This window comes from Thalassovita mediterranea, from assembly GCA_019448215.1.
Lineage (GTDB): Bacteria > Pseudomonadota > Alphaproteobacteria > Caulobacterales > Hyphomonadaceae > Henriciella.
Genome location: CP080408.1, coordinates 3,165,561 through 3,215,934, shown reverse-complemented (window position 1 = coordinate 3,215,934; position 50,374 = coordinate 3,165,561). Strand labels below are relative to the sequence as shown.

The 50,374-nt window shown below is 59.1% G+C and carries 77 protein-coding genes and 3 tRNA genes (2 of these 80 only partly in view); 48 read left to right on the top strand and 32 right to left on the bottom strand.

Going from position 1 to position 50,374, the window contains the following annotated elements; all coding sequences use genetic code 11:
• The 10 genes in view from KUV46_15910 to KUV46_15865 are tightly spaced (each overlapping or abutting the next) and all read right to left on the bottom strand, a layout consistent with a single transcriptional unit that may run on beyond the window.
• Positions 1–368, bottom strand: the 5' portion of a protein-coding gene (locus KUV46_15910) for a hypothetical protein (protein ID QYJ00794.1). Its footprint begins 190 nt before the window's first position; the window shows 368 of its 558 coding nt (coding positions 1–368); the start codon lies at positions 366–368; its stop codon lies beyond the left edge, outside the window.
• Positions 365–547: a hypothetical protein gene (locus KUV46_15905; protein ID QYJ00793.1), complete on the bottom strand. Its 183-nt coding sequence runs from the start codon at positions 545–547 to the stop codon at positions 365–367. The genes KUV46_15910 and KUV46_15905 overlap by 4 nt, the downstream gene beginning before the upstream one ends.
• Positions 544–1,122 carry a J domain-containing protein gene (locus KUV46_15900; GenBank protein ID QYJ00792.1) on the bottom strand — a complete coding sequence of 193 codons (579 nt, stop codon included), beginning with the start codon at positions 1,120–1,122 and terminating at the stop codon, positions 544–546. The genes KUV46_15905 and KUV46_15900 overlap by 4 nt, the downstream gene beginning before the upstream one ends.
• Positions 1,119–1,454, bottom strand: coding sequence for a helix-turn-helix domain-containing protein (locus KUV46_15895; GenBank protein QYJ00791.1), 336 nt, complete (start codon positions 1,452–1,454; stop codon positions 1,119–1,121). The genes KUV46_15900 and KUV46_15895 overlap by 4 nt, the downstream gene beginning before the upstream one ends.
• On the bottom strand, positions 1,454–2,452 hold the full coding sequence (locus KUV46_15890; GenBank protein ID QYJ00790.1) for a hypothetical protein: 999 nt from the start codon (positions 2,450–2,452) through the stop codon (positions 1,454–1,456). Before KUV46_15890 ends, KUV46_15895 begins: the two co-directional genes overlap by 1 nt.
• Complete coding sequence (locus KUV46_15885; protein QYJ00789.1) at positions 2,452–3,423, bottom strand: recombinase RecT; 972 nt, start codon at positions 3,421–3,423, stop codon at positions 2,452–2,454. Before KUV46_15885 ends, KUV46_15890 begins: the two co-directional genes overlap by 1 nt.
• Entirely contained in the window at positions 3,420–4,307 is an 888-nt protein-coding gene (locus KUV46_15880; protein QYJ00788.1) for a PD-(D/E)XK nuclease-like domain-containing protein, read from the bottom strand. The genes KUV46_15885 and KUV46_15880 overlap by 4 nt, the downstream gene beginning before the upstream one ends.
• On the bottom strand, positions 4,300–4,644 hold the full coding sequence (locus KUV46_15875) for a hypothetical protein (GenBank protein QYJ00787.1): 345 nt from the start codon (positions 4,642–4,644) through the stop codon (positions 4,300–4,302). Before KUV46_15875 ends, KUV46_15880 begins: the two co-directional genes overlap by 8 nt.
• Positions 4,641–5,000 carry a hypothetical protein gene (locus KUV46_15870; GenBank protein QYJ00786.1) on the bottom strand — a complete coding sequence of 120 codons (360 nt, stop codon included), beginning with the start codon at positions 4,998–5,000 and terminating at the stop codon, positions 4,641–4,643. Before KUV46_15870 ends, KUV46_15875 begins: the two co-directional genes overlap by 4 nt.
• A complete protein-coding gene (locus KUV46_15865) occupies positions 5,000–5,296 on the bottom strand; it encodes a hypothetical protein (protein QYJ00785.1) in 297 nt (98 codons plus the stop codon). Before KUV46_15865 ends, KUV46_15870 begins: the two co-directional genes overlap by 1 nt.
• A 166-nt stretch (positions 5,297–5,462) precedes the next feature.
• Here KUV46_15865 and KUV46_15860 point away from each other — a divergent pair, with 166 nt between their 5' ends.
• The 3 genes from KUV46_15860 to KUV46_15850 are packed head-to-tail and all read left to right on the top strand — an operon-like array spanning position 5,463 to position 6,382.
• A complete protein-coding gene (locus KUV46_15860) occupies positions 5,463–5,798 on the top strand; it encodes a hypothetical protein (GenBank protein ID QYJ00784.1) in 336 nt (111 codons plus the stop codon).
• Positions 5,799–5,841: 43 nt separating this feature from the next.
• Positions 5,842–6,174 carry a hypothetical protein gene (locus KUV46_15855; GenBank protein ID QYJ00783.1) on the top strand — a complete coding sequence of 111 codons (333 nt, stop codon included), beginning with the start codon at positions 5,842–5,844 and terminating at the stop codon, positions 6,172–6,174.
• A 22-nt stretch (positions 6,175–6,196) separates the two neighbouring features.
• On the top strand, positions 6,197–6,382 hold the full coding sequence (locus tag KUV46_15850) for a hypothetical protein (protein QYJ00782.1): 186 nt from the start codon (positions 6,197–6,199) through the stop codon (positions 6,380–6,382).
• Here the strand turns inward: KUV46_15850 and KUV46_15845 are convergent.
• Positions 6,379–7,089 (bottom strand): hypothetical protein, encoded by a 711-nt coding sequence (locus tag KUV46_15845; GenBank protein QYJ00781.1) that lies wholly within the window; start codon positions 7,087–7,089, stop codon positions 6,379–6,381. The genes KUV46_15850 and KUV46_15845 overlap by 4 nt on opposite strands.
• Positions 7,090–7,173: 84 nt before the next feature.
• On the opposite strand from KUV46_15845, the gene KUV46_15840 reads away from it, so the two are divergent.
• The 8 genes from KUV46_15840 to KUV46_15805 all read left to right on the top strand — a co-directional run bounded on the left by KUV46_15840 (position 7,174) and on the right by KUV46_15805 (position 11,487).
• Positions 7,174–7,413 carry a hypothetical protein gene (locus tag KUV46_15840; GenBank protein QYJ00780.1) on the top strand — a complete coding sequence of 80 codons (240 nt, stop codon included), beginning with the start codon at positions 7,174–7,176 and terminating at the stop codon, positions 7,411–7,413.
• A complete protein-coding gene (locus KUV46_15835) occupies positions 7,410–7,589 on the top strand; it encodes a hypothetical protein (GenBank protein QYJ00779.1) in 180 nt (59 codons plus the stop codon). Before KUV46_15840 ends, KUV46_15835 begins: the two co-directional genes overlap by 4 nt.
• Before the next feature lie 448 nt (positions 7,590–8,037).
• Positions 8,038–8,430: a hypothetical protein gene (locus tag KUV46_15830; GenBank protein ID QYJ00778.1), complete on the top strand. Its 393-nt coding sequence runs from the start codon at positions 8,038–8,040 to the stop codon at positions 8,428–8,430.
• Positions 8,431–8,531: 101 nt separating this feature from the next.
• Positions 8,532–9,338 carry a hypothetical protein gene (locus KUV46_15825; GenBank protein QYJ00777.1) on the top strand — a complete coding sequence of 269 codons (807 nt, stop codon included), beginning with the start codon at positions 8,532–8,534 and terminating at the stop codon, positions 9,336–9,338.
• Positions 9,335–9,721 carry a winged helix-turn-helix domain-containing protein gene (locus tag KUV46_15820; protein ID QYJ00776.1) on the top strand — a complete coding sequence of 129 codons (387 nt, stop codon included), beginning with the start codon at positions 9,335–9,337 and terminating at the stop codon, positions 9,719–9,721. Before KUV46_15825 ends, KUV46_15820 begins: the two co-directional genes overlap by 4 nt.
• Entirely contained in the window at positions 9,718–10,230 is a 513-nt protein-coding gene (locus tag KUV46_15815; GenBank protein QYJ00775.1) for a hypothetical protein, read from the top strand. Before KUV46_15820 ends, KUV46_15815 begins: the two co-directional genes overlap by 4 nt.
• Positions 10,227–10,823 (top strand): DNA methyltransferase, encoded by a 597-nt coding sequence (locus tag KUV46_15810; protein ID QYJ00774.1) that lies wholly within the window; start codon positions 10,227–10,229, stop codon positions 10,821–10,823. The genes KUV46_15815 and KUV46_15810 overlap by 4 nt, the downstream gene beginning before the upstream one ends.
• Before the next feature lie 154 nt (positions 10,824–10,977).
• On the top strand, positions 10,978–11,487 hold the full coding sequence (locus KUV46_15805; protein QYJ00773.1) for a hypothetical protein: 510 nt from the start codon (positions 10,978–10,980) through the stop codon (positions 11,485–11,487).
• Between the two features lie 11 nt (positions 11,488–11,498).
• On the opposite strand, the gene KUV46_15800 is transcribed toward KUV46_15805, so the two are convergent.
• On the bottom strand, positions 11,499–11,756 hold the full coding sequence (locus KUV46_15800) for a hypothetical protein (GenBank protein QYJ00772.1): 258 nt from the start codon (positions 11,754–11,756) through the stop codon (positions 11,499–11,501).
• A 385-nt stretch (positions 11,757–12,141) separates the two neighbouring features.
• On the opposite strand from KUV46_15800, the gene KUV46_15795 reads away from it, so the two are divergent.
• The 7 genes from KUV46_15795 (at position 12,142) to KUV46_15765 (ending at position 16,323) form a co-directional block, all read left to right on the top strand.
• Entirely contained in the window at positions 12,142–12,843 is a 702-nt protein-coding gene (locus KUV46_15795) for a YdaU family protein (protein QYJ00771.1), read from the top strand.
• The gene (locus KUV46_15790; protein ID QYJ00770.1) at positions 12,836–13,438 is read left to right on the top strand and encodes a DUF2312 domain-containing protein; all 603 of its coding nucleotides are present in this window, start codon (positions 12,836–12,838) and stop codon (positions 13,436–13,438) included. The genes KUV46_15795 and KUV46_15790 overlap by 8 nt, the downstream gene beginning before the upstream one ends.
• A complete protein-coding gene (locus KUV46_15785) occupies positions 13,438–13,653 on the top strand; it encodes a hypothetical protein (GenBank protein ID QYJ00769.1) in 216 nt (71 codons plus the stop codon). Before KUV46_15790 ends, KUV46_15785 begins: the two co-directional genes overlap by 1 nt.
• Before the next feature lie 117 nt (positions 13,654–13,770).
• Complete coding sequence (locus KUV46_15780) at positions 13,771–14,121, top strand: hypothetical protein (protein QYJ00768.1); 351 nt, start codon at positions 13,771–13,773, stop codon at positions 14,119–14,121.
• A gap of 3 nt (positions 14,122–14,124) precedes the next feature.
• A complete protein-coding gene (locus tag KUV46_15775) occupies positions 14,125–15,582 on the top strand; it encodes a DUF4942 domain-containing protein (protein ID QYJ00767.1) in 1,458 nt (485 codons plus the stop codon).
• A complete protein-coding gene (locus tag KUV46_15770) occupies positions 15,545–16,111 on the top strand; it encodes a hypothetical protein (protein ID QYJ00766.1) in 567 nt (188 codons plus the stop codon). The genes KUV46_15775 and KUV46_15770 overlap by 38 nt, the downstream gene beginning before the upstream one ends.
• A gap of 141 nt (positions 16,112–16,252) precedes the next feature.
• Positions 16,253–16,323, top strand: a tRNA-OTHER gene (locus KUV46_15765).
• Between the two features lie 98 nt (positions 16,324–16,421).
• On the opposite strand, the gene KUV46_15760 is transcribed toward KUV46_15765, so the two are convergent.
• Entirely contained in the window at positions 16,422–16,640 is a 219-nt protein-coding gene (locus KUV46_15760) for a hypothetical protein (protein ID QYJ00765.1), read from the bottom strand.
• A gap of 87 nt (positions 16,641–16,727) precedes the next feature.
• Between KUV46_15760 and KUV46_15755 the strand changes: the two genes are divergently transcribed.
• The 13 genes from KUV46_15755 (at position 16,728) to KUV46_15695 (ending at position 25,796) form a co-directional block, all read left to right on the top strand.
• Complete coding sequence (locus KUV46_15755) at positions 16,728–16,961, top strand: hypothetical protein (protein QYJ00764.1); 234 nt, start codon at positions 16,728–16,730, stop codon at positions 16,959–16,961.
• A gap of 91 nt (positions 16,962–17,052) precedes the next feature.
• Complete coding sequence (locus KUV46_15750) at positions 17,053–17,451, top strand: hypothetical protein (protein QYJ00763.1); 399 nt, start codon at positions 17,053–17,055, stop codon at positions 17,449–17,451.
• Positions 17,418–18,875 carry a PBSX family phage terminase large subunit gene (locus KUV46_15745; protein ID QYJ00762.1) on the top strand — a complete coding sequence of 486 codons (1,458 nt, stop codon included), beginning with the start codon at positions 17,418–17,420 and terminating at the stop codon, positions 18,873–18,875. Before KUV46_15750 ends, KUV46_15745 begins: the two co-directional genes overlap by 34 nt.
• A complete protein-coding gene (locus KUV46_15740; GenBank protein QYJ00761.1) occupies positions 18,872–20,257 on the top strand; it encodes a DUF1073 domain-containing protein in 1,386 nt (461 codons plus the stop codon). The genes KUV46_15745 and KUV46_15740 overlap by 4 nt, the downstream gene beginning before the upstream one ends.
• Positions 20,258–20,271: 14 nt before the next feature.
• A complete protein-coding gene (locus KUV46_15735; GenBank protein ID QYJ00760.1) occupies positions 20,272–21,399 on the top strand; it encodes a hypothetical protein in 1,128 nt (375 codons plus the stop codon).
• A 3-nt stretch (positions 21,400–21,402) separates the two neighbouring features.
• Positions 21,403–21,861 carry a hypothetical protein gene (locus tag KUV46_15730; protein ID QYJ00759.1) on the top strand — a complete coding sequence of 153 codons (459 nt, stop codon included), beginning with the start codon at positions 21,403–21,405 and terminating at the stop codon, positions 21,859–21,861.
• Positions 21,862–21,872: 11 nt separating this feature from the next.
• The gene (locus KUV46_15725) at positions 21,873–22,925 is read left to right on the top strand and encodes a hypothetical protein (GenBank protein ID QYJ00758.1); all 1,053 of its coding nucleotides are present in this window, start codon (positions 21,873–21,875) and stop codon (positions 22,923–22,925) included.
• A gap of 72 nt (positions 22,926–22,997) precedes the next feature.
• A complete protein-coding gene (locus tag KUV46_15720) occupies positions 22,998–23,336 on the top strand; it encodes a hypothetical protein (GenBank protein ID QYJ00757.1) in 339 nt (112 codons plus the stop codon).
• A gap of 3 nt (positions 23,337–23,339) precedes the next feature.
• Positions 23,340–23,768, top strand: coding sequence for a hypothetical protein (locus tag KUV46_15715; GenBank protein ID QYJ00756.1), 429 nt, complete (start codon positions 23,340–23,342; stop codon positions 23,766–23,768).
• Positions 23,761–24,192: a hypothetical protein gene (locus KUV46_15710; GenBank protein QYJ00755.1), complete on the top strand. Its 432-nt coding sequence runs from the start codon at positions 23,761–23,763 to the stop codon at positions 24,190–24,192. Before KUV46_15715 ends, KUV46_15710 begins: the two co-directional genes overlap by 8 nt.
• A 3-nt stretch (positions 24,193–24,195) precedes the next feature.
• Complete coding sequence (locus KUV46_15705) at positions 24,196–24,360, top strand: hypothetical protein (protein QYJ00754.1); 165 nt, start codon at positions 24,196–24,198, stop codon at positions 24,358–24,360.
• Positions 24,361–25,365 carry a hypothetical protein gene (locus tag KUV46_15700; protein QYJ00753.1) on the top strand — a complete coding sequence of 335 codons (1,005 nt, stop codon included), beginning with the start codon at positions 24,361–24,363 and terminating at the stop codon, positions 25,363–25,365.
• Positions 25,365–25,796, top strand: coding sequence for a hypothetical protein (locus KUV46_15695; GenBank protein ID QYJ00752.1), 432 nt, complete (start codon positions 25,365–25,367; stop codon positions 25,794–25,796). Before KUV46_15700 ends, KUV46_15695 begins: the two co-directional genes overlap by 1 nt.
• On the opposite strand, the gene KUV46_15690 is transcribed toward KUV46_15695, so the two are convergent.
• Entirely contained in the window at positions 25,780–25,959 is a 180-nt protein-coding gene (locus tag KUV46_15690; protein QYJ00751.1) for a hypothetical protein, read from the bottom strand. The two genes, KUV46_15695 and KUV46_15690, sit on opposite strands and share 17 nt — an antisense overlap.
• Between KUV46_15690 and KUV46_15685 the strand changes: the two genes are divergently transcribed.
• Genes KUV46_15685 through KUV46_15660 form a run of 6 tightly spaced genes read left to right on the top strand, consistent with a single transcriptional unit; the run spans position 25,958 to position 30,514 of the window.
• Positions 25,958–26,386: a DUF4128 domain-containing protein gene (locus KUV46_15685; GenBank protein QYJ00750.1), complete on the top strand. Its 429-nt coding sequence runs from the start codon at positions 25,958–25,960 to the stop codon at positions 26,384–26,386. The two genes, KUV46_15690 and KUV46_15685, sit on opposite strands and share 2 nt — an antisense overlap.
• A 15-nt stretch (positions 26,387–26,401) precedes the next feature.
• Positions 26,402–26,884 carry a hypothetical protein gene (locus KUV46_15680; protein ID QYJ00749.1) on the top strand — a complete coding sequence of 161 codons (483 nt, stop codon included), beginning with the start codon at positions 26,402–26,404 and terminating at the stop codon, positions 26,882–26,884.
• Positions 26,885–26,887: 3 nt separating this feature from the next.
• Complete coding sequence (locus KUV46_15675) at positions 26,888–27,295, top strand: hypothetical protein (GenBank protein ID QYJ00748.1); 408 nt, start codon at positions 26,888–26,890, stop codon at positions 27,293–27,295.
• Between the two features lie 17 nt (positions 27,296–27,312).
• Entirely contained in the window at positions 27,313–27,651 is a 339-nt protein-coding gene (locus KUV46_15670) for a hypothetical protein (protein ID QYJ00747.1), read from the top strand.
• Position 27,652: 1 nt separating this feature from the next.
• Entirely contained in the window at positions 27,653–29,941 is a 2,289-nt protein-coding gene (locus KUV46_15665; GenBank protein ID QYJ00746.1) for a phage tail length tape measure family protein, read from the top strand.
• A 60-nt stretch (positions 29,942–30,001) separates the two neighbouring features.
• Positions 30,002–30,514, top strand: a complete 513-nt coding sequence (locus KUV46_15660) for a hypothetical protein (protein QYJ00745.1) — start codon at positions 30,002–30,004, stop codon at positions 30,512–30,514.
• Positions 30,515–30,564: 50 nt separating this feature from the next.
• Here the strand turns inward: KUV46_15660 and KUV46_15655 are convergent, their stop codons facing one another.
• Positions 30,565–30,894 (bottom strand): excalibur calcium-binding domain-containing protein, encoded by a 330-nt coding sequence (locus KUV46_15655; GenBank protein QYJ02429.1) that lies wholly within the window; start codon positions 30,892–30,894, stop codon positions 30,565–30,567.
• Positions 30,895–30,987: 93 nt separating this feature from the next.
• On the opposite strand from KUV46_15655, the gene KUV46_15650 reads away from it, so the two are divergent.
• The 5 genes from KUV46_15650 to KUV46_15630 are packed head-to-tail and all read left to right on the top strand — an operon-like array spanning position 30,988 to position 38,399.
• The gene (locus tag KUV46_15650) at positions 30,988–31,479 is read left to right on the top strand and encodes a DUF1833 domain-containing protein (protein ID QYJ00744.1); all 492 of its coding nucleotides are present in this window, start codon (positions 30,988–30,990) and stop codon (positions 31,477–31,479) included.
• Positions 31,476–31,862 (top strand): C40 family peptidase, encoded by a 387-nt coding sequence (locus KUV46_15645; GenBank protein QYJ00743.1) that lies wholly within the window; start codon positions 31,476–31,478, stop codon positions 31,860–31,862. Before KUV46_15650 ends, KUV46_15645 begins: the two co-directional genes overlap by 4 nt.
• Complete coding sequence (locus KUV46_15640) at positions 31,850–34,237, top strand: hypothetical protein (protein QYJ00742.1); 2,388 nt, start codon at positions 31,850–31,852, stop codon at positions 34,235–34,237. The genes KUV46_15645 and KUV46_15640 overlap by 13 nt, the downstream gene beginning before the upstream one ends.
• Positions 34,237–34,710 carry a hypothetical protein gene (locus tag KUV46_15635; GenBank protein QYJ00741.1) on the top strand — a complete coding sequence of 158 codons (474 nt, stop codon included), beginning with the start codon at positions 34,237–34,239 and terminating at the stop codon, positions 34,708–34,710. The genes KUV46_15640 and KUV46_15635 overlap by 1 nt, the downstream gene beginning before the upstream one ends.
• Positions 34,711–34,748: 38 nt before the next feature.
• Positions 34,749–38,399, top strand: coding sequence for a hypothetical protein (locus tag KUV46_15630; protein QYJ00740.1), 3,651 nt, complete (start codon positions 34,749–34,751; stop codon positions 38,397–38,399).
• Between the two features lie 30 nt (positions 38,400–38,429).
• On the opposite strand, the gene KUV46_15625 is transcribed toward KUV46_15630, so the two are convergent.
• Entirely contained in the window at positions 38,430–38,978 is a 549-nt protein-coding gene (locus KUV46_15625) for an HNH endonuclease (protein QYJ00739.1), read from the bottom strand.
• Between the two features lie 48 nt (positions 38,979–39,026).
• Between KUV46_15625 and KUV46_15620 the strand changes: the two genes are divergently transcribed.
• Entirely contained in the window at positions 39,027–39,593 is a 567-nt protein-coding gene (locus KUV46_15620) for a hypothetical protein (protein QYJ00738.1), read from the top strand.
• Here KUV46_15620 and KUV46_15615 read toward each other — a convergent pair.
• Positions 39,590–40,363: a hypothetical protein gene (locus KUV46_15615; protein ID QYJ00737.1), complete on the bottom strand. Its 774-nt coding sequence runs from the start codon at positions 40,361–40,363 to the stop codon at positions 39,590–39,592. The genes KUV46_15620 and KUV46_15615 overlap by 4 nt on opposite strands.
• A 153-nt stretch (positions 40,364–40,516) precedes the next feature.
• On the opposite strand from KUV46_15615, the gene KUV46_15610 reads away from it, so the two are divergent.
• Genes KUV46_15610 through KUV46_15600 form a run of 3 tightly spaced genes read left to right on the top strand, consistent with a single transcriptional unit; the run spans position 40,517 to position 41,524 of the window.
• A complete protein-coding gene (locus KUV46_15610; GenBank protein QYJ00736.1) occupies positions 40,517–41,011 on the top strand; it encodes a hypothetical protein in 495 nt (164 codons plus the stop codon).
• 37 nt (positions 41,012–41,048) lie between these two features.
• A complete protein-coding gene (locus KUV46_15605; GenBank protein ID QYJ00735.1) occupies positions 41,049–41,234 on the top strand; it encodes a hypothetical protein in 186 nt (61 codons plus the stop codon).
• Entirely contained in the window at positions 41,231–41,524 is a 294-nt protein-coding gene (locus KUV46_15600; GenBank protein ID QYJ00734.1) for a hypothetical protein, read from the top strand. Before KUV46_15605 ends, KUV46_15600 begins: the two co-directional genes overlap by 4 nt.
• A gap of 180 nt (positions 41,525–41,704) precedes the next feature.
• On the opposite strand, the gene KUV46_15595 is transcribed toward KUV46_15600, so the two are convergent.
• From KUV46_15595 to KUV46_15555, 9 genes are all read right to left on the bottom strand, one after another.
• On the bottom strand, positions 41,705–41,893 hold the full coding sequence (locus tag KUV46_15595) for a hypothetical protein (GenBank protein QYJ00733.1): 189 nt from the start codon (positions 41,891–41,893) through the stop codon (positions 41,705–41,707).
• 120 nt (positions 41,894–42,013) lie between these two features.
• Complete coding sequence (locus tag KUV46_15590) at positions 42,014–42,391, bottom strand: hypothetical protein (GenBank protein QYJ00732.1); 378 nt, start codon at positions 42,389–42,391, stop codon at positions 42,014–42,016.
• A 30-nt stretch (positions 42,392–42,421) separates the two neighbouring features.
• Positions 42,422–42,685 carry a hypothetical protein gene (locus tag KUV46_15585; GenBank protein QYJ00731.1) on the bottom strand — a complete coding sequence of 88 codons (264 nt, stop codon included), beginning with the start codon at positions 42,683–42,685 and terminating at the stop codon, positions 42,422–42,424.
• 93 nt (positions 42,686–42,778) lie between these two features.
• Positions 42,779–43,084: a hypothetical protein gene (locus tag KUV46_15580; GenBank protein QYJ00730.1), complete on the bottom strand. Its 306-nt coding sequence runs from the start codon at positions 43,082–43,084 to the stop codon at positions 42,779–42,781.
• A 30-nt stretch (positions 43,085–43,114) separates the two neighbouring features.
• The gene (locus KUV46_15575; protein QYJ00729.1) at positions 43,115–43,738 is read right to left on the bottom strand and encodes an SOS response-associated peptidase family protein; all 624 of its coding nucleotides are present in this window, start codon (positions 43,736–43,738) and stop codon (positions 43,115–43,117) included.
• A 402-nt stretch (positions 43,739–44,140) separates the two neighbouring features.
• On the bottom strand, positions 44,141–44,566 hold the full coding sequence (locus tag KUV46_15570; GenBank protein QYJ00728.1) for a hypothetical protein: 426 nt from the start codon (positions 44,564–44,566) through the stop codon (positions 44,141–44,143).
• Positions 44,566–45,009, bottom strand: coding sequence for a hypothetical protein (locus KUV46_15565; GenBank protein ID QYJ00727.1), 444 nt, complete (start codon positions 45,007–45,009; stop codon positions 44,566–44,568). Before KUV46_15565 ends, KUV46_15570 begins: the two co-directional genes overlap by 1 nt.
• On the bottom strand, positions 45,006–45,227 hold the full coding sequence (locus KUV46_15560) for a hypothetical protein (GenBank protein ID QYJ00726.1): 222 nt from the start codon (positions 45,225–45,227) through the stop codon (positions 45,006–45,008). The genes KUV46_15565 and KUV46_15560 overlap by 4 nt, the downstream gene beginning before the upstream one ends.
• A 229-nt stretch (positions 45,228–45,456) precedes the next feature.
• A tRNA-Met gene (locus tag KUV46_15555) sits at positions 45,457–45,565 on the bottom strand.
• Positions 45,566–45,661: 96 nt separating this feature from the next.
• On the opposite strand from KUV46_15555, the gene KUV46_15550 reads away from it, so the two are divergent.
• Positions 45,662–45,748, top strand: a tRNA-Leu gene (locus KUV46_15550).
• 19 nt (positions 45,749–45,767) lie between these two features.
• Here KUV46_15550 and KUV46_15545 read toward each other — a convergent pair.
• From KUV46_15545 to KUV46_15530, 4 genes are all read right to left on the bottom strand, one after another.
• On the bottom strand, positions 45,768–46,097 hold the full coding sequence (locus KUV46_15545; protein QYJ00725.1) for a hypothetical protein: 330 nt from the start codon (positions 46,095–46,097) through the stop codon (positions 45,768–45,770).
• Positions 46,098–46,206: 109 nt separating this feature from the next.
• The gene (locus KUV46_15540; protein QYJ00724.1) at positions 46,207–46,863 is read right to left on the bottom strand and encodes a hypothetical protein; all 657 of its coding nucleotides are present in this window, start codon (positions 46,861–46,863) and stop codon (positions 46,207–46,209) included.
• Positions 46,864–46,922: 59 nt separating this feature from the next.
• Positions 46,923–47,321 carry a hypothetical protein gene (locus KUV46_15535; GenBank protein ID QYJ00723.1) on the bottom strand — a complete coding sequence of 133 codons (399 nt, stop codon included), beginning with the start codon at positions 47,319–47,321 and terminating at the stop codon, positions 46,923–46,925.
• Positions 47,322–47,333: 12 nt separating this feature from the next.
• Positions 47,334–47,678: a hypothetical protein gene (locus tag KUV46_15530; protein QYJ00722.1), complete on the bottom strand. Its 345-nt coding sequence runs from the start codon at positions 47,676–47,678 to the stop codon at positions 47,334–47,336.
• A 129-nt stretch (positions 47,679–47,807) separates the two neighbouring features.
• Here KUV46_15530 and KUV46_15525 point away from each other — a divergent pair, with 129 nt between their 5' ends.
• Complete coding sequence (locus KUV46_15525) at positions 47,808–48,581, top strand: Crp/Fnr family transcriptional regulator (GenBank protein QYJ00721.1); 774 nt, start codon at positions 47,808–47,810, stop codon at positions 48,579–48,581.
• A 16-nt stretch (positions 48,582–48,597) separates the two neighbouring features.
• Here the strand turns inward: KUV46_15525 and KUV46_15520 are convergent, their stop codons facing one another.
• The gene (locus KUV46_15520; GenBank protein ID QYJ00720.1) at positions 48,598–49,824 is read right to left on the bottom strand and encodes a Glu/Leu/Phe/Val dehydrogenase; all 1,227 of its coding nucleotides are present in this window, start codon (positions 49,822–49,824) and stop codon (positions 48,598–48,600) included.
• 48 nt (positions 49,825–49,872) lie between these two features.
• Positions 49,873–50,374: the 3' portion of a response regulator gene (locus KUV46_15515; GenBank protein QYJ00719.1), read on the bottom strand. The gene runs 287 nt beyond the window's last position; only the last 502 of its 789 coding nucleotides appear in the window; its start codon lies beyond the right edge, outside the window — the gene reads right to left on this strand; its stop codon occupies positions 49,873–49,875.

The window sequence follows — 50,374 nt, the reverse complement described above, 5'->3', positions numbered from 1 at the left end:
CCGTCGATATCTTTCACTCCTTGCAACCGCACATCCGTCACACGAAGCGTCAGTCTCGAGGCCCAGCGAGGCATGTGAATTGAGGGGACGTTTGCCCCTCTCCGGTTGCCGTAGTGGTGAAGCGTAACCCATCGATCGGCGGCTTCGGGTGTGTCGTCGATAACGCGCCAGACTTGATCCGCCTCGTAGCGCACCGCGTCAAAACCATCGTGCGTTTCGACCGCAGAGCAGGTCTCCCGCACGTACAGCAGGTCGCCCGGCTCGCACTTGCGCAGCGGTGATGTTGCCAGACGCCGGGTCTGTGTCTTCCTGCCGTCGAGCAGGGCGCGCACCATCTCGGCGCTGAAGATGATTGGGCGCACGGTCATAGCAGCCCCGCAACATGAAGAGCGAGCACGACAAGCGATCCACCAAAGAGGCAGGCGAAAGCGTCGCGCGTAATACCCGGCCACCTGCTTCCGACGGTATCAAGCCGTAAGACCGCGCTCCAGACAGTGAGGATGCCAAGCAGGCCAACGATGGCCGCGGCTATGTAGTGAGCAATCATGACAGCTCCTTCAGCGCCCGGTCTGCGGCCGCATTGATTTCAGCAAATTGTTCAGGTGAACCGCCACGGTCTGGGTGATGCTTGGCTGCGAGTTCGCGGCGCTTATTCTTCACATCGTCAGCAGTTGCGCCGTCGGAGAGTCCGAGTACGTCACGCCAGTGCCGGGCACCAGGCGCCGCGAGCGCGAGATAGGCCTGCAAGGTCGAGCGCACGATGGAAAGGCCGCCATGCCGCATCTTGGTGCGCTCGGCTTCGATGACGTGATGGATGGCCTGCAGGTTCCACTCGACCTTCGTGTATCGGTCGACCGCTATCGCGCGATATTCGCCTTCCCATACGAACCAGACAGCAACGCCGGGATCCTCTGGCATTTTGCCAGACAGGCCCGTGACGTTCGAACTCAGGATGACGTCGGAGACCTTGTGTCCCGTATCGTCTCCAAACTTCCGAAGGCTATCTAGAACGTTGGTGCGCGCGCTCGCGAGAGTGGAGCGGAACTGTGCCGTCGTTCTGCGCTGCGTGCGTTCAATGCCACCCGGCCACGCGACTGGGTATTCGGTTGGCCTCTGGGTCACGACACAGCCCCTTCGACCAGCTTTTCAATCGCATTTAGGTGCAGCTTGATCTTCTGAGCGGGAGGTACAGGCTCCTCCTCGGTGTCCTGCTCAGGGAACATCGATGCGACAGGAACGCCGATCACTTGGCACGCCTTGAATAGCCTGCCGGCGGATATCCGGTTGGTGCCGTTCTCGTATTTGTGAGCTTGCTGATAGGACACGCCGAGAGCCTTCGAGAGGTCTTCGAGCGTGATGCTTGCCTTGCGGCGTGCGCGTCGAAGCGCGAGGCCGATCTCTTCGTCAAGCTCTGTGACATGGCGCGGGGATTGGTCGATTGCGGTGCAGGTCATCAGTAGCGCACCTCCACGTGAGGGATTGATCCGCTGGCAATGGCGAGGACGATCTTCTTCGCCCGGTCTTCACCGATACCGCCATGCTCCATGATCGCCTCTTTCGCGGCGCGCATGATTTTAGAGCGGTGTTCCTGGTCAGCTTCGCGCTTGGCCTTGGCGGCGTCCGCTGCCTCGCGCTCCTGACGTTGACGGTCGAGTTCGGCTTGAGCCGCTTCAGTCTTGCGCCGTTCCTCGGCTATCGCAGCCTCAGCCTTCTGGCGCTCTGCCTCGGCTGCAGCTTCAGCGGCTTTCCGCTTCTCGCTTTCGATGCGCTCGGCTTCGGCCTTGGCCTCGGCTTCCTTGCGGGCCTTCTCCCGGTCGGCGCGCTCGCGCTCTTCCTTCTCGGCTCGAAGCTTCGCTAGCTCGGCGCGTTCATTGATTTCACGGTCAATGCGAGCGTCCTGTTCGTTCAGGTGCTCCAAAGCGCGGCGCTGCTCTGAAACGGCAGTATCATATTGCACACCGAAAACGTCTTCGGTGACGATCATCGCCTGCACTTTCCCGCGCATTTCCTCGACGGCCTCAATCGTCTCGAAGTGCCCGAGGGCATCACGGAAAATCTGCCGCGCCCGATCAATCGCGAGTTTGCGCTTCTCTTCAGCGGCCTCCCATTCGTCGAGCGGCTTGCGCGCCGTCGCCTTTAGGGTGTCGAGCTTGTCGCGGACATCGCGGCGAACTTCGTCGACGGCGTTGATCGCCTTGCGGTGTTCCTCGTTGAGCGACTTGCCCGCTTCATCGATCGCGGACTTGCGACGGGCGATGCCATAGGCGAGTGAGGCTATGGCCTTCCGCCCCTTGTCCGAGTCGATATCGGTTTCATGGGCGTCAATGTCCGCCTCGATTTCCTTCACCAGCAAGTCGAGCATGGAAGGGTCACGGAAGATGAGGGCCGGGTCTTCGGCCAGCAGTTCGCCAACAGCGGCGGAGTTGTGCCCAATGGTTGCTGTGTCAGCCATCACGCGGTTTCCTTCTCGGCTTCGAGTTCGTCAAAACGATTGGCGGCGAGCTTCTGGATGGTGTCGCGCGCCTCATCGTCGATCCATGAGCAGGCAAGGGCAGAGTCGCGCACGCCGCTGACTTCAAGGTCGGTGCGCGCTGCTTCGAAAGCGTCCTGCACGAGGATCATGCTTTCGAATGCGTCCGGCTCTTCTTCTCCAGGCTGTGACGATGGCTCGTCTGCGGCGTCGGCCGTCTCAGCCTCCGGCCCTTCGACCTCGGCATCCTGGGCCTTGTCGGCTTCGGGCATCTTCAAGCCCTTGCGGCCTGTGTTCCGATCCTCTTCAAACTTGGCGACGTTCACCTTGAGCCGGTCAGCTGCGGGGTCACGAGGTGTGACATCGCGCATATCGATCTCGTCCATCTCGTCGATGGTGTAGACGCCCATGATCACGTCAGGCACCCAGCGCCGCGCCCATGCGCGGGTCGCGTAATAGGCCATCTGCTGGTCAGGGTCTTTTTCCCAGAGAGGCGAGCGGCCACCCTTGCGCATGACTCGGAGAGGCTGGCTCTCGTACTCACAGAGCTGAGGCTCACCTTTGACGCGGCCGGTCACGAAGATTTTGCGCTCTTCGCCCTCGCCTTCGTACCGGAAGTGCAGGCGCCCCACGAGAACGGGAGACGCGTAGACCATGGCGGCAACGGCTTGCGCTTCATAGGCGATGTTGTCGTTGACGAGATAGGCCTTCGTCGAAAGCGCGAAGGGGTCCATGCCGAGGCGTCCAGCCTGCATGTAGATGGCGAGGCAGGAGCCGACATTGCCGCGGAACGCAGCGCCGACACATGGGCCAGCCTTCGCCATGAGTTGCGCGAAATCGATCGCATCCTTCACGGACGTGGGAGCGGGCAGGAAGCCGCCGCCACGGTTTGAGATGGTCAGTTCGCTGCCAAGGCTCTTGGCTTTCTCGACGGGTTCAAGTTCGTTGCTCATAGCAGGTTAGCCTCCAGCTCTTTTTCCAGTTTCTTCGTGAACCATTCCGGTCCGTGCAGGGTGATTGGGCCCTCGCAGTAGAAGGGCCAGTCATTGTCTCGCAGGCAGTCCGCGAACTTGCGGATTGCGCGTCGGCACTGGCGAATGCCGAAGTCCATCAGCTCGTCACCGAGCCGCACGGTCGTGACGGCATAGGGCGGCGTCTTCTCAACGAAGACGAGCCAGGCGTCGGTGACTTCCTGTCCGGTGAGGATCCTCACGGCCTCAGCTGCGAGGCCCATCTGCATGTGATAGCCGCGCGTCACGATTTCGGTGTTGAGGATGCGTGGATTTGCGGTGTCGCATGTCTTCAGGTCAGCGAGGACGGCATCAGTCGGAATCCGGTCCGGTCGCGACTTCAGCCAGACGCCTGTTTCCTGATCTTTCCAGATCATCGACTTTTCGGGCTCACCAGCGGTGAGCAGTTCCGGGACATTTGGCTCAGCGGCCAGGGCGTCGTGCATCGCCTTGATGGCGGTAAAATCATCTTCCGTGATGATTATGTTGCCATCAGCCCACTGCGCGTCTCGCCAGTCTCTGGCGACCTGCTTCTTGTAATTGTCATAGGGGCAGACAACCAGCCGAGAGATTTCCTCCTGATCATCGAACAGCAGGGCGTGAACGGCTTTGCCGAACTCGAAAGCAGCTTTGCGCGGCTGGGCTATGGCGTCAGGGTTCAGTCCCGATGCCTGGCACCAGAAGTGGGCCGGGCTTTCGTTTTCAATCTTCCGCAGGCCACCCGACGAGATAGACGGACCTTCGCAGCACTGGCTGTGATAGGTGTCCATGTCGAGGTCATAGATGCCCGGCTGGGTGATCAGGTTGAGGCGTGCGCTATCAGGCATCGGCCATCTCCTCTGCTCTAATGTTGTCGAAAGCCCGCCATGCGGTGTCTGCGTCACGCTCCATCTGGCGCGCGTTTTCGATGGCTACCGGGTCGCGAGACTGCAGAGCTTTCTTCAGCGCGGCTTGTGCCTCGACGGTGAGGTGAGCGGCGCGTTGCTGCATTGGGTGGACCGTCGTTCGGGCGTCGAGGTCGTCGCTGCAGGCCTTGTTGCAGCAAGCTCGCACGAATCCCTCTTCGTTCGGATCGGGCACGAAGTAGGTGTCGTCGGCGTCTGGCGAGACGTACTTGCCGCAAGCCGGGCAGCGCACTGTATGGCGATCAATGCAGTAACTCATACCGACACCCCGCCAGACCGATCCCCATCGAACCGCGCGGTGTCACACCACACACGATCGAAGTAGAGGCGAAGCTCCATCCAATGCTCGAAGTCGTCTGGTACCGCCGCCAAGCGAAGGAAGGCGACGGCCTGTTCTTCTGGAAGGTTGAGCGCTGCGGTCGCGATCAGATTGCCCTGCAGGCGAGCGCGGTGGAGTACGTCCAGACCATGCACGGCAATCAAGCCCATCATGGCCTGACACTTCTCGCGGAGCTTGGTCAGGAGTTCGCGTTGATACTCGCTCTGCACCTCAGCGCGGAAGCGCTTGGACTGGGCGACGATATCGCGGGCGGAGAGGTTGACGAGGGTCGTCATTACGCGGCCTCCGCCTGTTCAAACAGTTCAGGACGGTGAAGCTCGATCAACTCGGCAAGGCGGGCCTCGGCATCGCGAAGGCTGGCCTCGAGAGGAAAGGTCTCTTCGTGCAGCACTTCAATGCCGCGCTTGCCCCAGCGCATGACGCTCAGCTCGCGTGGCATCTGCGTCTTGCAGACAATCATGCCAGCCTTGTGGTTGGTGTAGCCGACGCCCTCTGGGCAGTCGTAAGCGCTTATGCTGAAGGGCGCGCCGTCATGCAGGTTCGGATCGGGGGCGAAGGTGATGCGTGGCATGTCGTGTCCTCTCGTCTGTTGAGAGGAATGTACGAAAGCCTCGTACGTCGGTCAACCTATTTTTTCGTACGTTGTCGTACAAATTCATACGGCATACGCTCTAAGGGCGAAAATGGGGAGCGATATGAGGTTTTGGATTTGCGCTGCAGCGAGCAGCATTTTTGCCATGGCTGCGCTGGCTCAAGACCCGTGGGGGCCGGAAGATAAGGACAAGTGCGGGAATGGTATGGCGTACGCTCAAGCGCGCGCAGATCAGGCGGCGATGCTATTGGATCGGTGCGCCAGTGATAGACTAGCAGCTATCGAGGGGTCCGAATGGTGTAGCAGGGCCGCAAACATCGATCTCGACTTTCTGTTCTACTGCGCTGAACAGGCGACCACTCGCGATGATGAGCCGGTTTCAAACGAAGAGATGACCGCGGAATTGATGACGATGCTCATGCCTGTGCTGGACGCTATGGCTCGCCTTAATGCGGCGAACGACACTATGGGTCTGAACTAGTCCCAGGGCGCGTCGAAATTGGATCAAGGGGGGAGTGGCGATTATGAAAAGATATACTGGCGAGACCTTGGAAGAGCATTCCGAAAGGTCGCTTCACTTTTTCTTGGGAAACCGGGTGATCGTTAACATTCTCGACGCCTTCGGCTATGTCTACTGGCGCATCGGTCAATGGCTCTGTTTCGCAGGCTTCGCTGCGCTGGTTTATTACGAGATGTTCGTATTGTCGGGATTGGCCCTCATAGCCGGTCTTGTGCTGCGCCTGACATTCGTGCTTCGCAATGAGTCGAATATGCTCCGCGCCACGCTGGCCGAACTGCACTTGCGCGCCAGCGATCCTGCGTATCAAGACTCACCCGCGAAGCCCTATAGGCTTTAGCAACCTTGCCATAGGAGCTGACATGGACTGGCTGGAAAGCGCCTTTCAATGGTGCCTGGCGCACTGGTTTGAGTTGATCGTGATCTTCCTGCTAGAGAGGTGCTTTCACATGCTCTATGAGATCCGAAACGAGGCCCGATCAGCCATGTTCGATGTGCAATCGCTGAAGCGCGACATCGACTTCATAAAGCATCGAACGCCAGACTAACCCAGCGCACGACCTATCCAGATGACCCGGCCGATCACATTCAACTTGTCGGCGGAGCTGATGCGGAAGTTATCGTACACCGGGTTGTCGGATTTCACGATGACCTCTTTCGTCTCAAGGTCTCGCTGGCAGCGCTTCACGAGCAATTCATCCTCAAAGCTGAGGATGTAGATCCCGTCGCGCACGATTCGGTTGACCGAAAGGTCGACGAGGACCTGATCACCGTCATGCAACGTTTCCCACATTGAGTCGCCGCCAACGGTGATGACCGCAAGGCTGTCAGTAGAAGAGCGCGTCAACCGGGCGAGCTGCTGGCTGCGGTATGGCTGATAGCCCATAGGCTCACCATCCTCGACGAGGGCGCCAGGGCCAGCACTCGCGCGCAAGTCATAGATTGGCACGGTCAGAAAATCGTCGGAGGGGGCAGGGGGCTTCTTCGCAGACAGCGAAACGGCGGGGGCCTCGATCGCCGACATGTCGCCTAGTTTGGCAATCTCCGCTTTCGAGATCGCGGGCTCGCCTTTTCCCTCGACAGCCTCACGCAGTTTGTTGATGAACGGCCAAGGCATCCCGCCTACGAATTTCTCGTTCTCTTCATAGTATTGATATGAGGAGGGGCTGTTGAAGCCGAGAGCTTCGGCCATGGCCCGAATGCTGAGACCGGCGCGGCCTCGCAGCTCTTTCAATTTCTCGCGTGCATCTGACATCTCGTGGTCTGACGTCAGGTCAGTGTACGAAATCAACGTGCAAGTCATTGACAAATCGTCCGACACAATCGTACACCTTCGTACATGATGACGGCGATAGCAAAAATTGTGGACCTTGCCGGCGGTATCCGCCCGCTCGCGCGCGAACTCGAAAAAGCGCCGTCCACCGTCCAGTATTGGAACGACAGCGGCGCGCTCCCGAGAGGGGAACGAGACGCCATTATCCAATTCCTGAAAAGCAAAGACCAATCGGAGGCAGAAGCCGTTGACCTGACCAATCGGGCCATCGCTGGACTGAACGCTGAAAGCGAGGCGGCGGCATGATCTGCGCTGTCCTTTCTCTCGGTTACCTTGCCATCGGCCTCTACGACATGAACCAGCGCGTCATTGTCTGGCGCGCTGGTGATGATACCCGAATTGCGGCGTTCCAGGTCTTTGGCCTGACGCTGTTCTGCGCTGCCTTGTGGCCTGTCCGCTGGTGGCGGGAGCGCCGCTCATGAGGCTCGTCTGCCGCTCTCACTGTTCTTCTTGCGGCAGCAACTCCCTGCGTGGCCTTGCGGCTGCGCGGGGCTTTTCTTCCTTTGCGTCAGTCCATCCCGGGACAGGAGACGCGGCGGACCTATACGTCAAACAAGGGCGCGCTGCCCGTACTGGTTTTGGTGTGGTTTTCCAGCAAAAGCGCGTCAATCCCGGCTCAATTTCACTGAACGTCTGTGTGCGGCGCTTTCCCCCTCAGTTGCGCACACGGCGTAGGCCGGACGGAGCTTCGCGTGGCTCCGTCCGGTTCGCTCGTGTCATGAAGGGTGCGCTCAATTTCCACACCGAGCCGCACCTTCTTCATTCCTTCAATCATGAGAGCCAGCCCTTCGCTTACCTGGCGTCTGGCTCTCGCATCTGTCGTCATGGCCGCTCCTGTCTGAGTTCTGCCGCTCCACGAGGAACAATCTCGTGGAGCTGAGCATGCAAAGCAATTCCGACTTTGGCGACGAAATGTTGACGGCCATCGTATCGCGCAGATGGGCGCGTTTTCAGGTGGCGCGGTGGCCGTCTGGCGAGACGCAGGCAGCAGACCTGCAATCGCGAAAGGTGGTGGTGGACACCCGCACCGTTAACGGCTGGCGGCAAGGCCAGCTCCCATCAAACAAGCACAAAATCCAGCTTATCCGCGCTGGCTTCAAGCCGATGCTCGACAGGGCATACGAGCCTGCCGAGGCCGCCGGGCGCATAGCTGAACTGGAGGCCCAAGTTGAGCAACAACGAGCAGCAGCCCTCGCGGCTGAAAGAGAACTCGCCCTCATTCGCGACGCGCTTGCGGGCTTCACGGATGATCTTGAAGGGTGAGCGGCTAATCAAGAAGGGCTCGCATCACACTGAGCGTGGGAACACGCTGATCCAAAGGGCGAAGAAGCTGCTCGGCCTCCCTACTGAAGGAAGGCAGGGCGATGACTGACAACCTGAGACCAATAAAGGCAATCAGCATCGCCGGCGTGACGCCGGCCACCGTGTCAGACCTGCCTGAGCTGAAGTGGCTGCCACTCGACTGCCTCGTCATCAATGACGAGTACCAGCGCGCGCTGAGTGAGCGCTCTGTGTCGGCAATCCGAAAGATTGTCGCCAACTTTGATTGGGCGAAGCTGAAGGCTCTCTCGGTAATCGACGTGGGTGACGGCAAGTTCGAAGTCATCGACGGTCAGCACACCGCGATCGCAGCGGCGAGCCATAAGCAGATTGCTGAGCTGCCCTGTCTCGTATCGGGCGCCCGCACTGTTGAGAAGCGCGCCGAGGCCTTCGTCGGTCTCAACCGTGATCGTGTCCAGATGACCGACATGCAGGTCTTCCATGCTGAGCTGAAGGCCGGAGACGAGATTGCCGTCGAGATCCAGCAAGGTGTTGATAGCGCGGGCGGTCGCGTTCTGAAGAACCCCACTTCGACCTACAAGGTAGGAGACCTGATGTGCATTGGCGCTCTGCGCCAGCTTGCCAAGAAGGGCGGGCCAGCCTGGGTAAAGCGTGCTGTCTCGCTCGGCATTCAGGGCAAGCTAGCACCTATAAAGTCGCCGGTCCTTCGCGGTCTCGTTCGCCTCATCTGGGAAGGTGAGCACGCGGGCAAACTGACAGATCAGCAGATCGTCGATGTGTTCCGCTTGTACGGGCAGGAGAAGCTCATCGACCGCGCAAAGGCCTATCGGTCTGACAATGGCGGCACGCCTGCTGACTGCTTCGCTGAAGTGATTGTGAGGCTGTCATGAGCCTCGATCGTGAACGCATCGACGCCCTTGAGGCAGAGAATGACGAGCTGCGCGAGCGTATCTCGCAGCTGGAGGCTGAACTCTATGGCGACGACTGGTGCTGTCCGGTCGACTTCCGTCTGACGCGCGCTGAAGCGCTGCTACTCTCTCTCTTGGTGAAGAACGAGCGCATGTCGAAAGAGCTGGCGCATCGCGCGCTTTGCGACCGGCAAGGCGCGGACACCGAGCCGAAGATCGTCGATGTCTTCATCTGCAAGGCCCGCAAGAAACTTGCGCCCTTCGGTGTCCATATCCACACGCTCTGGGGCACTGGCTACTATCTCGATGCTGAGACGCGACAAGCGCTTGCTGACGGCACGTTCCTTCAGGAGCGCGCGGCATGACCCGGTATTGCGAAGGCTGCACTCACTCTGGCCTCCTGCGAGTGCCAGCGACGAAGGAATATCACTGGCCTGATGGCTCCGGCGACGTTTCGCCATGCTGTCAGATGCACTTCGACCAGTGGTCACGAAATGCACCCGGCGTGCTTGGCACGCAGGCTGTAGGGCAGGGCGGTCCATACCGGGGCGAGACAGGCTCAAAGGGCGGGGGAGACTCTGCCGAGGCCGCAAAGCGCTGGAATGGCAAGGCCGGTGACCTTCGCCGTAAGGTGCTTGTGCACGTTGCCGAACATGGTGCCCAGGGCGCCGACGATATTGCCGCCACGCTCGGAGAGCATTTCCTCGATATCCGCCCGCGCTGTTCAGAGCTGACGAAGGAAGCCTTCGGTGAGCTGCTTCAGCGTGTCCGGCTAGAGGGCGTTCGCACAGCCAGGAACGCGCCTGCATGGGCGTATGGCCTCACCGCAGCCGGTAAGCGCGCTGTCGATGCGCTGAAGGCGAGGGCGGCATGACGTGGCCTTTCGAACCCCTGCAGCCGTTCAGCTATGATTTGATTATGGCAGACCCTCCGTGGCTGTTCGAGACATACTCGTACAAAGGCCACGAGAAGGCAGCGCAGAAGCACTATCAGTGCGAGTCGCTGCAGACCATCAAGGCCCTTCCGGTTGGCCATTTAGCCGCCTCTGATTGCCTGCTCTGGCTATGGGCGACGAACCCGATGCTCGATCAGGCCTTTGAGGTCGTGAAGGCATGGGGCTTTCGCTTTGTCACGGCTGGCACTTGGGTGAAGACCACGGCGACCGGCAAGATTGCGTTCGGGACCGGCTACCGCCTGCGGAGCGCGAATGAGCCGTTCCTGATCGCAACGAACGGCAATCCTGAGACCGCAAAGAACGTCCGCAGCGTCGTCATGGGCCCTGTCCGTGAGCACTCGCGCAAACCCGAAGAAGCATTCGCGGCCGCTGAGGCTTTGATGCCCGGCGCGCGCCGCCTTGAGCTGTTCAGTCGGCAGTCTCGTGAGGGCTGGGACAGCTGGGGCAACGAGGCAGGGAAGTTTGATGCCAAAAGTGACGCTTTCACAGCTCATGGGAGAATGGCCTCATGAGCGAATTAGATCGAACCCTCACCGCCAACCGGTGCCACTGCGGGTGCGCTAGGCCCCGCAGCCATTGGGCCGACACACTCACAGCCGCCACCCCCAGCGTTGCTGAAGTAAAATTCTCTATGACCCCCATCGGTCAGAGATTCAGGATCACGTCATGAGCATCTGGAACCAAGAAACCGAGCGCATCCTCTCCGACATGTTCCATGACGGAAAGAGCGGTGAAGATATCGCTGCCCGCCTGTCTGAACTGACCGGCAAGAAGGTCAGCCGAAACACGGTGATCGGCAAACGTCATCGCATGGGTCTGGTGCATTCCGTGCCGTCCGACCCGGGCAAGACAAAGCGCAAACCGAGGAAGCGGACTGCCACGCCTGACGGTGCAACCACAAAGCGTCTTCGGACAGGTCCGCCACAGAGCAAGCATGTGAAGCGGCGTCGGAAGCGATCGGCACCGATTCCCGAACACAAGGGCATCGCATTCGACGACCTCGCAGCGGGCGTCTGCCGCTGGCCGGAGGGCGACGGCGAAGACATGACCTTCTGCGGCTGCAAGGCCACTCACGGGCCGTACTGCGAGGCACATCACCGGATAGGGCACGCTGGCACCTTCGTGCCGTCGGAAGATGCTGTCGAGGGCGCTGAGAGCGTCAGGAGGGCCGCGTGATAGCTGACGACCTAAAGACGCTCGCCGCGCAATGGCTTCGCGCTCGCAAGCCAGAGGCTCACATACTGTTCGAGTTCAGCCTTGCTGAGTATGGCGGGGCGCTCATAGACGTCGCCGCCATCTGCGAAGATGAGATCATCGGCGTGGAGGTAAAAGGGGACGGCGATTCTGCGTCTCGACTGAAGCTGCAGGGGCAGATGTACCCGCGAGTGTGTCGGCAGGTTTACCTGCTCCCAAGCCCTGATCTTGTCGCCGCCTGCAAGCGGCATGAGCCTCCTGAATGGACTTTGATACTTCCGCCAGGGGCTGAGGCATCAACTAGCTACCGTTGGGATCAGATATGCAGCGAAACTGGCATTCGCTACGCCTCAAATCTTCGCGCGATCGATCAAAGCAAACTGCACCGAGGTGACGGATATGGCCTGTCTCCCGCTGCTCTCGCGGCAATGATTTGGACGAGTGAGTATCCGCGACTGAAGCTTGCTCTCGACCCCATGATCGGACTGCCGAAGCACAAAGCCGATTGCATTCGCTACGTTGCCGAGACCTATCCAGTTACGAGGGTTGAGCGCGCCGTCTGCGAAGTCTTGCGAAAGCGCGATTGGCTGGGTGGAAAAGACGTCCTCTATCCAACTGAGATGGTGGAGGCGCACCGTGGCTAACGCTTTCATGCCCTTCTACACGGGCGACTATCTCCGCAAGACACGCCGCCTGAAAGCGCCAGAACACGGCGCTTACATCCTGCTGCTCATCGCTCTCTGGGATGAAGGCGGAGCGCTTCCCTATGACGAGTCCGAGCTTCGAGAGATCGCCCGATGCTCGACTCGTACGTGGCCAAAAATATGGGCGAAACTGAAGCCGTTTTTCATCATCTCTGAAGGTCAGATATCCCATCAAAAGGTGACCGATACTCTGGCCGATGTTTCGGAGAAGCGTCGTAGTTACGTCGCTCGGGGGAAGAAGGGCGGAACAAACTCCGCCAAAAAGCGAAAAGAAAACAAGGACGCTGCCGAAGCTCAGCTACAGCAAAGCTCAAGCAACCAACCCAAAGGGTTGGATAATCCTAAAGGATTATATCCAACCCTCCCGCCTGACGGCGCGCTTGCTCTTGAGGAGCTGCGCGCCGCCGCCGGGACTGGGCACGAACTCTCTGACATCGAAAAGCTTGTCACCTGCATCACGGGCTGGCGAGACGGGGCCTTCCTCGTCAACGGCCAGTACGCCCTTGAGAAGCTTGGCCAGTCGCTCCGGCCCGTTCTGCTGAAGGCAGGCGTCCGGCTTGAGCTGGATCGGCCTTCGACCCCCGCACAGCAACCAGAATTGAAGGCCATCAGAGGAGGAAAAGACAATGGCTGACGGAAACATGGTCATGGATCAGGACTTCGACGTTAAGGTCCAGCAGGCCCGCGAGATCATGATCGAGAACGACCGCGCATCGGTCTCATTCATCCAGCGCAAGATGACGATCGGCTACAACCGAGCCGCTGCCATCATGGAGCATCTAGAGGAAAAGGGCTTCGTGTCGAAGCCGAACCACGCCGGGAAGCGCGAACTACTTGGAGGCAATTCGACCGTCACCATAAGCGGCCCGGGCGTTGAGCCGATCACCATGTCGGAGACAGAGTTTCACCGAGCCGCAGCAAAGGCGGCTCAAAGCGTCGACATGTTCCCGGACGCTCCTGAAGCAACTAAGCCACCCATGGACGCAGGCAGGCTCACCGAAGCGGCTCGCGAGAAGCTTCGCCTCACCGTCGAGCGCATCGAACGGCTTGAGGACGAGAAGAAGGAGGTCGCCGACCAGATCAAGGATGTCTACGCCGAGGCAAAGGCCATGGGCTATGACACCAAGGCGCTTCGATCCGTGGTGAAGCTTCGCAAGATCGATCGGCAGGAGCGCGAAGAACAGGACGCAGTCCTCGAAACCTACCTCATCGCGCTCGGTGAAATCTGATGGTCAGCGTCGATCTCATCGCCTCGCGCATCGCCACCTGTCGAAAGCTTGCTCCGCTGGGTGGCAGCATCAAGGACGCCGCTGAAAAGCTCGGCATGTCGAGAAGCACCCTTCGCTCGAACCTGCAGAGGCACGACCATGCGCTTTACCTCCGGCTCTGCCGGAACGGGCGCCGGGCGCGGGTGCGAAAACCAGCTCCGAGGAAAGTCGCATGATCACCCCGCAACCATGGTCGCCCTGGACACCGAACCGGGATGCAAACGGCGCCTGCCGACCACAGAATCTCTGGCCGCGTCAGGAGCGCAAAGAAGAGCCAACCGAGGAGGGTGGTCGTGTTCGACATAAATGAACGAGTTCGATGCGTCTCGAATGACTGGGACGCTGAGGACGAGGTGCGCCGCTGGTTCATGCTTGAGCATACGCCCCGCATTGGCGGCGAGTACACCGTCCAAGGCTATGTGCCGGCAGGCGTGTATGAGTTCGGCAAGGACAAACGCCTGATTGTTAGGGGGCCGCTGCTCAGGCTCAACGAGCTCGCCTCGCCCTTGGATGCTGCGGGCGTTGATGGATTCCCGATGGACTGGTTTCGTCGAGCGGTGAAGTTCGACACCTCCGAAGGCATGAAGGCGCTCAAGGCCCTCACCGCAAAGCGCGGCATTGTCCAGCCGGTCCAGGAGGCGTAGTGCATGACGCAAACCCTCCCTGATCTTCAGCTGCCGATTGAACGCATTGTCGCTGATCGGAACGCGGCGCTCGCGAAGTTCGCAGAAGCCACCGAGCTGCTGTCCAGTGCGCATGCGGCCCGTGAGGGCGCCTCAGCCATTCTCGCTCGCGCATCCTTCGGTCGCCGCCACCACGATCGCAGGGATGACCGCACCCGCCAGCTGAAAGCGTTCGAGCTCCCATACGGGTACGATGCAGAGAAAGCGCGCGACGCCTTCCGCCAAGAGCTTGATGCGAGCATCTGGGATGGTCTGGCTGACCGGCTCAACTTCCTCAACCTCATGGATGCGGACGATAAGGAGGCATGGCGCGCATCGCTGGAAGAGTCAGCGCCAGAAGTAACCGAAGAAAACATTGAGGCCACGCTTGCAGGCCTTTTGACCGACTCCCGCCTAATCTTTCAGCGAGGGCTTGCGCGAACATTCTCCAGCCTAGATCGCCGCTTCAAGTCTCACGATGTGTTCAAGTTCGGCGCGCGGATAATCCTGACCCATTTCCTCAACGACATGGGATTCATCAGCTACGGCAACCGCGCCCACGACACGCTTGTTGATATCGAGCGCGCATTCGCCACTCTGGACGGGCAGGGGCCAGAACCGCGCGCCCTGAGTGATGCGATACAGGAGCAGCGGGCCGGGGGCATCTCTGGGCCACGCCAAGGCGAAGTCGAGACCCGATACTTCCGCGTCCGCACCTTCAAGAACGGAAACGCGCATCTCTGGTTCACGCGCAAGGATCTGGTCGAGAAGGTCAATCAGGAACTTGCCGCCTACTATGGCGAGGTCATTCCCGACGCTGCCGAACGCGGCGAAGAGCTGAAGCCCGGCACGGCATTAGCGAAAGACCTGCAATTCTACCCGACGCCGGATGAGGTGATCATGAACTTGCTTCGCGACCATGATTTTCGTGATCTGCGAGTATTGGAGCCGAGCGCCGGAGAGGGCGCAATTGTTCGCGAACTTCATGCGCATCGGGCTGCCCAAATTACCGCCGTGGAGGTCGATGCAAGCCGGGCTGCGCGCATCCCTTCATTGTCAGGCGTTGAGATCATTCGGGCAAACTTTCTCGACCTGAAGCCGCGCGCCGAATTTGATTGGGTAATCATGAACCCGCCATTCTACGGCACGCACTGGATGGATCATGTACTGCGCGCTTTCGACTGGCTGAAGCCAGGCGGTCGGTTGATCGCCATACTGCCGGCCACTGCTGAGATTGGCGAAAGCGCCAAACATCAGAAGTTCCGCGCATGGGCAGAGAAAAATGCCCCGCGCTTCGAGCGAATGTTCTCTGACCTGCCGCCCGAAAGCTTCAAAGCCAGCGGTACGCGCATCCAGACGGTCGCGCTCAGACTTACTCGCTCCCAAACACTGAAAGGCCCGCTCCATGGCAAACGAATACCGCGCACGACAAGTCCGGACTGATGACCGCGACTGGTACGCCTTTCGTGTGCCACCTCAGAAGGAAGTCAGGATTTCCCACATCCTGCGGAACAAGGGCTACACAGTCGCTGTCCCGCTGAAGAACATCCTCCGGCGGAAGAACCGGTATGCGAAGTCTCGCACCTATGTGGCGAAGGCGATCATGCCATCCTACGTTCTCATCGCCTTCGATGCTGGCACCTTCCCGATCCACGAACTTCGCGAAATGCATTTCATCAAGGGCGTGGTCTGCATCAATGGTCGCCCTGCGAAGCTGAACAGCGGACAGGTCTACAAGATGCTCTCGAATGAGCGTGCGGGCGTCTATACCGACAACGAAGTCTACAAGAACATGTGGACAGAGTTTGAGTATCGCACCGGCGATATCGTCGACATCAACTGGCAGGGCTTCGACAATGTCCGCGGCAAGGTCACAGACATCACCGAGAAGATGGCAACGGTGAAGATCCCGATCCTCAGCAGCGAGTATGAAGTCGAGGTGCCCGTTGACAAGCTCTACAAAGCTGGATAGCGGGGAACGTAAGGTGAATATCACCTCTCCCGATCCGACGTCAGCCATAGCAGCCGAGACGCGGGGAGAAGGCCCACAGTGGCTTAGCCTCGCAGCGAGGCAGAGAGCCGCGATAGGCTCAATGTGTCCAAAATCTTCTGCGCCGCTAAAGCTCAGCTGGAATGAGCAGCGCCCACGGGCGACGGTCGCGGGTTCAATCCCCGCTAGCGGCCTCAAGTCACCATCTCAAATTCACCGTCCGGTCTCGCCCTCAGCGCGTTTCCTCCTCACTCTCGACTAGCTGCAAGCAGGCCGGACGGTGATGCCAGGATCACTGGCTCGAGTGGTGCGTCACGCCCATCTCCATCTTGGAAATGAGTTCCGACCGGTCGCACACACGGCGTTCCAGCTCTTCGATGTACGGATCATCAGCGGGCAAAACCCGATCATGACGCTGTAGCGCCTGAAGGTCGTCGACCAGCAGACCTCGCTGCTCAGCGACGATCTCTGCCAGTTTGTCCCCGTATGCCGGGTCCTGTTTCTTACTCATCAATTTCTCCTCTTCGAGCTGACCACTATTTAGCCCGGTCGGCTGACTTCTTTCTCGCAAAGCCGGATCCCATCGAAAGCCAGACCCATGACCATCCTGTCCCCGAAACTCTCAGGCCTGGGCAAACACCCGCTCGCATCCCGTGGCATCTGGGGCGGCATCGTCGCTCTGGTCTCGCTCATCGCCGGGGGCTTTGGCTACGTGATCACGCCAGAGGAACAGGAGGCCCTTGTCGTCGGCCTCTCCGGTCTCGGCGCACTGATCGGCGTCGTCATCGGCATCTATGGGCGGTGGAAGGCGACGAAGGTCATAGGCGGCTAGGCCGGACCTTAACCTCTGGCTTCATGTCTCACGGGCCAGACACCGCACAACATTGATCAAAGGGTGAAACCGCAGCGTTTCTCGATATCAAATGACCGCTCTGAAGAATGGCAAGTGGGAGAAGTTCGCTCAGGGCCTCGCCAAGGGCAAGACTGCCGACGAAGCCTATGAAGCCGCTGGCTACAAGCCGAACCGTGGCAACGCTGCCCGGCTGAAAGCAAATGAAAGCATCTTGAAGCGTGTCGCCGAGATACAGGAACGCGTCTCCGAAAAGGCAGAATGGTCTGCGGCTGACCGGCTCGAAGCGCTGAAGCGCATCACTGAGAGAGCCGAGGAAACAGACCCACGTGTCGCCGTTTCCGCCATTGCCGAAGCCAACAAGATGCAGGGCAGCCACGCACCCGCAAAGCAGGAGACCGGCGAGCCTGGCACTTGGAGGCAGTCCGAAGACAGAACATGGCGCGAAGTGCTGCGAGACGAAAAGAGCTAGAGGACAGCACACACCTCACGAACCCGAACCTCTGGGATTTCTGGGAAGAGGTCTTTCTTGGCGGCGCCGACCAAGCCGTTCTGCATGGCGGTCGATCCAGTTCGAAAACACGGGACACCGCCTGTCAGTTAGTGCGCCTGGTCAACCATGTTCCGGTGATGATGCGCGTGCTGTGTATCCGTCGGTTTCAGAACCGCATTCAGGACTCGGTCTACACCGAGCTGAAATGGGCAATCGATCATCTTGGGCTGACTGACGAGTACGACGTCCAGAAGACGACGATCATTCACCGCCGCTCAGGCTCCCAGTTCATCTTCTATGGCATCGAGCGGAACCTCGAAGACATCAAGGGCACGTCCGACGTCGACATTCTCTGGGTCGAGGAAGCCGAAAAGCTGACCGAAGATCAGTGGGTCGTGATCGGCCCTACGATCCGCAAGGAAGACAGCCTTGCAATCCTTCTGTTCAACCCGAAGCTCGTCACGGACTTCGTCTGGAAGAACTTCGTCGTGAACCCGCCACCTCACACGGTGGTTCGGAAGATCGACTACACCGAGAACCCGTTCCTCTCGCAGAAGGCGCTTCGAGACATCGAGGCGATGCGAGAGCGCGACCCGGAAATGTTCGAGCACGTCTATGGCGGTATTCCGCTAGGCGACAGCGAGCTTTCCATTTTCAAGCGGCGCTGGCTGGATGCATGCGTCGACGCGCACAAGGTTCTGGATCTGGAGCTTACCGGCCGGAACGTGATCGGCTTCGACCCGGCAGACGACGGCGAAGACAAGTGCGCCACCGCTGACAAGATCAAGGGCGTCTTCACGGAGGCCGAAGACTGGGCGTCCGGCAAGGATGAGCTGGTCCAGAACGCGAAACAGGTCTGGGCAAAAGCAAAGCGGGCAAGGGCCTGCGTCTCATATGACACGATCGGCGTCGGCGCCTTCGTTGGTGGCTACATCGATGAGCAGAATGAGGCGTCGGGAGCGGATGTTGAACATTATGCGTTTCATGCCGGCGGCTCGGTTATGGACGGCGACAAGCCGAGCGACCCACAGAACAAGAACAGCCCGCTTAACAAAGACGAGTACCTGAACCTGAAGTCGCAGGCGTGGGCCAACACGGCTCGTCGCGCGATGCTGACATTCAATGCCGTCGTCCGGGGGCAGGCGATCAAGCCGGAGGACGTGCTTTCATTCTCGTCTGAAATGGGCCGGGAAAAGCTCGACGCGCTGTTCACAGAGCTTTGCGTGCCTTGGTGGGTCGAGAGCGAGGGCAAGAAGCGCGTCGTGCCGAAGGCGAAGCTCAAGAAAGACCTGGGCGTGAAGTCCCATAACCTCGCTGACGCCGTCATCGCCGCCGACAACATCAACTTCGGAGAGCAGCGCAACTATGCGGGCATGCTCTTATCAAAGAGGCATCGTGTATGACGTCGAATACCGGCATTCTATCGATGCTCGTGAACCGGGCTCGCACCCTTTCTGGCATGTTCCCTGACTGGTTTCCGGGTGCGAGCACCAAGCACGATCACTACAAGGATTTCGGCTGGCCGGAACATCTGGAGTTCAACCTTCTTTACCGCATGTATGAGCGCAACGGCCTCGCCACGGCTGCTGTCGACCGTACCGTCGAGAAGGTCTGGCAGACACATCCATCGCTGCTCGAAAGCGAGGCCAGCGATGATGAGACGACGCTAGAGTCGGACATCCGCCAGCGCTTCAGCGACCTCCGCTTCTGGCAGCAGCTCATGGAGGCCGACACGCGCTCGCTGGTCGGCAAGTACGCTGGCGTGATCCTGCGTGTGGCTGACAGCCAACGGTTCTCTGAACCGGTCGATACTGTTCCCGGCGGGCTGGAGGGGCTGGTCGAGATAATCCCGGCATGGGAGGGGCAACTTCGCGTCTCCAGCTGGGACACCGATGAATTGTCGGAAAACTACGGCAAGCCGACGATGTTCCAGTTCCAGGAAGCATCGGTCGGTGAGGACAAGCAGGGCCACAACCGGGCTTTCGAGGTGCATCCTGACCGCGTCGTCATCTTCTCCAAGGATGGCACGGTTCATGGCCGCTCTTTCCTGAAGCCGGGCTTCAACGACCTCATCGATATCGAGAAGATCAAAGGCTCAGGTGGCGAGGGCTTCTGGAAGAACGCCAAAGGCGGCATCGCGCTCGAAACCGACAAGGAAATCAACATCGCGGACATGGCCAAGGGCATGGGCGTGTCAGTTGAAGAGCTGCAGGAGAAGATGGGCGACCAGGTCGCTGACTTTAACAAGGGCCTCGACACCATGCTCTGGCTGCAGGGCATTCAGGCGAAGGCGATGCAGGTTACCCTCGCAAGCCCGGAGCACTTCGCGCTGATTACACTCCAGAGCTTCGCTGCATCGATCCGTATGCCCATGAAAATCCTGCTCGGCTCCCAGACAGGTGAGCGGGCAAGCAGTGAAGACGCCGACGAATGGGCCCTGACCTGTACCTCGCACCGCGTGAACCGGGTCATCCCGGCCATCATGGCCGTCATCAATCGGCTGGAGCGGTTCAACATCCTGCCGGAGCGCGACTGGAATCTCGACTGGGAGGCTCTCACCGAGGCCACCGAGGAGCAGAAGATCGAACGCGCCACGAAGATGGCCGACGTGAACGTGAAGATGCGCGACTCCGGCGAGATCGTCTTTACCGGCGAAGAGATCCGCGCAACCGCCGGATATGAACCCCTGAGCGACGCAGAGAAATACCGGGACGAGCCCGGCGCCGAAGACGAGGACGCTGCTGCAGGCCTCGACACCGAGCCGCCCGCCGCGGCTGCTGCCTGAAGGAAACCAAGACAATGAACAAGCACGTCCGGGTGAACGTTCGTTCGCTCGCAAACACCAAGGCTGCGCGCCGTGAAAAGCGCAACGGCCGCGACCTCATGATCATCCCATCGGCTACGCTGCCTGATGACGTCGTCATGAATGACATCAAGTACCCGGCTGACGAGATCGAGCGCTCCTACAAATCGCTCAATCGCACACCGGCTCCCTTCGGACATCCGCAGGTCGGCGGCGTCTTCGTGAGCGCGCGCGAGCCTGAAGGCATCAACGCCTCATGGGTCGGCGCTTGGAACGAGAACGTCCGCCGCGAGAATGGCCGCGTCTTTCTCGACAAGGTGATCGATATCGAGTTCGCCAAGCAGCTGGAGGGCGGCCGCACCGTCCTGAACGCTGTCGACAAGGGCGAGCCGATCCATACGAGCACCGGCCTGCTCTGCGAGCTGGAGAACTGCGACGGCAGTGAAGGTCACAAATTCATCGCCCGCAACATCGTCTTCGACCACGACGCTATTTTGATCGGTGAGGACGGGGCCGCAACGCCTGAGCAGGGCGTCGGCATGTTCGTCAATGCCAAGGGCGAAACCGAAGAAATCGAGGTCATCAACTCTGCTTTTGAGCGAGCTGATACCGAACTGGATTGGGCGGTGGATCACCTCGCCCGAGCGCTGGAACAGCGCGAACGAGCTCCAATGATGGAGCGCCTTAAGTCCGCGATACTGGAGATGTTCACATCTTCCGAGCGGGAACCCTCTGCAAACAAGGAGAAAGCAGACATGTCGAAGGAACAACTCGACGCGCTTTCCGCGAAGGTTGACACCCTCTCGGAGGCGATCAAGCCAGAAACGCTGGCGAACTCGATTGCGGAAGCAGTCGAGAAGGCTGTGAAGCCACTCACCGACAACCTGACTGAGCTTCAGAACGCTCAGAAGGCCAAGGATGAGGCCGAACTGACCGAGCTTCGCGAGAAGATCGTCAAGGCCAACCTCCTGGACAAAGAGACCGCCGACGAGCTGACGCTCAACGCGGCTCGCAAGCTCGCCGAGAAGGCCAAGCCTGGCAAGGCTGCGGCCATGAACGGTGCATTCGTCGCTGACGGCGGCAATGACAAGCCAGCGTTCACGCTGCCGAAAGTGGAGGGCTAGACCATGGCGCGCTTCAACAAGATCTATCTTGGCCCGGTCTCCGAGGCCAAACCGCAGGTGCTTGAGCTTCCGGCGGCTGATGCCGACCTCTCACCGGGCAACCTGCTGGTGATCGCGTCTGGCAAGTTCGACAATGCTGCGGCGACCACCGTCGGCAAAGTCTGGATCGCCCAGGACAACTACCTCGCCATGAAGGGCGTCGACGACGATTACGCTGCTGACGACGTCGTCATCGGCATGGAGCTGCTCCCTGAGCAAATCTATGCCGGACGCATCGCCAACGGTGTGAACATCACCGCCATTGGCACGCCCCTGACGCCAGCGGCCGGCGGCCTGCTCGCGATCGCCTCCACGTCGGACAAGGTCATCGGCTACTCGACCGAGGCGTACAACAACAACTCTGGCTCGGAACAGCTGATCAGCTTCCGTCCAAGCCAGGGCTACCTCACCGCAGCCGCATAGGAGATACCGACATGCGCTATTTCGACGAACAGCTTGTCGCGAACTCCCGACCTCACCAAGCCTGGTGGTCAGAGGTTTGCGTCAATCGCGAGTGGTTCCACCGCTCGGAAACCGGCCTTGCCAGCGTGGCGAACGCCGCGTCCATCCTGCCGCGTGATGCGTGGCTCGACCTCGACGGCATCACCCGCCGCGTCATGCGGAACGATGAAGGTCAGGCCTACATGGCAGACCTCATGCCGCTGGCGAAGGCCGTCAATATCGGCAAGCTCGTGCACCTCAACCGCGTGTCTTCGGACGCCGGTTCGGTCCAGCGCTCGATGTCCGGTCAGGTGCCGAACACGCTCGACAAGGTCACCTATGCCTATCGCGGCAACCCGGTGCCGATCTTCTCCGCTGGCTATGGCCGCGAATGGCGCGAGTGGAACACGCTCTCGTCCGAGAACTTCGACGCCCTTGCCGACGATCAGGAAGCAGTCACTGCGGGCATCCGCCGCGACATGGCTCAGTATGCTCTCGACGGTGATGCAAACATCACCTTCCAAGGCTACGACGCGACAGGTATTCGCACGTCTACGCTGTCCAAGGTCATCAACCTCGGCACGGCCAACAGCGGCGCGAACATCGACCTCACGGCGGCTGCGACGACCTCTGATGCGATCGACACCTTCATCACCCAGACGCTGGGCGCGATGCTGGATGCGAACAACATCACGGGCGCGGTGAACCTGTACGTCTCCCCAGAGATCGGCCGAAACTTCGACCGTTCTTACTCGGGGTCTGCAGGTACCAAGCAGGGCAAGCTCTGGGACTATCTGGAGAGCAACCGTCGCATCAACAAGATCGCCGTAACCTACGAGCTGACCGGAAACGAGTTCTTCGGCTTCGTGCCGTCGAGCGAGTACATCCGCCCGCTCGTCGCCATGGCCGTGAACACCACGGCCAAGGCCCGCATGAATCCAACGGATAACTACCAGTTCCTCGTCATGGGTGCGATGGGCATGGAAATCCGTGCGGACTTCAGCGGCAAGACCGGCGTCTTCTACTCGACCGATATCGACTCCTAGTCGGCACGATGACGGCCCGTCCTGAGCGACGGGCCGTTTTCATCCTGTCCACCTGTTGAAGGAAACAGAACCATGAAGATCAAGATCACTGCCGGCGGCATTTTCGACGGCAACGGCAAGGAAATCCCGATCGGTCACCAACTGACCGTGAAGGAAGAACCGAAGGCCTGGCGCGGCCGCTACGAGGTCATCGAAGGGGGCGCGTCCGACGAAGCCGAGTTCGTGACCAACGAGCGCGCTTCCATCATCCGTGAAGCCATCAATGGCCTGAAGGCCGAGACGGATTTCACCAAGCAGGGCAAGCCCGACCTCGAAGCCGTGAACACGCTCATGCCGCAAGGCGCTGAGAAGGTCAGTGGCGCAGAGCGCGACGCTGTCTGGCAGGCCATGGAAGCCGAGAAGGCTGCCTAGTCCATGTATGGCACGCTTGCAGATTGGCGCTCATACGCAACGGCGCGGGGCAACAGCGCTCCGGCCGATGCGACCGATACGCTGGCCACGGCGGCGCTCGTGCGCGCGTCTGACCACATCAAATATCGGTATGTCGCCAATCTGCTTGCGGGCTATGATGAGACCCTGAGCGTGGTCGAGCCTGCGACCTATGAAGCTGCAGCGCTCGAACTCGCAACACCGGGATTCTTCTCTAAGACCTACACGCCCGCTGAGCAGAAGGTGCTCACTGGCGTCGACAAGATCCGTTGGACGGTGACTGGTAAGGCGGGTGAAAAGTACGCCGCTCAGCCTGTCAGCACGATCATTGAGGCCATGTTTGAGCCGTATGTGATCGACCGCAACGGGCCGAACTTCACCTTCCTGTCGATCGGTGGAGCGCAGAATGGCTGAGGACTGGGCTGCAATCGCCGCGGAAGTCACCGAGGCTCTGAAATCGGTCTCCGATGTCAGCCAGCCGAGCGGCTATCCAGCGACGGTGCGGCAGGCAGGTACGCCGAGCGGCCCCGCCTATGATCGCACGCCGGGCGTTCCGACCTATACGACGGTCTGGTGCGTTGAGACGATGCGCGACGTGCGGGACCAGACAGGAACCGCAATCATCCGCACTGAGCGCGTTCTCATGGTCTCCGCGACCGAAGGCATCACGGTCAGCGATGACGACTACATCGTGCCAGGCGTCGAGGCAGATGACGTCGATGCCGACACGCTCTGGGAAAATATTGAAAGCGTGAAGCCGCTATCACCAGCAGGCACCACGCTCATGCAAGAAGTCGTGCTGTCAGGCACGCAGACCAAGCTCGCATTTGAGGGGTGACCCATGAAGTACACCGTGAACAAGGCGAACACGTTCCAGCAGAAGGGCGAGTTCCTGAAGGTCGGCGCGCCTGTCGACATGCCGGAAGGTGATCCCGTCACAAGCATCTACCTGAAGAAGGGTTACATCACGGCGCCAAAGCCGAAGGGCGACAGCAAGTCGAAATAGATGGCCGGTCGCAACATCCCTGACCTGGACCTTCTCACGGAACAGTGGGAGCCGAAGGTCAGGAAGGCCTTCCTCGACAGCATCGACGGCATCACTGACCGTGCGAAGATTGCCGAACTCGCGCGCCTGATTGAGCGCGGCGATATCGAGGGCGTCCTCGACTATCTGCGGATCAACAGGCTCGCCTATCAGCGGCTCGAATTGGCTATCCGGGACGCTTATGAGGCAGGCGGGTTTCGCTTCGCTTCGAACCTGCCCGGGTTCGTGAGCGTCATCTTTGATCTCCGCAATCCGCAGGCTGAACAATGGCTGCGAGATAAGTCATCAACGCTGGTGACAGGCATTGTCGAGGATCAGCGCAGCGCAATTCGTGGCTATCTGGTGGAGGGGCTTCAGCAGGGGCAGAATCCGCGCACATCCGCACTAGAGCTGGTAGGCAGGGTCGCGCGCGCCACGGGCAAGCGTCAGGGCGGCATCATCGGCCTCACGGCACAGCAGGAGGCATCTCAGAGGGCCTATGCGCTGGAGCTGTCCTCCGATGATCCGGCGCTTCTAAGGGCGGCGCTCAGGCGTCAGCTGCGGGACAAGCGCTTTGACCGATCGATCACAAAGGCCATTAGGGGAAAGAGGGCGCTGCCGGCCGAAATCCGCGTGAAGATGCTCACGGCCTATCGCAACCGCATGCTGAAGTATCGGGCCGACGTGATCGCGCGAACAGAAACGCTGCAATCCATTGCCGGCTCACAATATGAGACCTACCGGCAGGCCATCGCGGCAGGGGAGCTGCGAGCCGACCAGGTCACGAAGATCTGGAAGTCCGGCCTCGATGAGCGGGTCAGGTTCTCGCACAATGTCTTGCACAACCAGACCGCGGCCTTCGATGCCGCCTTCGTTTCGCCCCTCGGCAATCGGCTGCGCTTTCCCGGTGATCGCGAACTCGGTGCCGATGCCAGAGACACAATCCAGTGCAGGTGTCGGCTCGAATATAACGTCCGGTTCGAGTGATGGCTGAGTTTGAAGACGCGGTGAGGGCGTGGAGGGCAAAGGCGCTCCGCACGCAAACGCTCATTCTCAAGACGGCGCTCGGCTACCTCGTCGACGATATCGTCAAGCTCATCGCCGAGGGCGGACGGATGCGCATCGACACGGGCTTCCTCCGCTCGTCTCTGATCGCCCAGCTTGAGGTGCCGATCACGCAGGTGACCTACAAGCCGAAGGACATCGATGCGTTCTCGCTCACCATAGGCGAGGTGAAGCTCGTCATAAACCGCATGAAGATCGGCGACACGATCCACTTCGGCTTCACTGCCAACTATGCGCGGCCGCGCGAGTTTGGCGCCAATGATCAGGCGCCAGACGCATTCGTCAGAACGCACACGATGGACTGGAAAGGCTATCAGCTCAGGGCCGCAGCCGAGATCAATCGGCGTCGCTAGTCTGCCCGGCCATTTCGAGCGCGAACATCAGCATCGCCAGATCGCGGCGTGCAGCTTCGAGGGCAGTGTGAACAGAAGTCTCGGCGCCGGGCTCCCGGCCAAGCGTATCGAGTGCCACCCGGAACCGGGCAAGGGCTTCATCCTTATCGAGGGGTTCAGACATGGCCACCGATGACGAATACAAGATCGCGCGAGCGCTTTCGGCCCATCTGGACGGTCTCACGACCACACCAGCGACAGAGATTGCTTACCCGAACGAGAACTTCAAACCGACAGCCTACCCCTATCTGAAGGCAAATGTCATCCCGGCACGTCCTGGGCGAACCACAGAGAGTGGCGACCTGAAGCGCCATGTCGGCATCATGCAGGTCGATGTGGTGATGCAGAAGGGCGCTGGCGTCATGCAGGGCCACAAGATCGCGGGCCAGATCATAGACCGGTTCAAGCAGAGCACGCAGATTTTCACGACAGACGAAACCCAGTGCATCCAGATCACTGAGCCGCCTTGGCAGACCGCTCCGCTCGTTGGCGAAGACGAAGTCAGCATCCCTGTCCAGATCCCATACTCAAGCTTTTCAACAGTCAGCTAAACAGGAGACTTCCACATGTCTGACGGACGTACCAACGTAGGCTCGAAGCTCTACATCTGCACAACCCCTCAACCAGATGACCTCGAAGACGCAACGGCATATGCAGCGCTGACCTGGGTGCCGATCGCGAATGTCGGTTCCTGCGGCGAGTTTGGCACTGATGAAACCATCGCATCCTATCAGCTCGAAACCGGCGGCACGCTCAAAGCCAAAGGCTTCCTGAACCTGAAGGACGTCGAGGTCGAGTTTTCGCCAGACTATGCCGATGCAGGTCAAGATGCCCTTCGCGCGGCTGGCGACAGCGACCTGTCCTACGCGTTCAAGCGCGAGAAGGATGACAAGCTCGCCGCGGCTGGCGCCGGCTCGATCTACTACTCGCGCGGCAAGGTGAAGAAGATCACTCCCGTCGACGGCACCGGCGATGACTTCATCCGCCACATGACGACCATCGGCCTTGAGCAGACGCCGATCTTCGTCGAGCCGACTACGGGGGCCTAATCCATGGACCTTTCGAGCGTAAAGCCGCACACGACCACGTTCCATCTGGTGCTGCCTGGTACGCGTAAGCGTATCGGGCTGGCGCTGGAGCTCCAGTCCATGACGAGCGATGCCGTCGAGGCGGTTGATAAGGCGGCGTTCAAAGAGCGTCGCGACATGCTGGAGCGCGGCGAAGAGCCAGATGCGGCGTTTCTGGAGCGCAAGGGCCTTGATCGCTACTGCGCCGCCGTTGTCGGATGGACGTGGGAAGACGATTTCGAAGGCAATACTGGCAACTGGGGCGGAGAGCAGCTCGAGTTCACGCCTGAGAACCTGCGCAAGGTCATGGGCAATGACGTCGTTCTCTCGCAGGTGATGGCAGCGGCAGGCGACGACGCGCGTTTTTTCGCCAAGCTTGCGAAGGCTACGTAAAGCACCTTCGCAACCGGGTGAAATATCACACGCCCGGCTTTGACGGAAAAACGCGGGCGGACATTAACCGGGAGTTTGGACAGCCAGTCCCGACTGTCCGCAAGCCCGCCAATGGCCCTGAACATATCCTCGACTGGTTCTGGCGTCTCAATGAGACCAGGACACACGACGAGGGCGGGCCGCAGGCAATCACCTATACCGAAATCAGCGCATGGACCGGGCTCTCAGGAATCCGGCTCAAGCCACACCAGCTAGACGCCCTCAAGGCGCTCGACCTCGCCTATCGCGAGGAGATGGCTGAAGCGATGAAGTACCACCGCAAGCGCGAAGAGCGTGAGAGGAAGAAAGGGAAGTAGGATGGACATTGCCCCGCTCACTTTCCGGGTCGACTCCTCCGGTGCTGTCACTGCCGAGGGCGACCTCGACGAGCTCACCGCCGCTGCTGGCCGAGCTGATGCTGCACAGGAAAGCCTTGCTGCATCAGCAGGCCGTGCGGCCGCAGCCGAAACCAATATGAGCGCCAAAGCCAAGGCAGCGACGGCCGCGGTCAATGCTCATACGGTGGCAGCGAAGGCGAACACGGCGGCGATGAACATGCAGGCGGCCTCTGCACGTGCCGTCGCTGGCCGTCAGCAGCAGATGATGTTCCAGACCAACGACATTGCGATGTCTCTGGCGTCTGGTCAGGCGCCGTACATGGTCGCAATCCAGCAAGGCTCGCAGCTGGCCCAGGTCTATGCAGGGCCTGGCGGGCTGAACAATGCGCTCCGTGATTTCAATAAGCTAATGGTCGGGGTTGTGGGGACGTTGGTGCGCTTCGCCGCGCCAATCGCAGCGGCGACCGCTGCGGCTGGTGGCCTGTATTTGGTGTATCGGCAGGTGACTGCAGACGCGAGGAATATGCGCGCCGCCATGGAAGACCTCGACGAAGTCATGGACGACGCTCGTGACGCAATGGCTGACGCTGCAGAGTACAGTCATCGGATCGACCTTGCTCGCATGGGTATGGAGGCGGATAGCAGCGTAGGGCCGGTCGATCGACTTTCAAATGCGCTCACTGGCGTTGCTGCCTCACTGAATGATGTCACGGTCGCTCGCTGGGTCGAAGAAACAGCGCGGCTGGGTATCGAGGCTGATAGGATTGCGGAGAAGATTGCTCAGCTTGAGAAGCCTGTGGTGTACGGTTTCGGATCGATGGGCTTTGAAATGCCTAAGACTCGAGAGCAAGAGCGTTTACTTCTCCAGCTTCGCCAGCAAGAGGCTGGCATGCGCGCGCAACAGCGAGACCGACTCGACTTCCTGAGCCCAGAGCGGGCGCAGAGTATTCTCGGCGCATTGGGCCGCTTCGATCTTAATGGGATGGGCGAGCAATTCCGTGACGCGCTGGACGGAGCTGTGGAGCCCGCCGAGAAGACCGGACGCGCTATCGATGAGGCGGCACGGTCGATGGAGCGCCTTACGAATGAGGCGGAGAAGTACGCAGACGGTCGCGCTAAGGCGCAATTGAATGAAGTCGAGTACATCAACTATCGCCGCGACCGGGACGTTGAAGCCATTCAGGAGGCAGCCGACGCGGCTATCGCCGCAGGCAACAATGTCCACGAGGTCGAGGCATTGGCCAATGCCGCCGCAAAGGACCGAAGACTGCAGGCCGAGCACGATATCGCGGATCTACGCGAGCGGCTGGTTGAACAGAGCCTTTCACGCCTTCAGAGTGGGTTTGATGCCTGGATGCGTGAAATTGAGGACGAGCAGCGAAGGCTCGACCGTGAAAGACGAGACCGCGAGCGGCTTTCCAGCGATAGAGTGAACTTTGAGCGCTCCCTGCAGCCGGGCACCGACATGCAGCAGGTCGATTGGTGGGAGGCCGACGCCCTTGCCCGCAACGACGAGCTTTGGCGGGAAGGTGTAAGGCTTTATGGAGAAGCGCAGGCCGAACGCCTTGGCCTGAAGCAGCAGTTTCTCGACCGCGAGACCGAGATCGAACGCATCGCCGCAGAGGACCGCAAGCGCATCCGGCAAGCCCAGTATAGCGCCACGCTAGGCGCGTCCGCTAACTTCTTCGGCGCCATGGGCCAGCTGCTCGACAGCAACACAGAGAAGCAATCAGCCGCGGCTCAGGCAGCGTTTGCGATCGCAAAGGGACTCGATCTCGCTCAGGCCACCATGAACAGCTATGTGGCTATCACCGAGGCATGGGCTGACCCGACGCTCCCATACTTCATGAAGATCGCGGCCTCCATCCAGGCGGCGACAACCGTGATGGCAGCGGTGGCGAATATCCGCAGGACCACGCTTTCGGGTGCGCGCGAGATGGGCGGGCCAGTGTATGGCGGCGGAACCTATCTTGTGGGCGAAAAGGGACCGGAACTGTTCACGCCGGGCGCCTCTGGCCAGATCACGTCGAACGCCAACCTCCAAAAGGCCGTCAAAGGTGGCGGCGAAGCGCCGAACATCCAGATCATCAACAACGCGCCGGGCGTCGTCGTTCGCAAGGAAGGTCCAGACATGAACCCACGCTTTATCATTGAGCAGGCGAAAGCCGAAACGGTCGCGAACCTTAGAGACGATATTGCCAATGGCGGCGACACGTCGAGGCTTATCGAGGGGCAATACGGCCTTAATCGGGGGTCAGGGTCGCGATAGGGCTTACGCTCAACCAGAAATGTGCGATTGTTCCTCGGGTAAAAAGTAAGAGAGGATTTCGTGCGCCATTTTTTAGCAGTACCCGCGCTGTCACTGGCTTTAGCTGCTGCCTGCGGTGAGACCATGTCGCAGGAGGAAAAGAACAAGCAAGTGTTTCTCGACGGCTGCAAGGAGACCATCGAAAAGCGGCTCAAAGCCCCTAGCACGGTTCAGTATGTCGATGTCACCTTTGTCGGCGTAAGCTCTGAACCCATCGATATGGAGTGGGCGCAGCAAAAACTCGACGAGCTTGCCGAGAGTGATCGTGTGGGAGATGGCGTAGAGGCGGTCAATCTAGAGTTTGCGATAGAGGACCTGCAGGCTGGACGGCCCGCTACGAAAGATACTTATGCCGCCTTCATTTCGTATGATGCAGAGAACGGGTTTGGCGCACCAATTCGAATGGTCTCGACCTGCCAGCTCGACACCTACAACAAGTTCGTCGCCAACATGGGCGCTGAGCGAGTCGACGGAAAAACTCACACCGACTGGCTTATTGATGGGATGCAGGAGCTTAGGCGGAACAGCGATTGAGCGAGTGAAGAGTTAGGCCTTCTCGACGGCATTGATCCGCCAGTGCAAAGCTATTCGCACCCGATCCCGTCATTGTCCCGGTCCAGATGAGAGCCATAGCCTGGATCACCTCGACGTACCGGCGCTGCACCCGCTGCGCGCGCTTCTGAGCAGTTCGCGAAAGCACGCCGCTGAGAGCGATTATCCGTGCCGTTGAGTTTCGAGCTTAGGTTATTCGATTGCGTTCGTGCCGGCTGACTCCTCGGCGCCGATCTATGACAGTGATAGCCGCCATTCTTTCGGTCATTGTGACAGCCTTGGGCATTTAGTCCGCCGCCATGTGAGAACGCAGGCGATGAGAGCGTGCCAGCTAGAAGCAAGCAAGCAAGTAGAGCGCGCATGATCTCCCTCCGTGGTTGAGAATGATAGGGCGCCTCAAATCGTCAAGAGTCAATCGCCCGCCCAAACCGGCGGCGTTTTCATGAGGTCAATGCATGACGGACCTTTCCGCGCGCCTGCAGCGCTACAATGCGTCCGCTCCAGCGGGCGAAGTGCTTCGTGAAACCCTCACGCTCACACACTCGGCGTTTAGCCAGGACTGGCACCTCACGAACTTTCAGTCGCCGTTCAGCGCCAATGTCGGCGGCGTCGCAGTCGACTTCCTGCTTCACCCATTCACATTCCGCAGGCCTGAAGACAGCACGAGCGGCCGCTTCGAAGTGCAGGCTGACATCTTCAACACGGGCCCGGTTTTTATCGATCAGCTTCAGGCGGCCGCCGCCGTGGCGACTGAGCGCATTCAGCTCATCTATGGCGCCTATCTCGACGCAGGCACGGACCCAGAGGAAACCTTCACGCTGGAGGTCTCAGGCGCGGCACCCGGCTCAAATGCCGTCACGGTGAAGGCTGTGATCGCGAACATGCTGAACGGCAAATATCCGCGCGATTTCTATCGGTCGGACAAGTTTCCGGGGCTGAGACGATGAACGCAGAGGCCGTCATCAACGACATGCTCGCGACGACGTATGAGCGCGGCGGGCGCGGGCCAGACAAGTTCGATTGCTGGGGAATGGTCTGCGAGGTTTGCAAACGCATGGGATGGACTGTGCCAGCCGATCCAATCGCGCATTCAGATGACCCTCGCACGTTGCTCAAGATTTTCCGGGACGAGGTCAAACCTCACCAGTGGGTTCGCGCTGACAGGCAAGACGGCGCGATCGCGTTCTTCGGCAGGCTGGCGGCGGCGCGTCATGCTGGTATCGTCATCAATGGCGGCGTCCTGCACACGCAGAAGTCACATGGTCCGGATTGGCTTTCACCTGCGGACCTCTCAGACCACAAGATTGAGTATGCTCTATGGGCACAGTAACGCTTCAATCGAGCCTCACTGATCCGTCGGCGCGCCTCGTCGTGCCATGGGACAAGACGTTTTTGGAGTTCGTCGAGGAGTATTTCCCGGATCCGGAAAAGCTCAATTCCATGTCTCACCTCACCGTCGATATGGGCACGGGTGAGACCGTGGACTTTGGCGAGGCCTGGCTTGAGCCCGTAGGAGACCGTCACCTCACCATGCAGCTCATGCCTGCCGGTGTTGATCCGCTCACGGCGGCAATCATTGTCGTGGCCTCCGTCGCACTCTCGGTGGCCGCAACCTTCCTTCTTCAGCCGAAGGCACCCTCGCAATTTGGTGAAGATGCGGCGCAGAGTGTTTATTCGGTCACCGCACAGGCCAACCGGGCAAAGCTGGGCGGGGTCATCCCTGAGCAATTCGGCACGTGGGAGCGCACACCCGAATATGCGAGCCAGTCCTACCGTCTCTTCGACGGCAATCAGGAAATCAGATATTTCCTTCTCTGCCTGGGGGCAGGCGATCACGACAACATAGATATCCGGATCGGCGACACACCGGTCTCTGACCTGCCTGCGGGCATCGTCGAGAGCGCGGTGTATAAGCCAGCCGATCACACGTCGGAGCTTGGCGTCATCGATGCAGACTTTGGTATCCATGAGAACGTCGTCACATCAGGCGAGGTCGACCAGCTGGAGCTCGAGACAGAGCGCGCCTTCACAGACACGGTGAACGGCACAATTTCCGGCACGACAATCACGTTCAATGAACTATGGGCGGAGTCGAACGCGGCCGCTGGCGATACCATTGAAATTCTCTCGCCCTTCACTGCAACCAAGATCATTGCCTCTGTCACATCAGGCGGAATGAGCGTCACGACGGCGTTCAGCAGCTCGGCAACCGATGAAGATATCGAGTTCGTGATCCGCAGGACAAGCGGGCTTGGTCGCGGGCCGTTTGTGGCGAACCGTGCTGGCACTGAAACTCAGAAGATCGAGTTGGATGTCGAGTGGCCGGGCGGACTGTTCAAGCAGAAGGATAACGGCAACTTCGCGGACCTGACCGTGGAACTCACGGCGACAGTTCAGGAGATTGATGACGCAGGCGACGACGTCGGCTCTCCGACGACACACGTCTTTGAGGAAACCGGCTCCAGCAATGACCCGATCAGGCGCTCCTACGTCATTACCAAACCGGCAGGGCGCTATAAGGTATCGCTGAGCCGTACCGACGACCAGGAAGTGAAGGCACGCGATTCCGACCGCACGATCTGGACCGGCCTTAAAGCCTATCTGACCTACGACACCGAGGCGGCTGTCTATGGAAACGTCACGCTCGTCGCGCTCAAGATCACCGGCGCTCAGGAAATCTCCAGCTCTTCGCGATCGCGTATCTTCGTGAAGTCCACCCGCACAATCACAGACCTCGACGGCGATCCGGTGACCGGCGGCAATCTCGCGGATGTGATGAAGTACATCTACTGCACGCAGGTGGGCAGGCCGGAAAGCGAGATCGAAGTCTATGACGCGGAAAGCAATCCGGCGGCTTACAAGCTATTCCAGACCGCTCAGGCGAGCCGTTCGGGCTTCAATGGTCTGTTCGATACCGTCGGGACCGTCTGGACCGCGCTGGAGGCGGTAGCCGCGTTGGGCAGAGCGCGGCCTTATCCGAAGGCCATGACGCTGTCGCTCGTGGTCGACGAGGCAAAAGACCGCCGCGCGAACGTGACGCCATTGAACGTGATCCGTGGCACGATGAAAGCGCAGTACAACTGGATTGAGCCAAGCGGTTATGACGGCGTGGTTATCGAGTACAATGACGCGACCACCTTTGAGCGCAAAACGGTCTCGTGGCCGCTCTCTGAAGATAATCTGGAGAACCCGAAGCAACAGCCTGTGATCGGCCTTACCGATGACGATGAGGCACTGTCCATGGCGAAATATATCTGGCGCCAGATCACGCTTCAGAACCTTGAGCTCAGCTGGGCGATGGAGCTCGCGGGCCGAAACTTCAAGCCCTTTGATCGTCTCGGACTTGTGTGGCCGGACTTCAACTGGGCAGACGCCGCCCAGGTCATGGCGGTCAGTGGCTCCGCTCTCACGCTGAATAAGGTTGCGCCGGCAGGGGCGCTCTATGTTCAGTTGACCGGTACTGATGGGCTCTGCAGCGCAGTCCTGACGGCGACCGGCGATGGAAGCAAGACGATCACGCTCGGAGCTGCTCCGCCGTTCACGATTGAAGTCGACGGGTCGAAAGTGCGGACGGCTTGCGTCTTCGGTCTCGCGAGCGATTTTCCAGTCAAGGATGTCAAGGTTCAGCGCATACGCGCGAGCAAGAACCGGACGACAATCGAGGCTGTAAACTACACTGAAGCTCTATTTACGGATCTGGTCTGATGGCGAATGCTAAAACGTGGCCTTCCAGCCTGAAAAAGCCGCTCTTGTCATCGGCAAATGTTGCGCTGGATTTTGGATATGAGAGCAGCGAAATGGAAGCTGGCACGCTTCTACAGCGACAGATTTATCCGGAACCGACCGGCCGACGTAATGTCGAAATCCATGTCACGACATTCGAGCTGGCACGTGCTGTCGATTTTTTGCGAAACCTAAACGGCGCGAGCTTTGACATGCCTCTGTCGGTGCCCGGCGATCCAGACACGTCGAGGCCTACCGTTTCAGCACGCTTTCTCGGTGGCGCCAATCATCAAGCCTTGGATGGAGACTCCGGCTTGTTGAGTTTCAACGTTTTCATCGAGGCGCTACCTGAACCGCAGGCCGATGGATACTTCGAGTATTTCGACGAGCTCGAAGGCGACTTCGACGCTTATTGGCAAGCTCTCGAGAACCTCGTGAACAACCACCCGGCATAAAGCCGGTCTGACTTCTCCGACAATCAAGGAATGATGCTATGGCTGACATCAGCGGGCTAACGCCTACGCAAAAAATCGCGCGCGGTGAATCGAATGAGCAAGCGCGCGAAGACTGGGTGAATAACACCGAAGGCACAGTGACGACGCCCGCTGGCACCACACTTAAGCCGCTAAAAGTCATTCAGGACGAGATCGAGGCAGCGGCGGCAACGGCAGCCAGTACGCTTCGCTCTGAGCTGGTCGCGCTCTATGAGCCGATTGTTTACGCCACGACGGCCGCTATGACGGCTGCGCTTTCTGGTCTTGATGTGGGTCAGGCAGTCATTGACGAGGAAGCTGGCGCATTCGGCTTCGTAGTCGACGACAGCGGAAATACATTTCAGCCGGTGCTGACGGCCGCGGACTTCGCGCAGCTCGCAGTCTCGCAGTTTGCGTCAATCGACCCAGCCGATGTCGGAGGCACGGCGAATGCGATCACGCTCACGACCGGGTATTCGCTTGGATCAACTCCAGAGACGATCGCGTTCGAGCCAGCCGCATCCAATACTGGTGCTGTCACCATTGCGGTCGACGGTAACACCGCAGCGGATCTATTGTCGTCCTCTGGTGACGCCCTGTCAGCTGGCGATCTCGTTGAGGGCCAGGTCTACCTTTGCAAGCTCGATGCAAACGGTGACTACAGGCTCGCGACGGGTGGCGGCGCAGGCATCGGTCCATCCTTCAATGATCGTCTCTCAACCGGCGACAGGACCGCCAGCCTCAAACTGAATGCCACCGGTTTCACCGCAGGCTTTAACGGAAACCTCATCAACGGCGATACGGATGCTGACGACGCGGGCGGTCGCCGCATCAATTCTGGCACTGCTGCAACAGCCATCTCGGTCACTATTCCAATGCCCGGACTGCTGCCGAGGGTGCTCAAAGCGATCAGGCATAAGCAAAGCAGCACGGCGACGGCAGGCACCTTCCTGGTAGAGGGGTCAAACGACAATGGGGCGAGCTACACGACCATCAAGAGCGGCATCGCTATTGGTGGAGCGACAGAGCAGCTAATCGATCTTGAAAACTCGACGGCGTACAGCCTGTATCGCGTGCGAGGCACCTCCGGCACGGCCAGCGCGACCGTTTGGTGGACGGAATGGGAGTTCAACATCGGCGTCACCGTCGATGTGCTGACCGATGGCTTCGAAGCGGCGCGCGCAGAATATCATGGCGCGAACAGTCGCCGCGTCGCCAGAATGCAGGATGAACTCGCGCGGGCCGCACAGTCCTCAATGCCGCCGATCGACTATGTGCCCCAGAAATTCATTCTGGGTTCTGCTGGCGCGGTTCTGACCACGACGGCGGACGCCGGGGGCAACAAGCGCACAGCGCTGAACAACGTCGTGATTGGCGATGGATCGTTTGTCTACTACCCGTCGATGAGCAGCACGGCCTATGACCCGGCAGGTGTCTACCATCTCGAAATCATCCCGGTAGATCCAGAACGAACTGACGACATCCAAATCGACATTATGCTGAATGCGAGCGTCACCCGAAACGACTCCCTCGTTGTCGACCGAGGTACGTTTGGCATTGTGCGGGCGAGCTTCCGAAATGAGAATGGAGGCGTGGCGAACTCCAGCTTCTATCCTCGGATCACCAACAACGGCGCCACCGATATTGAAATCCTCCCGCCTCGCTTCGCAACAACAGACCTTTCGGCATTTCCAGACTTCCGCCGCGCTTTTTATGCGACCGATGTTCCGCTCTGGCAGCCAGAAGTGCGCCGGTTCGACTGGTGGAGCAATCCAGGCTTCTGGGAAGATCGGTGGGACCATCTGGCGCGGTCGGCAGACTACTGTGTAGATGCCGTGAATGGAGACGACGCGACAGGCGATGGGTCTAGGTTCAACAGGTGGGCAAGCCTGTCAGAAATTCCCACATTGACCGATGGCAAGGTTGTATCCTTTTCGCGCGGCTCCGTATTCAGAGAGCAACTCGGCTCGTACTGGGGGCAGGACGTTCACGTCGCGTTCGTGGGCGATAATTTCGGCGCGCTGCGGGTTGGCAATAATCCGACAATATCCGCCTGGCAGTCGATCGATGATGCCGATATCTCGGCGGTTGGTGACGGTACGTACACATTCACCTTCACTGGGGACGCTAGCTCGTTGCCGACGCTCGATTCCGCCTTGAATAATGGCTACAACCGCATCGGTCTCAGACGGAGAAATGCTGCACTCGACGCAGCCGGAAAGCCCGTGGCGGCCGGCGCCACTTTCAAGTGGGTCTCTGCGACCGGATCGCTGTCGGAAGAAGGCACAGTCTATGCCGCCTATGCGACCGGCACCTGGACGGTAACCTTCCGGCCATTCGCAAGCGAGACGCCTAAAGACGGAAGCCACACCTATGAGGTGACCGACTTCGCTGGTTCGATACTGCACGCCGCTGGCAACCTGCCTGAAAAGGGGTGCATCTTCGCCAACCTGAATTTTGACGGCGCTGTGGCTGGCTACGGTATGATTTCGTCCGGCTTCGGAACGCTGATTGACCGCGCAACTTTCCTCGGCGGCGACACTCATGATGCGGTGATCGGCTCGTTCAAGATGACGCGTTCAGCAATCCTGAAACAGGGCGACACATCGGACAGTATCGTTGTGGCTTACTCGGATCAGGACACCTCCGACCAAGTGACGCACTACGAGAATGTTTTTAACATCTCGCAGGGTGCCTTTTATGCGCACAATGCCGGAGGCGAAAGCGAGGCCGCCAAGGCGCTGATCGTGACAGGTTCTCATATCCGTTCACAGCGCGACCCTGACACGAATGCGCTGGTGGGTGGGCTGGGAGCGGCGGACCAGACTTATGTTTCCATTTACCGCCAAAACTACGTCAACGGGGCAGAGAAGGTCTCCATGCGCTTCGCTACGACCTACACGCCAGAGATCGTTTACGAAGAAAACCTGGTCCGCAACGTAGCGTTTGTTACCCCGTCGACGCGGAACCACAACAATATCTATGTCGGCTCAAATTGGGGCGACACAGCGATCGCCGCCAATCGTGGACATACGGCATGCCGGTTCGCCAACGATGGCAACTTCACCAATAATCTCTGCATTCTCACGCACGACCCAGCCGAGCTGGTCTCCGGAAATGCGTCTGACTCTCGCGCGACCATTTACGTTGACACGCCCGCGGGCGGACCGACGACGGATGCAGCTACGGTGCGAAGAAACATCTTTGTCGTTTATGTGCCATCGGCAGACCAATTCAATCTAGCGACGATAACGTCTTCGCTTGCGCGTTTCGATATCGATGAAAATATCTACATCTTCGTATCGGACACGCCGCTTGCTTACGGTACGCCCGGCCAGAGCTACGGCGAGCCCACGAACAAGCGAGCCCTCGGCCAGTGGGTGGCAAATACAGGCTACGACGCGAACAGCCTTTTCCTCGACTTGCGCGGCCATCCGCTAGGCATCAATGCAGTCTTCCGTGATTTCGCCAATGGCGACCTTCGCTGGGCCGCAACCGACGCGGCAAGGCAGGTGCAGGCTTTCAATGCCAGGCGCATCGCAAACGGCGATCTGCCGATCGGACCAAGCTGGACCATTGACGAGTGGCCATATGAGCCGACCCCGGACGAAATCTTCCAGATGATCAATCGCGGCGCTCCGATGATGGGTACCAGTCTGGGCAGCTACTAACCCGCTGCTTTCAACTGCCGCCTTCGGGGGTTATTTGACGTGCGCCCATTTGAGCCGATGTCGAACGTTGTAGATGGTTGCCCGAGCAACATCGTACTTTTTGGCAAGTTCAGTGTTGCTCAGTGAGCTCGCGCGGATGGCTCGAACCTTCGCCTCATTTAGTTTGGCTGATTTGTACCGATTGCCTCTTGCTTGACGGTCCTTGGCGATTTTGTCCGCATTATTTTTGTGCACATCTCCAGCGAAAAGATGAGCGGGATTGCAACAACATGGGTTGTCGCATTCGTGGCAAACTAGAGCGGGTGGCGACGTTTGATGGCTTAGCTCGAACGCAACTCTATGAGCCCACATTGTAATTCCGTTTCGCGTGAACTTTCCGTAACCCTTCCAACGGGTTTTCGCCCTCCACGGCCAACACTCGTCTGCACCCCGGATGTCTACTTTTGACCATAGCGTGCATGGCAGCGAGCAGAAGCGCTGTCTCACTCCGGTGGCCTCAAACGAAGAGCCGCAATGGTGACATTTTTTCTGAGCTGACCAGTTTTCCGGAAGTGTCATGCAATCAAAATTATCCATCATTGGCACCCTGCACAAGTGGTGCCTTTTTCATGCCCGAAAGGTAGATCCATGAGCACACCGCAGGACGTGTTTGACCGCGTCATCGTCCCGATCATCGACCGCGAGGGCGGCTATGTTGACCATCCAGCTGATCGGGGCGGGCCGACAAAGTGGGGCATCACACAAGCGACGGCCCGTCGCCATGGCTATCGCGGCCATATGAAGGATCTGCCGCGCGGCGTCGCCGAGCATATTTACGCGGTCGAATACTGGGAGGGACCAAACTTCGAGGGCGTGGCGCAGCTCTCCGTCCCGATCGCGGCGGAGCTCACCGACACGGGCATCAATATGGGCGTGTTCGTCGCGGCCGGGTTCCTGCAGCGCGCGCTCAACGTCTTCAATAATCGGGGCCGCCTTTATGCAGATCTGCGCGCTGATGGTCGGATCGGGCCAAAGACGCTGACGGCGCTGGAGACGTATCTGAAGCGGCGCGGGGTGGACGCCGAGGCGGTCATGGTCGCGGCGCTGAACAGCTTTCAGGGCGAGCGCTATGCCGCGATCGCGGAGAATGACGCCAGCCAGGAGGACTTCGCCTATGGCTGGTTCAGGACGCGGGTGCTGGAGGGGGCGATCTAGCAGAAACTCTGCTCGAATTTCAGGATTACGCTTCTGGTCTCAGATGCGATCTGCTGCATTGTCGCAAGAATTGGTTGGCGCTCGAAGATCTTTGTGTTGCCGAACACGAGTTCAGCCGGCGCTTGCTCAAGGCGCTTTATTTCAGCGTCTTTGAATCCCGGGCCAACCATCAGGCTGAGCCGGTCGCCAGCGAACCTCGCGTTCGGTCCAAAACGGGCCGTAAATCCCGATGGGGTGACGATAAGCAGCTCCTTGATTACGCCGTAGCTCACCGTGGGCATCAAGAGGTTGTGCTTATCAATATTGTTGAGTTTGTTTAGGCCCCACAAAAGACTATCCGCACGCTTGAAGGGCCGGACATCATTCAAGATGATTTTCTCAATCGCTGGGAAAGAGTCCTTGATGTTTATGCTCTTCATTATGGTCGAAAGCTCCTCCTCCGTTTCGCGAAACGGAAATTGATTTTTGCCGCTTCGCTTTGCATCCGGATTTTGGGTGTGAGCTCTAACGAGGGTCATCCAACAATAGTCTAGCGCCGACCGGAAGTTGTGGATCGCATCGCCTAAAGCCAGGCAGATAATAGGGTCGATGCCTTTCGTCTGTTCATAGACGAGGCTGCATTCTTCTGTTGCTGGATCGTGCTCGATTTTGATCGTGTAGAAATCGGACGCCTCAAATTCGGCGATACCAGCCTGTAATGCCTCAAGGTGCTCGCAAGCCCTCGCAAATTTCAGCTTCGCGCCGATGAACGCTTTCGGAGGAAGTTTCACGGGCAATTCCTTCGGTCGAAAAAGAGACCATAGCTGACGCAGTGGTTTTGTCACTTCTGAGCGACGAGCCGCATTCGTCTTGCTCTACGGCGCGCCCGAGCCGGGCGAGCCAGCCCCCGAAACAGCAGACATTTTTGAGAAGGATGAAGAGCCATGATCTCTGCAGCGCTCTCGTTTTTTGGAGCACGGCCAGCGCTTGTGAAGGTGCTGGCCGTTTTGATTGGAGCGGTCGCTCTCTGGCTGGCCGGCCGGGCGTGGGTCGCCTCGATTGAGCACGCGGCGTTTGAGCGCGGTAAGTCCGCCTGCCGGCAGGCGCGTCTCGAGCAGGATCTCGACGCCGCGGGCCGGGCGCTTTCCGAAACCGCCGCTTCAGCTGCTCAGGCCATGTCCCAGACGCGCGTGCTGGGGCATGCGGCCGGCGAGTTGCGAAGCTGGCTCAATGCGCAGCTGCAGGAGCTCGAGCTTCCGACAAACACCTACCAGGACGCCAGACAGGAGAGCGCAAATGCCATGGCCAACCTTTCGCCGGACACTGACACTTGCCTTGATCGCGTGCCTGACCGGCGCGTGTGCCTCGCAAGAGCCAAGGCCCTCGGCTTCGATCCTGAGCTGTCCTGTCCTGCCGGTGGACCTGGCAGAGGGGATTGAGGGCCCGGCGTTTGAAGATGTCGAGCGGCCGGATCTGATGGCGCCCTATAACGCGCAGCTCGCCCAGGGCGATGGCTATTACAAGCTCGCCGACAAGACGGTCGAGGCGGCCCGCAAGATCGCGCCGACAATCATTGCGGCCGTCGAAGACGCCTGGGATGAGATGCGCGCGGGCATTCCGGAGCGCTGCGGCGGGGAGCTGGTGGAAGGGAAAGCAGGATGAGCGTAGAGACCTTGCTGACGATCGCGATCGTTCCCGCCTTCATAGGGATGGGCGGCGCCATGGCGGCGCTCTGGCACAAGCTGGGAAAGCGCGATGAGACCATCATGGAACTCGCCCGCGAAAACATCACGCTGGCTACTGCCGCGAAACAGGATGCGCGCGAGGACGTTGCTCAACTGATGAAGGCTGTCGATGCGATAAAGCTGGCCACGGAAAGCGTGCAGGGCATGGCGCAAATGCGCGATGACATTATCGAGATCCGCAATCTGCTGGAGGGACGCGCCCCATGACCAGCGAGGCGAGACGTTGTCTTGATGAGGTAAAGCGCCACAGGCTGGATGAAGGGTCAACGATTGTACGTCAGGCTGTGCGCATGACGCTTGAGCAGGTGGTTGATGACTTAAAGCGCGCGACGGAACGGCTGAATGAGAAGTCGCGGTCCAAAGGGAAGGCGGCCTGAAGGGATCGTCTCAGCCTTCAATCTTCTGGGTGACGAACCGGGTCTCGATCGTGCTGGTAATGTGCCGCGACAGGTTCATGGTCGCATCGTCGCCTTCGGGTGATTGCGGGTTGCTAATCTCTGCAAGCATTTCAGCGGGCGCGGTTCTGATCGTAACGTAGATCAACTCTACGAGCGCCTGGTTCTCTGGTGGCTTCATATTCCCAGTCTCATTCTTGCGAGAAACTTGTGATCAAGGCGAGTAACAGGGCTTATACACACGCTTGACGCGAGTCAAAAGTGGGCTGGGCGTTATTGCACATCTAAAAATTCAGGAAATTCAGGCCTTACCGTTCGGCCCGGCCAAATTTTCCATCCATTCGAGGACGACGGGTTCGATGATGCCGGTGAGATCGAACTGAGCCTGTTTCGCCCGCGCCGCGTCGGCAGAGCCAAGGGCGCTCAAGCATTCGAGCGGCGCAGTACGGATTGCGACGAAGATCTTGTCCTCGAGGCGCTCGAACCTGATCACGAGGTCCCGGTTGCGGATTTTGACGCGTCCTTCGCGTTTGAAATATTTGTAGACGGCCGCCGTGAGCCGCCGAGCCAAACCAATTGCGGCGTCTGTGCGGTTCGCGTCGACTGGGCCTGCCAACTGTCGCAGAGCGTCTTTGGGTGCATCACTAAGGATCGCCGCGATGTAATCGCCAAGTGTCATAGGGGTCACGATGCAGCCGAAGCTGGTCCTTTAATCGGATCGCTTCTGTTTCCAGCTGTTCTGGATGAGCGTCTCCAGGTTTTGCAGATTTTCTGCAATTTCAGCTTCGTGTCTTCTCAGGTCGGCGAGAACATTATTGGCGGCTTCGCCGCGCAGAACACGCTCGGCAAGGGTGGTGCGCAATTCCAGTTCTCTCAATAAATCGTCAGACTTCAGAGGGGTGTCGTCGACGAGAGACGACCGCCGCGCAAGCACCCTCAACGCTTGTTCAAAATCCGGTTTAATGTGTTGCATTTCTATACCTCACGCGCGTTAGATAATGCGGAAACATAGATTTCAAGTAATTTTCGCGAAGTACAGGACAGCGTTGAAAGACGGTGTCTGGCGTTAGCGAAAAAGAGCGGTTCCGAACACTGCGAATGCTCCGGTAATTACCACGACGGCGGCGGCCAGAAGCGACCAGAACATCCATCGTCTGCCTCGCTCTGCATGGCGTGCGTTCCGGATCGCGCTGACACGCTGGGCCATCCCTGCATGCATCTCGTCGTCGATCTTCTCGGGGTCGAAGATTTCCCGCCTGGCCTTCTCGCGGGCGAGGGCGTCAGGAAACGTTCTCCTGTGCACTTCATCTTCGATCGCTTCAGGATCGAAGTCCGGATCTGGATAGCGCGGTGCTTTGTCTTTGTTGTCCATGATCTCAGACGTTTCGTAGTTTTGCCCCGTCTAGACGAGGCGACATTCTTCCGTTGATAGCGGGCGCTGTAGCGCCAAACTCTTTTCGCCGCCTTTCAGCCATTCAGCGCCTTCATCGATGCTGGTGAGAATAACGGGCATCGCCTTCGGGTGGATCGGCTTCACAATTTCGTTCGGCTCTGTGGTCAGGAATGCGAATAGCTCGATATCGGTCTCGACCCGCTGGCGTCGCTTCTGCCCGTCCACAGGCATCAGGCGTTCACCATGCCAGGGGCGCCAGATGCCGGCGAAGAACGCGGCCTCGTTACCGGTCTCGAACCAGGCGTTTTCCTTCGCCTTAGCATTCCATTCTGCGAACCGAGTGAAGGGTACGAGGCACCGATATTGCGGTTCCAGCAGGTATTCCCTGTTCACGTCCTTCCACCAGCGGCTCTCGAGGTTCCGGATGTTGGTGATTGGCGTCTTGGTCTTTGCCGTCGCTGGCGGAAAGCCCCAGCGAAGCATTGCGAGCTCTATTCCGTCCTTGTGAGGCCGGAGTATGGGACCGTCCTGATCCGCGCCGACATAGCCCGGTTCAAGGTTGCCAGTGGCTGGCGTCGTAAAGAGCGGAAGCTGCATCTCCTCGGCGACGCTGCGTAGCGTCTGCAGGCTCATATCGTGACGGTATAAATTGCACATGCGCGTGAGCTAAGCACAACCGGGCACGCTAAACGAGTGAACTCGCGACAAGATAGAAAACGCCCATCATTGGTTAACCCCCATCAACCAAGGAGGCTTAAATGGGGGTAAATCTATCAATCGAAGCGAGAGTGCGGGCGCTGGAGCTGTTGGCGGTAGCCGGGCTCAACTTGCTATCGGCGGACGAGCGAAAGCGGCTCATGGCTGAAGTGTTCGTGACAGCAATGGCGGAGGACGGCGCCGGTCCCGTTCTCGGATCGCTCTGTCGCCTAAATCAGGCCGCTGAACAGGCGCCAGCCACCGACCAGCACCGATCCCAGAATGAGGACGGTCGCGATCAGCGCGAGTAGGTAGACCAGCCAGCGTGACCGGTGCGGATCATCGGTCACGCTTCGCCCAACCGCCGACGCTCGGCGCAGCGGGAAGGTCATTTGGATCTCGTGTCGCTTCATCGACGAAGCGCATATAAACACGAGACGCGGTAGCTTCCGCCGCGCGTCTTGCAGCCCTGCGATCAATGCTTTTAAGTCCCGTCTTGTCAGAGCGCCGGTTCGTTTTGAGAACGACATGAATGCCATCTTCGAACCGACGCCGGGATATCGGATCCAGAGCTTTCCAGTAATTGACCCGTGCCTCGTCTTCGCAGGTGTCCGGCTGCCAGGCGTTGAGCAACTTCACGAATGCTTGCAGCAGGGTCTCGGCTGCTGGATCACTCTCATATGCCCGGCCAGATGCGTAAGCTTTGCGGGTAGTGTACGGAAGCTGCAGGATAGCTTCGGTGTAGGTCTCGATTAAATCGGCCATCAGTGACACCAACTGGCTCGGTCGTCGATAGGCTTACCGTCTTCTGTATGGCGCCAGTGTTTCGAGGGGCCGACCCGCGATAGATACATGCCCACGTCCATGTGATCAGCAATCACCCGACTCACTATTCGGTCGCCCGACATGTGCCCAACCGGTAGGAATGTGACGGACTTGCCTTCGAGGAACCCTTCCAGCTGCCCCCATGCCTTGAATCCGAGAACCCGCTCACGCTCACACTTTGCGCCGCCGATAGCAGCCCCGACACCCCCCTTTTCTGGCGCGTCGATATCCGCAATACGTATCTCTACCTTTGTGCCGTCAGGCATCTCGCCGCGCAATCCGTCGCCGTCGATCACCTCAATGTACCATAGCGGAATCGGCTCCGGTGCAGGACTGGTCCATACAGGCTGAAGAGCTATCAGGGAGACAATGGTGCCAATCATGGTGTGTTGTCGCGAATGATTACCTTCACGTCCTTCAACTTCTCATCGACGATAACAGTCTCGCCGCACGAAAGGGTCAACTCCGTGAAGCCGTCGGACGTAGGCGAGGCTAATTCAATCTTGCCCAATTGGACCAAGACGGGGTCGCCTTGGTCGTCCTTAAATTCATGCCAATAAGCCAAAACAACCTCCTCTTCGATCCGGCCTAGGGTGCGCATGCTGTCTCGCTTGGCAACAGCCGAGCAGTATCTGTTCACAGGATAGCACTAACTTGGCCAAGCACCTTATCAGGGTCGGAACGAATGAGGAACAAACAGATTGGCCGCAGTGCCGTTACCGGGAGACAATAAGCGGCACGCGAACCCCTCATGAACAGAAGGGTCCGAAAGCGGGTCCGAACGGGGTCCGAACGCCTCTATGTGGCGGCTCGCAATGCATTGAAAATAGTGGTGGTTCGGGGGAGACTTGAACTCCCGACCTCACGATTATGAGTCGTGGGGCCTGAACGCAGCGAGAACAGAGTTCGGGACTATTCCGGGACTCGACATTCCGAACCGTTCCCCTGTATTCCCTTCGTTCCCGATAGGCCTGCGAGCCTGAAATGGCCAACTTCGCCGCTGTCACTGCAGTATTTATTGGGAAATCACGCCTTGCGGGCGTGGCGAAATTGGTAAACGCAAGGGACTTAAAATCCCTCGACCGTATGGTCTTGCCGGTTCAAGCCCGGCCGCCCGCACCACACCTGATTGTCGGGATGCCTAGGAAAGCGCCGTGTGGCGTGTCGGGCGTTCTGGCAGAAAGTCTGCCTGTTCTACGCGTGCACGGCATTCCGGCAGCGAATCCAGCGCTTCCTTGTCGAGGATGAGGGCGGAGTTGAACTCACCACTCTCGCCCTTAAGCGGAAGGGCGTACTGGCCGGTTTCAACGCCGCTATCGACTTCGACGGGGATGAGCGGAAGGCCAGAGCGGCATGCGGTCTCTGCATCGGACATCTCTGCAGCCGTCAGATATACACGCTCTGCAATCGCAGGCGCTGTGAAGAGCGCTGCGGCTGTGACGAGTGCGAGTGATCTGATGGAGGTGCGCATGGGTCCGGTCTGTTATCTCTTCTGTTGAAGAGAAAACGCCGATGCCGAAAACCGGTTCCGCACATGCTGTGCGAGCGCGCACCCGGACCAGGCGGCTAATTGACCGGTCTCACCCAGTATTCACCAGGATGAAGACGAATAGCGAGTAAAGCGCCGACAGGATGGCGAACTTGCCCACCGCCGCCAGGACGAACGGGCGAAGGTCGTGCCAGCTTGTCTGGCGGGCGATATTGGCGACTTCCGAGGCGATCTCGCGCGTCATGTCATCCATCTTGTGACCCGACAGAGACAGGATGATCTGCGTGGTCCGGCCGGCATCAAACGCATCTGCTTCTTCAAGAACCTGTTCGAAGACCAGCGCGGCAACCGTTTCGCCAAGCGCCTGTCTGGGCCGCCAGCGGTGTTCATGGAGTTTTGTGAGAACCAGTTTCGCAGTCGGGAAAATGACAATCGCGTCGCGAATGATGAAGGCAGCGAGCAGGATAACTGTCGCCACTGACATCACGGCGTGGGAATAGAGGCCAATGCGAAAGCCGAGCCAGGCAAGGACGAGCATGCAGGCCTTGATAAAGACCGACTGCACGAAGTGGATGAGGTTCTCCTGGAAGAAAACCACGGCGTGACTTCTGATCCTCTCACGCGCTTCGATCGCCGCCTGATGGATGATTTTCTGCTTTTTCCGGTTCACCGCATTGTCGATCGCCTTGCGGCCGAGGCTAACCCCCGTCGTCAGGGCAGATACAACGAGAAAAGCCGTCCTCAGCATGTGAGAACGGTCTTTAAATGCAGTCTGAATTTCTTTTCAGATGAACAGGCCATTGGCCGTTAGATCAGTTGATCGAACAGTTTTTGCAAGCCTTTCGACGCGTTGTCCGGGCTCGATATCAGGAAGTATCCAGCAGCCAGCGCGGCAGTAGCCGCAACGATCGGGCGCTTTTCAACAAGTGCCTCAATGGCGTCAAATGGCAGGTCGGCCAGCATGTCTGCGGTCGCTGATTCAAACTGATCAAGTTCCTCTTCGGTTGATTTTCCCGGCTTGAGAAAAACGACGGTGCAGATGCACGCAATGAATAGGAAAAGGCTTGCGACACATACCGTCGCCCATAGCAGACCGATCACCGAGGTCAGGGCGATCACGGCTGCTATGGTCAACGTCGTAACGCCGGCGAAGCCAAAAAAGACTGCGCCAGCGCCAGCAATTATTCTAAGTTTTGCAACGTCCATGAAGGTAAGCTGTTACTTACGCTTCAGCATGGCAAGGAGGACGCCGGTACCAAACGCGATACCAATCGATGCAAGCGGATTATCGCGCACCTTGTCCTCGATATAGTCACGGGCCTTTTCAGCTTCCCCGCCAGCCTTGTTGGCGTATTCCCTGGAGACCTTCACGCCGCGATCATACTCTTTCGAGGTCCGCTCGCGGATGTACTTTCCTGAGTTGGAAGCAAGTGATTGAAGGTCTGAGCGAAGCTGTGAAATATCGTCTTTCAGAGACTCAAAATCGGAATTTGCTGCTTTTGCAGCAGCTTCGGCGGTCACGTCTTTCACACCATTTGCCTTTGTCGCAGTTCTTCCAGCCATAAGTAACTCCCGGCATTGCTAATTAATCACGCTTTATCAACGTGAACGCCTTGCAAACGTTCCAAATGATATAGAATTTAGCGGCGCGGGCGTCTGACCATCGACGCAGGTAAGACTAGGGGTGTCGCGATGAGCGTTTTCAAGAAACGACTGGGTCAATATGTGACCCTCGGCGATGACGACTGGACGCCGTTTGACGAGCTCGAAACGACCGAGCAGGTTTTTCTGCCCGGCGATGATCTGGTCGAGGCTGGCGAAGAGATCCGGAACGTCTTTATCGTTCTGGAAGGTTGGGCGATCCGTTACAGGCTTCTGGAGGATGGACGTCGGCAGATCGTGAATTTCATGCTGCCGGGTGACGTTTTCGACCTTCAATCCCTTGCCGATCTGAAAGCGGACCATTCCCTGACGGCGATCACTGAATGCAAGGTGCTCGTTATTCCTTCGGATGTTTTTGTGAACATGCTCCAATCCTCGGCGCGTCTTGCCTCAGCTTTCTGGTGGTCAGCGGTTCAGGAGGAGTCGATCCTTCGCGAGCAGATCGTCAGGATCGGAAGACGGTCCGCCAAAGAGCGGATCGGACACCTCCTGCTGGAGCTTCACAGGCGATTTATCGGCGCCACAGGGCTGGACGTAGAGCGACTGACCGTGCCGCTGACGCGCGCCGACATTGCGGATGCCCTGGGGCTGACACCTGTGCATGTGTCTCGCACCATGTCGGCCATGCGCCGCGCTGACCTCATCACGGAAGGGCGGGGCGGGGAGATCACCATCGTTGACCGCAAGAAGCTGTCCCGCCTCTCGCATTTCGATACCGACTATCTTCATCTGAAGAAGCTGCATCTGGCTTCTGGCGAGCCCGTGAAGAGTGTTGCGGACACCGCGAGGGGGTTGGCAAAGTAAACTGACGCTTTCCGGGTTAGCCTTCGAACAGCCCCTGGCCGATGGCAACGGCGTTGAGGTCCCGCAACGCATAGAGAAGCGCGGCATCGCGCCAGTTGCCCCCGCAATCGTGCAGAGTGGAGAGCACCGCACCCGCGGCGGCGGAAAGCCGGTCCTCCCACATGGACTGGATGTCCCCAAGCTGGTCTTCGCCGCCTTTTCGGAAAGCGAGCCATTCAAGATAAGAGGCAGCGACGCCGCCTGAATTGAAGAGAATGTCCGGCCCGACAATCACGCCTTTTCGGGCCAAAGCCTCGTCAGCGTCGGCCGATATCGCAGCATTGGCAATTTCGACAATCATCGTGCAGGAAAGCTCATCAACGTTCTTCGCGTCGATGACGTCAGAGGTAGCAGCAAGGCAAAGAATGTCGACGTCTGCCTTCAGAATGGCGTCAGGGCTATCGTCATAATCAAGCTTGCCGGCGGCTTTCTGTTTGCTGACCCGCTCAAGGTCCAGGCCGTCTGCGTTCGATACGGTGCCAGTGCTGTCGGACATCGCCACGATCACGGCACCGTTGTCGGCGGCGTCCTGCGCAAACTGGAGGCCAGCTTTGCCCATGCCCTGAACGGCAATCCTGGCCTGATCGAGATCTATGCCAAGCTCTTCGCCAAGCGTGTTCAGAAGAAAGACCGCCCCGCGGCCGGTGGCACCTTCGCGGATAGAGAGGCCACCGCTATCGACAGGCTTTCCAGTCACGGCGCCGTGGGAGCCGCTATTATGAGCTGGCTCCAGCCCCTTGATGATGTTCTGCATGTCATCGGGGGTGGTCGCCACATCCGGCGCTGCGATGTCATTGTCAGCGCGCAGCGTGTCGGAAAACAGCTCCCCATAAGCGATGGCGATCTGGCGCCTCTCATCGTCCGATAGCTTGTCTGGATCGACCCTGACGGCACCTTTCGCGCCGCCGAACGGAAGATCGAGCAGCGCACATTTCAATGTCATGAGAAAGCCGAGGCGATTGACCTCGTCAGGATTGGCGCTCGGCGAGAAGCGAACGCCGCCCTTCGTAGGGCCTTTCAGCGTGTTGTAACGACAGCGCCAGGCGCGCATGAAACTGGTCCTGCCATCATCGCGCGTAATGCTGAGTTCGCGTTCGATCAGTTCTGCAGGTAATTGAAGGAGCCGGCAGACATCCGCCAGCTCCTCATCAATTTCAATAATCCTGTCCAGACGTCCTACCGCCTGTTCCAGCAAGCCAGACATTCACTTCCTCCGCTGAAACAACCGAACGCCCGGTAGCCCTAGATAGGACTATTCTGCGGCGACGGATTCCGACGATGGGTGGAAGAACAGGGCCTGACCGATCGCGGCCTTCACTGTATTTTCCTGGAATGGTTTCGGGATCAGATAAGTCGGCTCAGGACGCTCACCTGTCAGCAGACGCTCTGGGAAGGCCGTGATGAAGATAATCGGTACGTCGAGTTCTTCGAGGATCTCATGCGCGGCTTCAATGCCTGAGGAATTGTCCGCCAGCTGAATGTCACACAGGATGAGACCTGGCGGGTTGGCGCGGGCCATCGCGACCGCTTCAGTGTGCGTCGTGGCGTTGCCGGTCACTTCGTGGCCAAGCTCTTCAACGAGGCTCTCAAGGTCAGCGGCGATAACCGGCTCATCTTCAATGATGAGAACCTTGGTGGAAAGTGTCTCTTCGATATCGGTGTGAGCCTTGGCGATCAGCTCCTCCACCTGCTGGACAGTCTTGCCCAGGATCGTTGCAGCTTCGCTGACCTGAAATCCTTCCAGTGCGGTCAGA

What these genes read in the sequence shown, in the direction of transcription:
- KUV46_15905 (QYJ00793.1), bottom strand. Translation starts at nt 547, where the DNA reads ATGATTGCTCACTACATAGCCGCGGCCATCGTTGGCCTGCTTGGCATC.
- KUV46_15895 (QYJ00791.1), bottom strand. Translation starts at nt 1,454, where the DNA reads ATGACCTGCACCGCAATCGACCAATCCCCGCGCCATGTCACAGAGCTT.
- KUV46_15890 (QYJ00790.1), bottom strand. Translation starts at nt 2,452, where the DNA reads ATGGCTGACACAGCAACCATTGGGCACAACTCCGCCGCTGTTGGCGAA.
- KUV46_15885 (QYJ00789.1), bottom strand. Translation starts at nt 3,423, where the DNA reads ATGAGCAACGAACTTGAACCCGTCGAGAAAGCCAAGAGCCTTGGCAGC.
- KUV46_15880 (QYJ00788.1), bottom strand. Translation starts at nt 4,307, where the DNA reads ATGCCTGATAGCGCACGCCTCAACCTGATCACCCAGCCGGGCATCTAT.
- KUV46_15875 (QYJ00787.1), bottom strand. Translation starts at nt 4,644, where the DNA reads ATGAGTTACTGCATTGATCGCCATACAGTGCGCTGCCCGGCTTGCGGC.
- KUV46_15870 (QYJ00786.1), bottom strand. Translation starts at nt 5,000, where the DNA reads ATGACGACCCTCGTCAACCTCTCCGCCCGCGATATCGTCGCCCAGTCC.
- KUV46_15865 (QYJ00785.1), bottom strand. Translation starts at nt 5,296, where the DNA reads ATGCCACGCATCACCTTCGCCCCCGATCCGAACCTGCATGACGGCGCG.
- KUV46_15860 (QYJ00784.1), top strand. Translation starts at nt 5,463, where the DNA reads ATGGCTGCGCTGGCTCAAGACCCGTGGGGGCCGGAAGATAAGGACAAG.
- KUV46_15855 (QYJ00783.1), top strand. Translation starts at nt 5,842, where the DNA reads ATGAAAAGATATACTGGCGAGACCTTGGAAGAGCATTCCGAAAGGTCG.
- KUV46_15850 (QYJ00782.1), top strand. Translation starts at nt 6,197, where the DNA reads ATGGACTGGCTGGAAAGCGCCTTTCAATGGTGCCTGGCGCACTGGTTT.
- KUV46_15845 (QYJ00781.1), bottom strand. Translation starts at nt 7,089, where the DNA reads ATGTCAGATGCACGCGAGAAATTGAAAGAGCTGCGAGGCCGCGCCGGT.
- KUV46_15840 (QYJ00780.1), top strand. Translation starts at nt 7,174, where the DNA reads ATGATGACGGCGATAGCAAAAATTGTGGACCTTGCCGGCGGTATCCGC.
- KUV46_15835 (QYJ00779.1), top strand. Translation starts at nt 7,410, where the DNA reads ATGATCTGCGCTGTCCTTTCTCTCGGTTACCTTGCCATCGGCCTCTAC.
- KUV46_15825 (QYJ00777.1), top strand. Translation starts at nt 8,532, where the DNA reads ATGACTGACAACCTGAGACCAATAAAGGCAATCAGCATCGCCGGCGTG.
- KUV46_15820 (QYJ00776.1), top strand. Translation starts at nt 9,335, where the DNA reads ATGAGCCTCGATCGTGAACGCATCGACGCCCTTGAGGCAGAGAATGAC.
- KUV46_15815 (QYJ00775.1), top strand. Translation starts at nt 9,718, where the DNA reads ATGACCCGGTATTGCGAAGGCTGCACTCACTCTGGCCTCCTGCGAGTG.
- KUV46_15810 (QYJ00774.1), top strand. Translation starts at nt 10,227, where the DNA reads ATGACGTGGCCTTTCGAACCCCTGCAGCCGTTCAGCTATGATTTGATT.
- KUV46_15805 (QYJ00773.1), top strand. Translation starts at nt 10,978, where the DNA reads ATGAGCATCTGGAACCAAGAAACCGAGCGCATCCTCTCCGACATGTTC.
- KUV46_15800 (QYJ00772.1), bottom strand. Translation starts at nt 11,756, where the DNA reads ATGCCGCTTGCAGGCGGCGACAAGATCAGGGCTTGGGAGCAGGTAAAC.
- KUV46_15790 (QYJ00770.1), top strand. Translation starts at nt 12,836, where the DNA reads ATGGCTGACGGAAACATGGTCATGGATCAGGACTTCGACGTTAAGGTC.
- KUV46_15785 (QYJ00769.1), top strand. Translation starts at nt 13,438, where the DNA reads ATGGTCAGCGTCGATCTCATCGCCTCGCGCATCGCCACCTGTCGAAAG.
- KUV46_15775 (QYJ00767.1), top strand. Translation starts at nt 14,125, where the DNA reads ATGACGCAAACCCTCCCTGATCTTCAGCTGCCGATTGAACGCATTGTC.
- KUV46_15770 (QYJ00766.1), top strand. Translation starts at nt 15,545, where the DNA reads ATGGCAAACGAATACCGCGCACGACAAGTCCGGACTGATGACCGCGAC.
- KUV46_15760 (QYJ00765.1), bottom strand. Translation starts at nt 16,640, where the DNA reads ATGAGTAAGAAACAGGACCCGGCATACGGGGACAAACTGGCAGAGATC.
- KUV46_15755 (QYJ00764.1), top strand. Translation starts at nt 16,728, where the DNA reads ATGACCATCCTGTCCCCGAAACTCTCAGGCCTGGGCAAACACCCGCTC.
- KUV46_15750 (QYJ00763.1), top strand. Translation starts at nt 17,053, where the DNA reads ATGACCGCTCTGAAGAATGGCAAGTGGGAGAAGTTCGCTCAGGGCCTC.
- KUV46_15745 (QYJ00762.1), top strand. Translation starts at nt 17,418, where the DNA reads ATGGCGCGAAGTGCTGCGAGACGAAAAGAGCTAGAGGACAGCACACAC.
- KUV46_15740 (QYJ00761.1), top strand. Translation starts at nt 18,872, where the DNA reads ATGACGTCGAATACCGGCATTCTATCGATGCTCGTGAACCGGGCTCGC.
- KUV46_15735 (QYJ00760.1), top strand. Translation starts at nt 20,272, where the DNA reads ATGAACAAGCACGTCCGGGTGAACGTTCGTTCGCTCGCAAACACCAAG.
- KUV46_15730 (QYJ00759.1), top strand. Translation starts at nt 21,403, where the DNA reads ATGGCGCGCTTCAACAAGATCTATCTTGGCCCGGTCTCCGAGGCCAAA.
- KUV46_15725 (QYJ00758.1), top strand. Translation starts at nt 21,873, where the DNA reads ATGCGCTATTTCGACGAACAGCTTGTCGCGAACTCCCGACCTCACCAA.
- KUV46_15720 (QYJ00757.1), top strand. Translation starts at nt 22,998, where the DNA reads ATGAAGATCAAGATCACTGCCGGCGGCATTTTCGACGGCAACGGCAAG.
- KUV46_15715 (QYJ00756.1), top strand. Translation starts at nt 23,340, where the DNA reads ATGTATGGCACGCTTGCAGATTGGCGCTCATACGCAACGGCGCGGGGC.
- KUV46_15710 (QYJ00755.1), top strand. Translation starts at nt 23,761, where the DNA reads ATGGCTGAGGACTGGGCTGCAATCGCCGCGGAAGTCACCGAGGCTCTG.
- KUV46_15705 (QYJ00754.1), top strand. Translation starts at nt 24,196, where the DNA reads ATGAAGTACACCGTGAACAAGGCGAACACGTTCCAGCAGAAGGGCGAG.
- KUV46_15700 (QYJ00753.1), top strand. Translation starts at nt 24,361, where the DNA reads ATGGCCGGTCGCAACATCCCTGACCTGGACCTTCTCACGGAACAGTGG.
- KUV46_15695 (QYJ00752.1), top strand. Translation starts at nt 25,365, where the DNA reads ATGGCTGAGTTTGAAGACGCGGTGAGGGCGTGGAGGGCAAAGGCGCTC.
- KUV46_15685 (QYJ00750.1), top strand. Translation starts at nt 25,958, where the DNA reads ATGGCCACCGATGACGAATACAAGATCGCGCGAGCGCTTTCGGCCCAT.
- KUV46_15690 (QYJ00751.1), bottom strand. Translation starts at nt 25,959, where the DNA reads ATGTCTGAACCCCTCGATAAGGATGAAGCCCTTGCCCGGTTCCGGGTG.
- KUV46_15680 (QYJ00749.1), top strand. Translation starts at nt 26,402, where the DNA reads ATGTCTGACGGACGTACCAACGTAGGCTCGAAGCTCTACATCTGCACA.
- KUV46_15675 (QYJ00748.1), top strand. Translation starts at nt 26,888, where the DNA reads ATGGACCTTTCGAGCGTAAAGCCGCACACGACCACGTTCCATCTGGTG.
- KUV46_15665 (QYJ00746.1), top strand. Translation starts at nt 27,653, where the DNA reads ATGGACATTGCCCCGCTCACTTTCCGGGTCGACTCCTCCGGTGCTGTC.
- KUV46_15655 (QYJ02429.1), bottom strand. Translation starts at nt 30,894, where the DNA reads ATGCGCGCTCTACTTGCTTGCTTGCTTCTAGCTGGCACGCTCTCATCG.
- KUV46_15650 (QYJ00744.1), top strand. Translation starts at nt 30,988, where the DNA reads ATGACGGACCTTTCCGCGCGCCTGCAGCGCTACAATGCGTCCGCTCCA.
- KUV46_15645 (QYJ00743.1), top strand. Translation starts at nt 31,476, where the DNA reads ATGAACGCAGAGGCCGTCATCAACGACATGCTCGCGACGACGTATGAG.
- KUV46_15640 (QYJ00742.1), top strand. Translation starts at nt 31,850, where the DNA reads ATGGGCACAGTAACGCTTCAATCGAGCCTCACTGATCCGTCGGCGCGC.
- KUV46_15635 (QYJ00741.1), top strand. Translation starts at nt 34,237, where the DNA reads ATGGCGAATGCTAAAACGTGGCCTTCCAGCCTGAAAAAGCCGCTCTTG.
- KUV46_15630 (QYJ00740.1), top strand. Translation starts at nt 34,749, where the DNA reads ATGGCTGACATCAGCGGGCTAACGCCTACGCAAAAAATCGCGCGCGGT.
- KUV46_15625 (QYJ00739.1), bottom strand. Translation starts at nt 38,978, where the DNA reads ATGATGGATAATTTTGATTGCATGACACTTCCGGAAAACTGGTCAGCT.
- KUV46_15620 (QYJ00738.1), top strand. Translation starts at nt 39,027, where the DNA reads ATGAGCACACCGCAGGACGTGTTTGACCGCGTCATCGTCCCGATCATC.
- KUV46_15610 (QYJ00736.1), top strand. Translation starts at nt 40,517, where the DNA reads ATGATCTCTGCAGCGCTCTCGTTTTTTGGAGCACGGCCAGCGCTTGTG.
- KUV46_15605 (QYJ00735.1), top strand. Translation starts at nt 41,049, where the DNA reads ATGGCGCCCTATAACGCGCAGCTCGCCCAGGGCGATGGCTATTACAAG.
- KUV46_15600 (QYJ00734.1), top strand. Translation starts at nt 41,231, where the DNA reads ATGAGCGTAGAGACCTTGCTGACGATCGCGATCGTTCCCGCCTTCATA.
- KUV46_15595 (QYJ00733.1), bottom strand. Translation starts at nt 41,893, where the DNA reads ATGAAGCCACCAGAGAACCAGGCGCTCGTAGAGTTGATCTACGTTACG.
- KUV46_15590 (QYJ00732.1), bottom strand. Translation starts at nt 42,391, where the DNA reads ATGACACTTGGCGATTACATCGCGGCGATCCTTAGTGATGCACCCAAA.
- KUV46_15585 (QYJ00731.1), bottom strand. Translation starts at nt 42,685, where the DNA reads ATGCAACACATTAAACCGGATTTTGAACAAGCGTTGAGGGTGCTTGCG.
- KUV46_15580 (QYJ00730.1), bottom strand. Translation starts at nt 43,084, where the DNA reads ATGGACAACAAAGACAAAGCACCGCGCTATCCAGATCCGGACTTCGAT.
- KUV46_15575 (QYJ00729.1), bottom strand. Translation starts at nt 43,738, where the DNA reads ATGAGCCTGCAGACGCTACGCAGCGTCGCCGAGGAGATGCAGCTTCCG.
- KUV46_15570 (QYJ00728.1), bottom strand. Translation starts at nt 44,566, where the DNA reads ATGGCCGATTTAATCGAGACCTACACCGAAGCTATCCTGCAGCTTCCG.
- KUV46_15565 (QYJ00727.1), bottom strand. Translation starts at nt 45,009, where the DNA reads ATGATTGGCACCATTGTCTCCCTGATAGCTCTTCAGCCTGTATGGACC.
- KUV46_15560 (QYJ00726.1), bottom strand. Translation starts at nt 45,227, where the DNA reads ATGCGCACCCTAGGCCGGATCGAAGAGGAGGTTGTTTTGGCTTATTGG.
- KUV46_15545 (QYJ00725.1), bottom strand. Translation starts at nt 46,097, where the DNA reads ATGCGCACCTCCATCAGATCACTCGCACTCGTCACAGCCGCAGCGCTC.
- KUV46_15540 (QYJ00724.1), bottom strand. Translation starts at nt 46,863, where the DNA reads ATGCTGAGGACGGCTTTTCTCGTTGTATCTGCCCTGACGACGGGGGTT.
- KUV46_15535 (QYJ00723.1), bottom strand. Translation starts at nt 47,321, where the DNA reads ATGGACGTTGCAAAACTTAGAATAATTGCTGGCGCTGGCGCAGTCTTT.
- KUV46_15530 (QYJ00722.1), bottom strand. Translation starts at nt 47,678, where the DNA reads ATGGCTGGAAGAACTGCGACAAAGGCAAATGGTGTGAAAGACGTGACC.
- KUV46_15525 (QYJ00721.1), top strand. Translation starts at nt 47,808, where the DNA reads ATGAGCGTTTTCAAGAAACGACTGGGTCAATATGTGACCCTCGGCGAT.
- KUV46_15520 (QYJ00720.1), bottom strand. Translation starts at nt 49,824, where the DNA reads ATGTCTGGCTTGCTGGAACAGGCGGTAGGACGTCTGGACAGGATTATT.